55 protein-coding genes and 1 pseudogene (2 of these 56 only partly in view) are annotated in these 55,054 nt (G+C 64.0%); 17 read left to right on the plus strand and 39 right to left on the minus strand.

Features of this window, described 5'->3' with window-relative positions:
• From flgK to fliD, 8 genes are all read right to left on the minus strand, one after another.
• Positions 1-100, minus strand: the beginning of a protein-coding gene (gene flgK / locus QQL28_RS09080) for a flagellar hook-associated protein FlgK (RefSeq protein WP_284263860.1). The gene continues 1,676 nt to the left of window position 1, outside the view; only the first 100 of its 1,776 coding nucleotides appear in the window; it begins with the start codon at positions 98-100; the stop codon falls past the left edge of the window.
• Between the two features lie 22 nt (positions 101-122).
• Positions 123-578 (minus strand): flagellar protein FlgN, encoded by a 456-nt coding sequence (locus tag QQL28_RS09085; RefSeq protein WP_284263862.1) that lies wholly within the window; start codon positions 576-578, stop codon positions 123-125.
• A 19-nt stretch (positions 579-597) separates the two neighbouring features.
• The gene (locus QQL28_RS09090) at positions 598-855 is read right to left on the minus strand and encodes a hypothetical protein (protein WP_284263864.1); all 258 of its coding nucleotides are present in this window, start codon (positions 853-855) and stop codon (positions 598-600) included.
• Between the two features lie 3 nt (positions 856-858).
• On the minus strand, positions 859-2,124 hold the full coding sequence (gene flgE, locus QQL28_RS09095; RefSeq protein WP_284263866.1) for a flagellar hook protein FlgE: 1,266 nt from the start codon (positions 2,122-2,124) through the stop codon (positions 859-861).
• Positions 2,125-2,143: 19 nt separating this feature from the next.
• On the minus strand, positions 2,144-2,809 hold the full coding sequence (locus QQL28_RS09100; protein ID WP_284263869.1) for a flagellar hook assembly protein FlgD: 666 nt from the start codon (positions 2,807-2,809) through the stop codon (positions 2,144-2,146).
• 429 nt (positions 2,810-3,238) lie between these two features.
• On the minus strand, positions 3,239-3,508 hold the full coding sequence (locus QQL28_RS09105; RefSeq protein WP_284263871.1) for a hypothetical protein: 270 nt from the start codon (positions 3,506-3,508) through the stop codon (positions 3,239-3,241).
• Between the two features lie 190 nt (positions 3,509-3,698).
• Positions 3,699-4,127, minus strand: coding sequence for a flagellar export chaperone FliS (locus QQL28_RS09110; RefSeq protein ID WP_284263873.1), 429 nt, complete (start codon positions 4,125-4,127; stop codon positions 3,699-3,701).
• A complete protein-coding gene (gene fliD, locus QQL28_RS09115) occupies positions 4,127-5,761 on the minus strand; it encodes a flagellar filament capping protein FliD (RefSeq protein WP_284263875.1) in 1,635 nt (544 codons plus the stop codon). Before fliD ends, QQL28_RS09110 begins: the two co-directional genes overlap by 1 nt.
• On the opposite strand from fliD, the gene QQL28_RS09120 reads away from it, so the two are divergent.
• Positions 5,739-5,888, plus strand: coding sequence for a hypothetical protein (locus QQL28_RS09120; RefSeq protein WP_284263877.1), 150 nt, complete (start codon positions 5,739-5,741; stop codon positions 5,886-5,888). The two genes, fliD and QQL28_RS09120, sit on opposite strands and share 23 nt — an antisense overlap.
• Positions 5,889-5,907: 19 nt before the next feature.
• On the opposite strand, the gene QQL28_RS09125 is transcribed toward QQL28_RS09120, so the two are convergent.
• Positions 5,908-6,732, minus strand: a complete 825-nt coding sequence (locus QQL28_RS09125) for a flagellin (protein ID WP_284263879.1) — start codon at positions 6,730-6,732, stop codon at positions 5,908-5,910.
• A 144-nt stretch (positions 6,733-6,876) separates the two neighbouring features.
• Entirely contained in the window at positions 6,877-7,572 is a 696-nt protein-coding gene (locus QQL28_RS09130) for an RNA polymerase sigma factor (protein WP_284263881.1), read from the minus strand.
• A gap of 514 nt (positions 7,573-8,086) precedes the next feature.
• Here QQL28_RS09130 and QQL28_RS09135 point away from each other — a divergent pair.
• The 3 genes from QQL28_RS09135 to QQL28_RS09145 all read left to right on the plus strand — a co-directional run bounded on the left by QQL28_RS09135 (position 8,087) and on the right by QQL28_RS09145 (position 12,440).
• Positions 8,087-10,519, plus strand: a complete 2,433-nt coding sequence (locus QQL28_RS09135) for an HAD family hydrolase (protein WP_284263883.1) — start codon at positions 8,087-8,089, stop codon at positions 10,517-10,519.
• A 66-nt stretch (positions 10,520-10,585) separates the two neighbouring features.
• A complete protein-coding gene (locus QQL28_RS09140) occupies positions 10,586-11,896 on the plus strand; it encodes a hypothetical protein (protein WP_284263886.1) in 1,311 nt (436 codons plus the stop codon).
• 13 nt (positions 11,897-11,909) lie between these two features.
• Positions 11,910-12,440 carry a hypothetical protein gene (locus tag QQL28_RS09145; protein WP_284263887.1) on the plus strand — a complete coding sequence of 177 codons (531 nt, stop codon included), beginning with the start codon at positions 11,910-11,912 and terminating at the stop codon, positions 12,438-12,440.
• A 118-nt stretch (positions 12,441-12,558) separates the two neighbouring features.
• On the opposite strand, the pseudogene QQL28_RS09150 reads toward QQL28_RS09145, so the two are convergent.
• A pseudogene (locus QQL28_RS09150) lies at positions 12,559-12,717 on the minus strand (IS5/IS1182 family transposase); the annotation flags it as partial.
• Positions 12,718-12,956: 239 nt separating this feature from the next.
• On the opposite strand from QQL28_RS09150, the gene QQL28_RS09155 reads away from it, so the two are divergent.
• Entirely contained in the window at positions 12,957-13,775 is an 819-nt protein-coding gene (locus QQL28_RS09155) for a hypothetical protein (RefSeq protein WP_284263889.1), read from the plus strand.
• Positions 13,776-14,161: 386 nt separating this feature from the next.
• On the opposite strand, the gene QQL28_RS09160 is transcribed toward QQL28_RS09155, so the two are convergent.
• On the minus strand, positions 14,162-15,328 hold the full coding sequence (locus QQL28_RS09160; protein WP_284263891.1) for an acyl-CoA dehydrogenase family protein: 1,167 nt from the start codon (positions 15,326-15,328) through the stop codon (positions 14,162-14,164).
• 307 nt (positions 15,329-15,635) lie between these two features.
• On the opposite strand from QQL28_RS09160, the gene QQL28_RS09165 reads away from it, so the two are divergent.
• The 3 genes from QQL28_RS09165 to QQL28_RS09175 are packed head-to-tail and all read left to right on the plus strand — an operon-like array spanning position 15,636 to position 17,693.
• Positions 15,636-16,088, plus strand: coding sequence for a MaoC family dehydratase (locus QQL28_RS09165; protein WP_027524703.1), 453 nt, complete (start codon positions 15,636-15,638; stop codon positions 16,086-16,088).
• Positions 16,088-16,939, plus strand: coding sequence for an HpcH/HpaI aldolase/citrate lyase family protein (locus QQL28_RS09170; protein WP_284263897.1), 852 nt, complete (start codon positions 16,088-16,090; stop codon positions 16,937-16,939). The genes QQL28_RS09165 and QQL28_RS09170 overlap by 1 nt, the downstream gene beginning before the upstream one ends.
• Positions 16,940-16,952: 13 nt before the next feature.
• Entirely contained in the window at positions 16,953-17,693 is a 741-nt protein-coding gene (locus QQL28_RS09175; RefSeq protein WP_284263901.1) for an IclR family transcriptional regulator, read from the plus strand.
• Positions 17,694-17,702: 9 nt separating this feature from the next.
• Here QQL28_RS09175 and QQL28_RS09180 read toward each other — a convergent pair whose 3' ends face one another.
• Both QQL28_RS09180 and QQL28_RS09185 read right to left on the minus strand, forming a co-directional pair.
• Positions 17,703-18,140 carry a hypothetical protein gene (locus QQL28_RS09180; RefSeq protein ID WP_431309588.1) on the minus strand — a complete coding sequence of 146 codons (438 nt, stop codon included), beginning with the start codon at positions 18,138-18,140 and terminating at the stop codon, positions 17,703-17,705.
• A gap of 165 nt (positions 18,141-18,305) precedes the next feature.
• Complete coding sequence (locus QQL28_RS09185) at positions 18,306-19,106, minus strand: fumarylacetoacetate hydrolase family protein (RefSeq protein WP_284263905.1); 801 nt, start codon at positions 19,104-19,106, stop codon at positions 18,306-18,308.
• Positions 19,107-19,292: 186 nt separating this feature from the next.
• On the opposite strand from QQL28_RS09185, the gene QQL28_RS09190 reads away from it, so the two are divergent.
• The 4 genes from QQL28_RS09190 (at position 19,293) to QQL28_RS09205 (ending at position 22,629) form a co-directional block, all read left to right on the plus strand.
• Positions 19,293-20,192, plus strand: coding sequence for a LysR substrate-binding domain-containing protein (locus QQL28_RS09190; RefSeq protein ID WP_284263906.1), 900 nt, complete (start codon positions 19,293-19,295; stop codon positions 20,190-20,192).
• Between the two features lie 222 nt (positions 20,193-20,414).
• Positions 20,415-21,740, plus strand: coding sequence for a TadE/TadG family type IV pilus assembly protein (locus tag QQL28_RS09195; RefSeq protein WP_284263908.1), 1,326 nt, complete (start codon positions 20,415-20,417; stop codon positions 21,738-21,740).
• Between the two features lie 74 nt (positions 21,741-21,814).
• Entirely contained in the window at positions 21,815-22,255 is a 441-nt protein-coding gene (locus QQL28_RS09200; RefSeq protein ID WP_284263910.1) for a TadE/TadG family type IV pilus assembly protein, read from the plus strand.
• Positions 22,252-22,629, plus strand: a complete 378-nt coding sequence (locus QQL28_RS09205; protein WP_284263911.1) for a TadE/TadG family type IV pilus assembly protein — start codon at positions 22,252-22,254, stop codon at positions 22,627-22,629. The genes QQL28_RS09200 and QQL28_RS09205 overlap by 4 nt, the downstream gene beginning before the upstream one ends.
• Before the next feature lie 9 nt (positions 22,630-22,638).
• On the opposite strand, the gene QQL28_RS09210 is transcribed toward QQL28_RS09205, so the two are convergent.
• The 8 genes from QQL28_RS09210 to QQL28_RS09245 form a co-directional block, all read right to left on the minus strand.
• Positions 22,639-24,129: an amidase gene (locus tag QQL28_RS09210; RefSeq protein WP_284263914.1), complete on the minus strand. Its 1,491-nt coding sequence runs from the start codon at positions 24,127-24,129 to the stop codon at positions 22,639-22,641.
• Between the two features lie 16 nt (positions 24,130-24,145).
• Positions 24,146-24,943: an FAD binding domain-containing protein gene (locus QQL28_RS09215; RefSeq protein WP_284263916.1), complete on the minus strand. Its 798-nt coding sequence runs from the start codon at positions 24,941-24,943 to the stop codon at positions 24,146-24,148.
• A gap of 12 nt (positions 24,944-24,955) precedes the next feature.
• Positions 24,956-27,343 (minus strand): xanthine dehydrogenase family protein molybdopterin-binding subunit, encoded by a 2,388-nt coding sequence (locus tag QQL28_RS09220; protein WP_284263917.1) that lies wholly within the window; start codon positions 27,341-27,343, stop codon positions 24,956-24,958.
• A gap of 2 nt (positions 27,344-27,345) precedes the next feature.
• Positions 27,346-27,834, minus strand: a complete 489-nt coding sequence (locus QQL28_RS09225) for a (2Fe-2S)-binding protein (protein ID WP_284263919.1) — start codon at positions 27,832-27,834, stop codon at positions 27,346-27,348.
• Between the two features lie 29 nt (positions 27,835-27,863).
• Positions 27,864-28,970, minus strand: coding sequence for an ABC transporter ATP-binding protein (locus QQL28_RS09230; protein ID WP_284263921.1), 1,107 nt, complete (start codon positions 28,968-28,970; stop codon positions 27,864-27,866).
• A gap of 13 nt (positions 28,971-28,983) precedes the next feature.
• Positions 28,984-29,874 carry an ABC transporter permease gene (locus tag QQL28_RS09235; protein WP_284263923.1) on the minus strand — a complete coding sequence of 297 codons (891 nt, stop codon included), beginning with the start codon at positions 29,872-29,874 and terminating at the stop codon, positions 28,984-28,986.
• Complete coding sequence (locus QQL28_RS09240; protein WP_284263926.1) at positions 29,871-30,749, minus strand: ABC transporter permease; 879 nt, start codon at positions 30,747-30,749, stop codon at positions 29,871-29,873. Before QQL28_RS09240 ends, QQL28_RS09235 begins: the two co-directional genes overlap by 4 nt.
• A 76-nt stretch (positions 30,750-30,825) precedes the next feature.
• Positions 30,826-32,187, minus strand: coding sequence for an ABC transporter substrate-binding protein (locus tag QQL28_RS09245; RefSeq protein WP_284263928.1), 1,362 nt, complete (start codon positions 32,185-32,187; stop codon positions 30,826-30,828).
• A 226-nt stretch (positions 32,188-32,413) separates the two neighbouring features.
• On the opposite strand from QQL28_RS09245, the gene QQL28_RS09250 reads away from it, so the two are divergent.
• A complete protein-coding gene (locus tag QQL28_RS09250) occupies positions 32,414-33,931 on the plus strand; it encodes a glycosyl hydrolase family 79 N-terminal domain-containing protein (protein WP_284263930.1) in 1,518 nt (505 codons plus the stop codon).
• A 17-nt stretch (positions 33,932-33,948) separates the two neighbouring features.
• On the opposite strand, the gene QQL28_RS09255 is transcribed toward QQL28_RS09250, so the two are convergent.
• From QQL28_RS09255 to QQL28_RS09275, 5 genes are all read right to left on the minus strand, one after another.
• Complete coding sequence (locus QQL28_RS09255; RefSeq protein ID WP_284263931.1) at positions 33,949-34,650, minus strand: GntR family transcriptional regulator; 702 nt, start codon at positions 34,648-34,650, stop codon at positions 33,949-33,951.
• 17 nt (positions 34,651-34,667) lie between these two features.
• A complete protein-coding gene (locus QQL28_RS09260; protein WP_284263933.1) occupies positions 34,668-35,411 on the minus strand; it encodes an aspartate/glutamate racemase family protein in 744 nt (247 codons plus the stop codon).
• 9 nt (positions 35,412-35,420) lie between these two features.
• Complete coding sequence (locus tag QQL28_RS09265; protein WP_284263935.1) at positions 35,421-36,686, minus strand: NAD(P)/FAD-dependent oxidoreductase; 1,266 nt, start codon at positions 36,684-36,686, stop codon at positions 35,421-35,423.
• Positions 36,686-38,350, minus strand: coding sequence for a thiamine pyrophosphate-binding protein (locus QQL28_RS09270; protein WP_284263937.1), 1,665 nt, complete (start codon positions 38,348-38,350; stop codon positions 36,686-36,688). Before QQL28_RS09270 ends, QQL28_RS09265 begins: the two co-directional genes overlap by 1 nt.
• Positions 38,351-38,501: 151 nt before the next feature.
• Complete coding sequence (locus QQL28_RS09275; protein WP_284263939.1) at positions 38,502-39,419, minus strand: NAD(P)-dependent oxidoreductase; 918 nt, start codon at positions 39,417-39,419, stop codon at positions 38,502-38,504.
• Positions 39,420-39,530: 111 nt separating this feature from the next.
• On the opposite strand from QQL28_RS09275, the gene QQL28_RS09280 reads away from it, so the two are divergent.
• The gene (locus QQL28_RS09280) at positions 39,531-40,367 is read left to right on the plus strand and encodes a transporter substrate-binding domain-containing protein (protein WP_284263941.1); all 837 of its coding nucleotides are present in this window, start codon (positions 39,531-39,533) and stop codon (positions 40,365-40,367) included.
• 36 nt (positions 40,368-40,403) lie between these two features.
• On the opposite strand, the gene QQL28_RS09285 is transcribed toward QQL28_RS09280, so the two are convergent.
• Entirely contained in the window at positions 40,404-40,832 is a 429-nt protein-coding gene (locus QQL28_RS09285; protein WP_284263943.1) for a universal stress protein, read from the minus strand.
• 176 nt (positions 40,833-41,008) lie between these two features.
• Complete coding sequence (locus tag QQL28_RS09290) at positions 41,009-42,118, minus strand: tetratricopeptide repeat protein (RefSeq protein ID WP_284263946.1); 1,110 nt, start codon at positions 42,116-42,118, stop codon at positions 41,009-41,011.
• Here QQL28_RS09290 and QQL28_RS09295 point away from each other — a divergent pair.
• Positions 42,117-42,350, plus strand: coding sequence for a hypothetical protein (locus tag QQL28_RS09295; RefSeq protein ID WP_284263948.1), 234 nt, complete (start codon positions 42,117-42,119; stop codon positions 42,348-42,350). The genes QQL28_RS09290 and QQL28_RS09295 overlap by 2 nt on opposite strands.
• Positions 42,351-42,457: 107 nt before the next feature.
• Here QQL28_RS09295 and QQL28_RS09300 read toward each other — a convergent pair whose 3' ends face one another.
• Positions 42,458-43,975 (minus strand): carboxylesterase/lipase family protein, encoded by a 1,518-nt coding sequence (locus tag QQL28_RS09300; protein ID WP_284263954.1) that lies wholly within the window; start codon positions 43,973-43,975, stop codon positions 42,458-42,460.
• A gap of 18 nt (positions 43,976-43,993) precedes the next feature.
• Positions 43,994-45,334, minus strand: a complete 1,341-nt coding sequence (locus tag QQL28_RS09305) for an MFS transporter (RefSeq protein ID WP_284263956.1) — start codon at positions 45,332-45,334, stop codon at positions 43,994-43,996.
• A 216-nt stretch (positions 45,335-45,550) separates the two neighbouring features.
• On the opposite strand from QQL28_RS09305, the gene QQL28_RS09310 reads away from it, so the two are divergent.
• Complete coding sequence (locus QQL28_RS09310) at positions 45,551-46,207, plus strand: TetR/AcrR family transcriptional regulator (RefSeq protein ID WP_284263957.1); 657 nt, start codon at positions 45,551-45,553, stop codon at positions 46,205-46,207.
• Between the two features lie 127 nt (positions 46,208-46,334).
• On the opposite strand, the gene QQL28_RS09315 is transcribed toward QQL28_RS09310, so the two are convergent.
• The 7 genes from QQL28_RS09315 to QQL28_RS09345 form a co-directional block, all read right to left on the minus strand.
• A complete protein-coding gene (locus QQL28_RS09315) occupies positions 46,335-46,829 on the minus strand; it encodes a septal ring lytic transglycosylase RlpA family protein (RefSeq protein ID WP_348522484.1) in 495 nt (164 codons plus the stop codon).
• A 514-nt stretch (positions 46,830-47,343) separates the two neighbouring features.
• The gene (locus tag QQL28_RS09320) at positions 47,344-48,129 is read right to left on the minus strand and encodes an ABC transporter permease (protein WP_284263961.1); all 786 of its coding nucleotides are present in this window, start codon (positions 48,127-48,129) and stop codon (positions 47,344-47,346) included.
• Positions 48,126-48,938 carry an ABC transporter permease gene (locus tag QQL28_RS09325; RefSeq protein ID WP_284264351.1) on the minus strand — a complete coding sequence of 271 codons (813 nt, stop codon included), beginning with the start codon at positions 48,936-48,938 and terminating at the stop codon, positions 48,126-48,128. The genes QQL28_RS09320 and QQL28_RS09325 overlap by 4 nt, the downstream gene beginning before the upstream one ends.
• A 112-nt stretch (positions 48,939-49,050) precedes the next feature.
• A complete protein-coding gene (locus QQL28_RS09330) occupies positions 49,051-50,112 on the minus strand; it encodes an ABC transporter substrate-binding protein (RefSeq protein ID WP_284263963.1) in 1,062 nt (353 codons plus the stop codon).
• Positions 50,113-50,141: 29 nt separating this feature from the next.
• The gene (locus tag QQL28_RS09335; RefSeq protein ID WP_284263965.1) at positions 50,142-51,449 is read right to left on the minus strand and encodes an NAD(P)/FAD-dependent oxidoreductase; all 1,308 of its coding nucleotides are present in this window, start codon (positions 51,447-51,449) and stop codon (positions 50,142-50,144) included.
• A gap of 14 nt (positions 51,450-51,463) precedes the next feature.
• Entirely contained in the window at positions 51,464-52,177 is a 714-nt protein-coding gene (locus QQL28_RS09340; protein ID WP_284263967.1) for an HAD family hydrolase, read from the minus strand.
• 36 nt (positions 52,178-52,213) lie between these two features.
• On the minus strand, positions 52,214-53,293 hold the full coding sequence (locus QQL28_RS09345; RefSeq protein ID WP_284263969.1) for an ABC transporter ATP-binding protein: 1,080 nt from the start codon (positions 53,291-53,293) through the stop codon (positions 52,214-52,216).
• A gap of 213 nt (positions 53,294-53,506) precedes the next feature.
• On the opposite strand from QQL28_RS09345, the gene QQL28_RS09350 reads away from it, so the two are divergent.
• The gene (locus QQL28_RS09350) at positions 53,507-54,445 is read left to right on the plus strand and encodes a LysR family transcriptional regulator (RefSeq protein ID WP_284263971.1); all 939 of its coding nucleotides are present in this window, start codon (positions 53,507-53,509) and stop codon (positions 54,443-54,445) included.
• Here QQL28_RS09350 and QQL28_RS09355 read toward each other — a convergent pair.
• Positions 54,439-55,054: the 3' portion of a lipase family protein gene (locus QQL28_RS09355; protein WP_284263973.1), read on the minus strand. 290 nt of this gene lie beyond the right edge of the window; 616 of the gene's 906 nt are visible here — the last part of the coding sequence; the start codon falls outside the window, past its right edge — the gene reads right to left on this strand; the stop codon is at positions 54,439-54,441. The genes QQL28_RS09350 and QQL28_RS09355 overlap by 7 nt on opposite strands.

Raw genomic sequence — 55,054 nt, forward strand, 5'->3', positions numbered from 1 at the left:
TCGTGTCGGCATTCGAGATGTTCGACGACGTCACGCTGATCTGCACCTGCGTGGCCGATAGCCCGCTGAAGGCGATCAATCGTGCGATATCGAGCGACACGGCGGCTGCCCCTTCCCTGCCCTCAGGCCTGACGAATGGTGCCGCTGGAGACCGCGCGTGCGGCGAGGCGGCCCGACGCGCCATAGGGCGACACCGCGGCGATCTGCTCGCGGATGGCCTGCATCACCGCCTCGACGCGGCGGTTGCTGGCCTCGATCGCGGCGCGCAGCCGCACCAAGTTCTCGTCCATCGCCGCGCGCAGCTTCAATATCCGCTCCATGAGCTGTTCGCGCAGGATCCGGTCGCGGACATGCAGGCTGGTCGAGCCGGCGGCGCATTCCGCAACGGTCCTTTCGAATACTTCCGCCAGCCGGTTCTTCTCGTCGACCTGCTTCAGGCGCGAGGCCGGAAGCCCCTTGGCGAGCTCGGCGTTCTCTTCGGCGACCAGCGCGGTCAAGCCGTCGATCAGCGCGATCAGCGATTTGATGCGCGCGTCGCCCTCGGCGGCGCTGGTCCTGGTGATTTGAGCCTGTTTCATGTTCGTTGCCTTCGTGGTCTCAATTGTGCCGCCGGCCGCGGCCGATCTGGGCGCCGCGCAAATAGGCGCCGATCGCCGTGGTTCTCACGCTCGTCTGCCGTGCCTCGTCTTCGATTGCCTTGGATTCGCGGATCAGGCCGCGACGTGCCGTCTCGATGTCGTCGAGCAGCGCGAGCAGCTCTGCGCGTTCCCCGCCAGCGGTGCGGGCGCGCGCGATCAGCCTCCGCAGTCGCAGCAGCAACGCTTCCCCCGCCGCATGGCTCCTTTCGCCAGGCATCGCTTACCTCATCGCCGAGATCAGGGTGTCGTACATCTTGTTGACGGTCGAGATGACCTGCGAGGCTGCGGAGTAGGCCTGCTGCGCCGAGATCATGCTGGAGAACTGGCTCGAGGTGTCGGTGGTGGAGGATTCGAGCTCGCTGCCATAGATCGTGCCTGCACCGTTCTCGCCGGAGGCCTGCAGCGTCGGATCGCCCGACGTGACGGTCGCCGAATACATCTGGTCACTGCTGGCAGAAAGACCATTGGGATCGGCAAAGGTCGCCACCGCGATCTTGTAGATCGCGATCGTCTTGCCGTTGGAATAGGTGGCATCGACGACGCCGTTCTTGCCGATCGAGATGCTGGACAGCGTGCCGTAGGACAGGCCGTCCGAGGTGATGCTGGTGACGTTGACGGACGGCGTGGTTTCGCCCGAGGCGTATTGCGTCAACCCGTCGGTTCCCCCCGTCGTGCCGAGATCGAGCGTGATGGTGCTGTCGGCCGCGCCGTCGGTCCAGCCAGATACCGCGACCGTCGCAGGGCTTGGGCTGGTGCTCGCCAGCGAGCCGTCGCTGTTGAACGTGATGGCGACGGTGCCGCTGGCCGTACCGGTCGCGGTCGTCGTGTCCGACGTCGAGGTCGGGTTGGCGAAGCTCGCGCTCCAGGTGTTGGTGCCGGTCTTGGTCCAGGTGATCTGCATCGAGTTCGCCGCGCCGAGCGAATCGTAGACCGTCATCGAGCTGGTGTAGGTGTCGCCCGTTGCGGCATCCGACGGCAGGTTTGCCGCGATCGTCGTCGTGGTGGTCGCGCTGCCGCTGGTCGATGCCACCTGGGTGTTGATGGCTTCGAGATTGCTGGCCGACTCGTTCCCGGAGACATTGCCGTCGGCGTCCGTGCGCCAGCCCTCCAGATAATAGCCGTTGTTCTCGAGATAGCCTGCATTGTCGATGGTGAAGGCGCCGTTGCGGGTATAGGAAACGGTGCCGCCGGACGTCGCGTTGGTCGCCACGAAGAAGCCCGAGCCCTGGATCGCGACGTCGGTCGCGTTGGACGTCGCGGCCAGCAGGCCCTGCTGGGTGATGTTGGCCCGGCCGGAGACCGTGACGCCACCGGACGCATAAGAGGTTGCGTTGCTCGATGCGGTGACGAGGTCATCGAACATCGCAGACGTCGTCTTGTAGCCGGTCGTGTCGGAATTGGCGATGTTGTCGCTGATCATCGACAAGGACTGGCTCTGCGCGCTGAGCGCGGAGATTGCCGAGGAAAGTGCGCCGGAAAGGCTCATGATCGAACTCCGAAGGAAATCAGGACGTGACGCCGATGATGTTGGCAGCGCTCACCGAGACGCCGTTCACCGTGAGCGATGGCGTCGAGGTCGAGGTATCGATGCCGGTCACCGTGCCGGTGACCGTCGTGTAGTTGAGCACCGAGTTGCCGGCGGAGTCCGTAGCGGTCACCGAGATGGTGTACTGGCCGCCGTCGGAGAGCTGGTTGCCGCTGGAATCCTTGCCGTCCCAGGTGAAGGTGTTGGAGCCGGAATTGCCGGTGCCGGTGCCGGTCCACACCGTGTTGCCGGACGAATCCTTGACGGTAATCGCAACGTTCGAAGCGGTCGAGGACAGCGAGTAGCCGAACGTCGCCGAGCCGTTGCTCAGCGTCGCCGTGTCGGTCTTCGCCTCCACGGTGTGGCCGATGTAGTTGACCGAGTTCAGCGTCACGAGGCTCGAGAACGAGCTCGCGAGCGCGCTGAGATTGGTGTTGATCGACTGCTGCTGGCTGAAATTGGCGTAGGAGGTGAGCTGGTTGATGAAGTCCGTCGTCGAGGTTGCGTTCAGCGGATCCTGGTTTTGCAGCTCGCTGACGAGCAGGCTCAGGAACTCGTTCGACGTCAACGAAGAGGTGGATGAGGAGCTCGACGACGATGTCGTCGTCGTTGCTGTCGAAGTGGACGTCGTCGCGGCAACGGTCATCGAAAAACCCCGGTTCGTGTGCAACGCGCGCTGCGAACGCGTCCGGTTGCGCTTGAAATCTGTGTGCTGATGAAACGCGCCGGCGCGTGAATTCAGGCGGGGATTCCTGCGCTGCGATGCGCCTTCCGAGGCGGCAAAATCTGCCGTGTGCGCGACTTAGAGAAGCGACGAAATCAACGCGATCTGCCGGCGCGGAACGGGCGAGGTCCTTCGCCTCGCTTGCGAGCAGGATGATCGCAGAGGCGCATCCACGAGCTCGTCATGCCGGGCTTGTCCCGGGCATCCACGTTCTTGGTGACCTGGGCAAAGGCGTGGATGGCCGGGACAAGCCCGGCCATGACGATGTGGAGACAGCATTGCCCCGGGCGCTCACGTCATCTGTGCGCCCGCTTCAAAGTCGAAGCTGCTGGAACACGTAAAAAGAGAACCTCAGTTCCCCGCGGTCTCGTCCTGGGCGTGGGGCTTGGCGGGATCGGCCGTCCGTTTGGCGGCGGCGACGATACGATCGGCAAGTCCGGCGGGCGCCCGCACCGGTGGTGCGGCGAGCGCACTGCGGAGCGCGCGCATCTCTTCGAGCAGGGCGCGTGCCGCGGCGGAATGGCCGAGCAGCTCTTCGGCGGACGAACGACGGTCTTCGGGCCAGAGGGACAGGTCCTCGCCCAACCGATCGATCAGATCCTCAAACTCGGTGACGTCCATCGCCCGGGTCCCGCACCCCCGGGGCAGTCATAAAGCATCGTAGAGGCGACGGAAACCGAATTCGCCTGTCCGGACGCGACAGACGGCGATGCCCCGCGGAATGACCGCGGAAACCGCCGCCCGGCCGCATCGCGGGCGGAAACACGGGAGGCTGGAGCTGCCGGTGTCAGCGGAAGCTGGCCCGACGGGCTCAGCGCTTCTGCGCCGAATCGCCCGTCCCGGCCTTGGCCGTCCGCACGGTCGCATCGACGAATTCCCAGGCCTCGCGCAGCTCGGTCAGGCCGGCGATGATCCGCCGAAAACTCTCGCGCGCATGCGGCCGGCCGTAGGCACGCAAGCTCGCCAGGATCATCGCGTTGTAGGTCTGGTAGAGCCGCTCGGCCACCGCCCCGCCCTTGGCGAAATCGAGATTATGACTGAGCCCGCGCAGGATCGCGGTCGCCTTCATCAGATACTCATGCCCCTCCTCGAAGCGCCGCGCCTCCTGCGAAGCAAGCGACTTCTGAAGAAACGTGATCGCGCCGCCAAGCAGCATCGACACCGCCTTGAGCGGCGGCACGGTGGTGGCCGCACCCCGATAGGCCTGATTGGCCACGTACGCCATCGGATTATGCATCATTAACTACTCGAGCTGGAGTTGAGCAAAGCTTTGAGATAGGTCAGCGTGTTGTTGGCGCTCTCGATCGCGGCCTGGTACTTCGCGTATTGCGCTTCCAGCTGCGTCTGATAGGCCGACGCGGCATTCTGGATATCGTCGACCTTCTGCTGCAGGTCGTCGTCGCGCGTTTCCAGGTTGGTGATCAGCGTCTGCAGAGAGCCCGTGCTCGACGAGGCGTTCTTGGCTATCTGGTAGAGCTGCGTGGCGATCCCCGACGTCGACGTCACGGTGATCGATTGCGAGGTCGTTCCCGAATAGGTGAACGCCATGCCGGCATAGGCCGTGCCGGCATTGCCGATGATCGTGGTGCCGCTGATGGTGAACAGCGACGAGTCCCCGCCGACCGAGGCCGAGCTGAGATTGCCCGAGGAATCGACCGTCAGATCCAGCGTGAAGGATTGCGGGGAGGTTCCGGTATTGACGACGCTGAGCTGGCTCGACGAGGTCGTGGTCTGCGCCGACAGGAGCGTGGTCACGCCGCTGAGATTCGTGCTCAGGATCTCCGAGAGCGTCGACGTGTCGAGCTCGAGCTCGTTCGAATCGTTGAACGACAGGCCGAGGTCGGCCATGGTCAACCCGCCCACCGTGCTGTTGAGCGCGGCTTCAAGCTGGTTCGTGATGTCGCGCATGGTGCCGTCGCCGAACAGCACGGCGCTGGACGAGGCGGTGCCGTCGGAATTGGTCGCCTGCTGCGCGATCACGGCATCGCGATAGGCGTTGTAGTTCGTGACGAAGGTCTCGAGCGCCGACTGGATCTGGCTGGTATCGGCCTCGATGCTGATGTTCAGCGTCGCCCCGCTCGGCGTGGCCTGCAGCAGGTTGAAGGTGACGCCCGTGAGCACATCGGTGATGTCGTTGGTATCCCGGGTCATCGAGATGCCGTCGAGGGTGAACTCGGCCGCCTGAGAAGTCTGGAGCACGTCGGCGAAGGCTCCCGAGCTGTCGGTCACACCGAGCTCATTGAGGATGTCATCGCCGGACGAGCTGGAATAGCTGATGTCGGCGGCATCCTCGGCCCCCGTCAGGACCATCTCATAGGAGCCGCTCGAGACCTGCACGATCGAGGCCTGCACGTTGGTGGTCGAGGTCTGGGCGTTGACGGCGTCGACGATGTCCTGGAGCGACATCGTACTCGTCACGGTGATGTCGGCGGTGCTGCCGCTCCCGAGACCGAGCGAAAATGTTCCGGAGTAGCCGAGCTCGTCGGTCTGACTGGACTGCGAGGTGCCGACCACCTTCTGCGCGGTCGCGATCTGGCTGATCGTCAGCGTATGGTCGCCGGTTGCAGCACCATTGCTTACGCTCATGGACAGTGCGGATGACGCGCTGACGTCGCCGGTCGAACTGAGGGTCGCGGCGCGCGTTGCGAACACGTTCGTCGCCAATGAGTTGATGACGGACGTTGCGAGCGAGGCCAGCCCCGAGGAAAGCGTTTTCAGGTCGGTTTGCAGCGTCTGGTAGGCAGTGACCTTCGCCTCGTTGTTGGTGATCGTAGTCGAGATCGTCGTCGCCTGTTCGAGCTTGGCGCTGACCGCCGCCGTGATCAGCGCGCTCCAGTCGACGCTGGTCGAAGTGGTCGTTCCGGTCGTGGTCACCGAGGAAGCGCTCGACGTCGTCGAGCTGGTCGTCGACGTGCTGCTGGTGCTCGAACTGACGCTGGTCACTTTGGTGTCCGCTCCATCGCAACGAAAGCCGGGCCGGCCGCATGCCGGCCCGGCTTGACGGTCACTGGCTCAAGGACTTAGCCGAGCAGCTTGAGCAGATATTGCGGCATCTGGTTCGCCGCGGATTCGGCCGAGACCGCGGCCTGAGTCTTCACCTCGGCGGAGGACAACTTGGCCTGCTCCGACGCGATATCGACATCCTTGATCGCCGAGTTTGCAGCCTGGAGATTCTGCGTCTGGGTCGAGATCGAGTCCGACGAGAAGTTGAACCGCGATTCCTGGGCACCGATGCTGGCGCGGGCGGCGGAGACCGTGTCGATCGCAGTGTCCAGCGCCGTCAGCGCCGAGGTCGCGCCCGACTGCGTGCTGACGTCGAGCGAGGTCACGGCGAGCGAGGACGCCGTCAGGCTCGACAGCGTGATGGTGATGGTGTCGGAGCCGGAAGAGCCAACCAGAACCGAGACGCCGGACGAAAACACGCTGGTGCCGTCGAGCAGGCTCTGGCTGGAGTAGCGGGTGCCGGACGCGATGGAATCGATTTCGCTCGTGAGCTGCGAGAATTCCGAGTTGATGTAGGCGCGGCTGGAGTCGGTCGTGGTGCCCGAGGCCGACTCGGAGGCCAGCGACTTCATGCGCGCGAGAATGTCGGAGATGTTCGAGGCGCCGCCGTCGGCGGTCTGAAGGATCGCGGTCGCCTGCGAGGCATTGGTCGCCGCCTGCTGCAGCGTCGTGACGTCCGACGAGATGCGGGTCGAGATCGCAAGACCCGCGGCGTCGTCGGATGCCGAGGTGATGCGCGAACCGCTCGACAGCTTCGAGAGCGAGCTGGTCTCCTGCGCGGAGTTGATGTTGAGGTAGCGGACTGCGGCATTCGCAGCGGTGTTGGTGTTAATTGCAGGCATTGGAGGCTCCTGTGCTGATGGGCATGACGTGCCGCATCGTGATTAAGCGACTGACGACGACGCGGGCGCAGCCCCGTCCGTTCGCTCAAACGGCGGAGCGCAAGACGATCAGGCGAAAAATTTTTCGAGAGCGGGATTTTATGGTTAGCAATCGGTAAACGCGGTGCGGATGTCGCGCTCGTGCCGCCGCAGGAGCTGGCGGAGCTGCTGGCGGCCGCGCTTGAGAAGCGACTCCACCGCAGCAACCGTGGTGTCCATCACCTGGGCGATCTCGCCGTTGCTCATGTTCTCATGATAGGACAGGATCACCGCGATGCGTTGCTGCTCCGGCAGCCGCTGCATCGCGACCTCCAGCATGTCGTTCAGCTCGTTGCGCTCGATGATGTCAGCCGCACCCGGCTGGCTATCGGCGACTTCCGGCACCGTATCGACGTTCTCCGTGCGCGGCTTGCGACGCAGATCGATGCAACGGTTGGAGATGACACGGTAGAGCCAGGTCGAGAATTTTGCGCGGCCGTGCTGCCAGCGTCCGCGATGGCTCCAGATCTTGAGCATGGTGTCCTGCACCACGTCCTCGGCATCCGCGGCGTTACCGACGATACGCAATGCGATCGCATAGGCGCGATCGATGTGACGCTCGACCAGCATGCGGAACGCCGCTTCGTCGCCGGTGGCGAGACGATCGAGCAGCTCGCTGTCTTCATCGAGGACGATCTCGGCGGTCGGCATCGCGTCCGGCGCGAGCGGCGCCGACGGCATCACAGGCAAGATCTCGTCGACCGGCGCCGTCGCCGTGACTTCGGCCTCGGCGGGCGCCCAGACATCAGCTGCGTAACTCATCCCGCGATCTCCAACACGCAATGCCGGCGGCGCATATTCCACACGGCTTCCAAGCGTTGAACGCAGAGGCGAGCCAATCCAGGCGGGGAATTTTCGTTATTTTTCAAGATGTTATCCGGAATCTTTTGCCGAGTAACCGGCAACAATTGCCGAGGTCGCGACAAGCTCGCGCTACCGTCCTGCAATCATCGACATCGTCGCGCGTCATTTGCGGATCATTCATCCCGAACAGACGTAGCTTCAAAAACTCGAGGAGATACACGGCACTAAACCGAACACGCGCTCTGCGCGCGAGGCACACGGCGATCGATTGTGTCCAAGTGTGAATGAACGCGAGACGATTTTCGCACTCGGCAATTTTTGCCGAATCACCTTTTTCGAACCTAGCGGATTTTTTGAATCTGTCAGTCGCGACATGCGCGGTTTTGAATCGCGCGCGAAGTTTTTTCGTCGCGAGCGCGCCTGACTTGCAACACACGAGCGTTAATCGGTTCGATTGGCGGAGAATTGCAGCATGAAGATCGCGACGGCCGACGCGAAACGTCGGACGAGAATTGTTTCTGCTTGGTCATTCGATGTTTTCGATACGTTTCTGATGCGCGCCTGCACGACGCCAGATGGCGTATTTGAAAGGACTTACGAGCTCTCCGGCATTTCAAGAATATGTCCGAACGTTTCCGTCAGTTTCGTTCAGCATCGCATCCAGGCCGAATCGCGCGCGCGACGAAATGCGAAGGACAAACGCGGCGCTGGCGAAGTGCATATCGCCGAGATCTATTCCTATTTTCCGTTCAAGCTGTTCGGGCTCGATCGCCGCAATCTCGACGATCTCGTCGCGGCCGAGTTCGCCGCCGAGCTAGAGCTTTGCCGCATCAATCCGGAAATGCTTCAGCAATATCTGGACATGAAGCAGACCGGTCATCGCACCGGATTCATCTCGGACACCTACTGGGATTCCGCGCAGCTCGCCCGTCTGCTGCGCGCCTGCCATCCCGGTCTCGCCTGGGACTTCCTCTACGCGTCCTGCGACCACGGCAGCAGCAAGAGCGAAGCCCTGTTCGCCAGATACATCACCGATCAGGGCGTCGATCCGGCCGCGTCCTTTCATGTCGGCGACAACGAGAGCGCCGACATCAAGGGCGCGCGGCGTCACGGCATTCGTCCCCGCTACTATCCGCAAGCCTCGGCGTCATTGGCTTCGAAGCTTCAGCGGGAGACCGCGATGTTCGAGCTGCTGTGCCAGGGCAGGCCTTCGCGGCTCGACCACGGTGCGCGCACGCTGCGGCGAATGGTGGCGGTGCGGAGCGCGGAGAAGTCACCGGCGTTCCAATTGGGCATGACCGTGCTCGGTCCGGTGATGACGGCGTTCGACACCTTCGTCGCGGCGCGCTACGAGGCGCTGGCGCGGCCCGGCCGGCGCGTCGCGCTCGGCTTCCTCGGCCGCGACGGATTTTTGTCGCACCGGATCTGGCAGGAACGTCACGGCACAATTTCGGCTTATGTCGAGATCAATCGTCGCGTCAGCCTGATCGGCTCGGCCAATTCCATGGAGCCGCTCTGCGATCTCCTCGGCAAGGTCTTGAAGATCGACGCACCGACACTGCGCGACATGATCAAGATCCTGCCGCCAGAAGTCGCCGCCTTCTTTGCGAACTATCCAGACGGGATCGCGCCCGGCAACGAGCTCGCCGAGGCGCTGCCCGATCTGATGGACGCCGGCGAGATCACCGAGCTCGCCGCCGGCTTGCGCGCCCGCCTGCTCGCTTATCTCCGCCACACCATTCCCGGATTCGACCATTGCACCGACCTCGTGCTCGCCGATCTCGGCTATTCCGGCAGCGTACAGAAGGCGCTGCGCCGTATCTTCGATCAGGAAGGCATCAATATCCGCCTGCACGGCGCCTATCTGATCTCGCTCGATGACGCCTTCGACGACATCGCCGAGGGCGACACCGCAGAAGGCTTCATCTCCGATCTCGTGGTGACGCCCCATGTCAAGCGCATGCTGATCCGCAATGTCGCGCTGCTCGAGCAGATTTGCTGCTCGGCCGAGGGCTCGGTGCGCGACTATCAGGACGAGGCGGTCCTGCGCGAGATCAATCCGCGCCCGACCGAACAGATCGCGCTGGCCGCCGAGATCCAGTCGGGCGCGCTGGCCTTCGCGGCAGCAGCGGACAAGATCGCCTCCGAATACAAGCTGCTGCCCTATGCTGCACTCGATGTCGCCGCGAGCTGGAGTGCGGCGACGCTGGCGCGCCTGTTGCTGCTGCCTGATGACGACGAGATCGCACTGCTCGGCGGATTGAAGCACGACGTCAATCTCGGCACCCATGCGCTGGCGCCGCTGCTCGATGGCGGGTTCGTCCGCAATCAGCTTACCGCACGCGGCCTGTCCGCAGCCTGCACTTCGGCGGCGCCGCCGATGTGGCTTGCGGGCAGCTTTGCCGGCCTGTCGCCGTCCTATTCCTATCTCTACACGCTGTTCGGGGCGAACCGCCTGCCGGCCGACGTGTTCGAGGAAGCCGCTTGCGGTGCGTTACAGATCGGCCTGTTCCAAACCGACGGCGGTGCCTCGATGGAAACGGTGACCGTCCATCGCACCGGACTTGGCGAGCTGCGCCTGCGCATCCCGCTATCGCGTACGATGGCGGTCGCGACGATTGCCGTCCCTCTGGCAAAGCTTGCCCGTGAGGGGCTCCTTCACGGCGTGACCGTCCAGAGCGGCGATGGCGTTCGCGACGCGGTTGAAAGCCAGGAGGTGACGGGGATCGCCGCCGACAGCCTGGTCCATGCCGGGCTCCAGCGAAACGGTCTCTATTACTGCGCCGAGAACGACGATGGTTGCCTCTTGATCCCGGTCGGGCCGATGACGCGGGACGTCGCGGTCTATTCGATCGCACTCACCTCGCTCAGTCACGCCCGCATCCTCGCGACCGCGCTCGAATAATGCGCCTGATCGCGCCCCCTCGCCCGTTGAAGCCCAAGGGCCGATACGAAACGAGGGGGCACGGAGTTGACGGACGGAACGCAGACAGAACTTGACGGCCTCTTGCGCACAGCCGGCATCCGGCTCGGCGAGGCGCAACGCCACCGCCTCGGCTGGCTGGTCGGCCGCTACGGCGCCCCGACGGTGCAGATTGCGCATGACGGCCGCCGCGGCGGCGGGGTCATCATCCTCACCGAACCACCGAGCGGCGCCACGGCCGAGCTGTTCTACCATACGCTAACTCCCGGTTGCGCGGTCGTCATCCCGCTCAGCGAGAATCCGGGCTTCGACTTCCTCAAGTCAAAGTTGACCGAGTTCGGCACCGTCGGCCCGAGCGCCGAGGGTCCGCATGAAATGTGGTGGGGCGGGATCGGCTGGTCGAGGTTTCTCGCGGCCGCGGACGGATGCACGGTGCGGCCGCGCGTCATCTCCTACTACCCGTACGGCACCGACCCCGTCGCGATCCGCGCCTTGCAGCACTCGCTCGAGACTTTTGAGCTCGACAGCCATGTCGAGCCGATCGCAGCCGAACTTGGCGAAGAGGTGCTTTGCTTCGAGAAGGCCGAGTTCATCGCGCGGATGTGGAGCCGCTACCGCGAGCCGCTGCTGTTCGTCGAGGCCGGCGCGGTGTTGCGCGAGGCGCCCCTGCTGCCGTCGTCGCTCGGCTGCGACGTCGCCCTCCACAAGTGGAACCGCTGGGAGATGTCGGCGCAAACTCTCTATCTCGGCCGCACGGCTGGCGCGGAGCAATTGCTGCAAGCCTGGCACCATCTCGCCGCCTCCCATCCCACGATCTGGGAAGGCTATCTGCTCGACCAGGCCTGGAGCCACGCCTCCTCGCACGGCCCGCTCGACACCGTCTGGCTCCCCCGCTCCTATCATGCGCTGACGGGTGACCTCGCAGCAAACCGCGCCATCATCGTCCATGCGCAGCCGACGACCACGACCGAGCTCGGGCCTGATCCGAGCTTCGCCGGCATGGTACGCGCCGCCCGTCGCGCCGGCCGGACCGGCGCGCGCGACGCCTTCATGGTCATGACCTCTCGGGCTGCCGCCGACAACGGCGTGGCCGTGATCCTGCGCGACATCGAGGCCAATGAGGCAGGCGCGGTCGCCGCCACCGTCGAGGCGGTGACCGGCGCCTTTGCCCGGGACTGCGGCGGCTTTGGCCGGTTCGAGCTATCGCTCTGCGGCTGGCAGGACGATGTCAGCACGGCGCGGGAAGCTGCGCGCCTCGCTCGCTATCGCGTTCTCGAGATCGCGCCGGGACAGAAGATCGCCGGCGACTTCTTCGCCAGCGCTGCGGCCGAAGCCACGCGCTGCCACCTCATCCCCTGACGAGAGCCATCCGATGCTGAAAACCATCATCCTGCTCACCCAAACCGGCCAACAGCAGCTACCGCTTGCCGCACTGCTCCGCGAGCACAACCCAAACCTCTCCTTTTGCTCGGCGCTGTCGGCGCGCGATCTGCTCGCGATTGCACCCGACATCCTGCGTGATGCGCGGCTGGTGTCCTTTGCCAACGACATCGCAATACCAGAGAAATTCCTGCTCCAGCTCGGGTGCGGCGCCTACAAATTCTATGTCGCGCCCGTGCAATATCCGGGCTTGCCGACGGCGCCGGACGACAGCGACGATCCGCGTTGCTTCTCGGCGATCGCGCAATCGATGACGATCTGGCCGGACACCCGCCGCGTGGTCGGACTTGAAACCCTGACCGTTCCGGAAGAGGCGTCGCCGATCGAACGCGAGCGGCAGACTTTCACCCGGCTCGCGCACCTGTTCTGGCGGATGGCCGGCATGATCGCGAATGAAGCGACTGAGCTGCCCGGGATCATCGACAGCAGCGAGAGCAAGCCGAGCTTTGCGCAGATGAACTGACCGGCGAAGGTGGTCGGCTTCGTTTCATCCGCTTTGCCGACAAGGCATCGCGATGCGCCGGTGTCGCGGTCGCGATGGCGAAGCCGATCGACGGCTGCACTTTCGTCACCGGGTGCGTCTAGGACGCGGACTCATTAACGCGAAGCCATAGCCTGATCGAAGCGAGCTGGACGAAAGCAAGGTGGTTCGCTGCCAGCTTGTCGTAGCGCGTCGCCACCCGACGGCATTGTTTGATCCTGTTAAAGAACCGCCCGACCCGATTGCGAGCGCGGTAGAGATAAGGGCTGAAGCAGATCGGACGCTGCGAAACGCCGCGCGGCTTGTTCGGCAGCATCGGCTTGAGGGCAGCCCATTCACAATCGGCGAGTTCGTAGCGCATGATTCGAGCCCCCAAGTTTGGGAGTTTGAATCATGTGCGTCCGGCCAAAGCCAAGTGAAGGCGGTGGGTGAGGGAGGCTCCTCCACACGTCAGCTATGATATGTTGTGCCTTTCTTCATCGCAGGAGATAGACTGACGTGTCCGATACCCAGAAACTGACGCCCGCACTCTCGACGCCTGGGCGCGACCTGCTGAGGCGAGAAATACATAAAGGACTGGCGGACAGAGCGGCCGGCCGCGTCAAAGACCTCGATGTTGACGCCATCCCTGCCAAAGGAAAGAAGCTATTCCAGAAGCGCTCAATCTCCAATGTAAGGCAATTCGGAGCTGATGGTCGAAAGACTCTCTTCTTGCTGCTTCTCCTTTTCGCGATCCCCGCGGACGACTGCTCCGCGCAGACACCGCCCCCGCCAGTCGACGAACATGCGTTTGAGCGCGTGCCGCCGACGGTCGTGAAGGGATTGGCGACCCGCTTTTCGCTAGGCGCATTCGCCGGCCGCTTCGAGGAGACGCCGCTCGACGCGGTCCGCGAAGCCGTGGGCGAAGGGACCATCCAACACCAGGGCGACGCTGGAGATAGCATCTATTGGCTGTGTTATAGGCGCGCGCAGCATCGAATATGGGTCGTGTCCAGCGGAGAGATGGGCGGCCCGGACCATCTCGTCACAGAGATCGTTGAAGAGCTCACCGAGAAAGACACCGAGACCTCGACCGATTGCGCCATCATCCCGGAAAAGTTCGCGCCCCTCGTCTTCGACGGCACCCTGCATTTAGGTATGTCGCGTTTGGAGGTAGTCACGGCGCTGGGACCGCCGTCGAAGTCGGAAGCTGCTCAGATGGTGTATTCTCACGTCGGAAAGCTCGCAGACGGTTTCGATGAGACCGCATGGCTCATTCTCCGATTTCGTGAGGAAAAGCTCGTGTCCATGCGCGGCGGCAAGACCACGACGAATTGAAGTGGCTGCTAGCAGCGTTCATGCTTCACAGCGTGATGCGAGCGAGTCACGCTCGCTCCCGCACGATCCCCATCACATACCCGAGCTTCTCCACGACCTTCGGCGAAAGCAAGCCCAGGGCACTCGGTCATCCACTTTGGCTTCGATGCCCCCGAAGCAGGGGCCGAACTGACCCAAGGTGATGAGCAGCCGGGATCAAGAGTTCGACGTTTACGGATGCGATTGAATCCGTCTGTCGCCTCATGTCGCCTTTGAAGGGTAGATCGGACCTGCCTAAGAGCGGTTCAAAACGACGCGATTGGCCCATCGCGTCATTTGCTGCGATTGCACAAAGACGTCGGTGTCGGAGCAAAGCGGACATCACCAATGATTTATGAGTACGCGTCCTAGTACGACTTGGCGAGGCCAAGCACTTTTTCCGCGATGAAGCTGAGCGCGAGCTGCGGGCTCACCGGCGCAATGCGCGGGATCAGGATCTCGCGCAGATAGCGCTCGACGTGAAACTCCTTGGCGTAGCCGAAGCCGCCATGGGTCATCACCGCCTGCTCGCACGCCTGGAAGCCGGCTTCGCCTGCGAGATATTTTGCAGCGTTGGCGGCGGCGCCGCAGGGCATGCCCTTGTCATATTGCCAGGCCGCCGACATCACCATCAGCCAGGCCGCCTCAAGCTCGACCCAGTTCACCGCGAGCGGATGCTGGATGCCCTGGTTCTTGCCGATCGGGCGGTTGAATACGACACGCGTCTTGGCATATTCGGTCGCACGCGACAGCGCGAGCTTGCCGAGGCCCACCGCTTCGGCTGCGATGAGGATACGCTCAGGGTTCATGCCTTCGAGGATGTATTCGAAACCGCGTCCCTCTTCGCCGATGCGGTCTTCCATCGGGATCTCGAAATCCTCGAAGAACAGTTCGTTGGAATCGACGCTTTTGCGGCCCATCTTCTCGATCTCGTGGACCTTGATCCGCTTGCGGTCGAAATTCGTGTAGAACAGGCTGAGGCCATGGGTGGGCGAACGCACCTCCTCGAGCGGCGTCGTGCGCGCGAGCAGCAGGATCTTGTGCGCGACTTGGGCGGTTGAGATCCACACCTTCTGGCCGTTGACGATATAGCGGTCGTTCTTGGCGACCGCGCGGGTCTTGAGCTGCGTGGTGTTGAGGCCGGTGTTGGGCTCGGTGACGGCGAAGCAGGCCTTCTCGCTACCTTCGACCATCGGCGGCAACATGCGCTTGCGCTGCTCTTCGGTGCCGAACACGACGACCGGATTGAGGCCGAACACGTTGATATGCACGGCAGAGGCGCCCGACATGCCGGCGCCGGATTCCGCGATCGTGCGCATCATGATCGCGGCCTCGGTGATGCCGAGACCGGTGCCGCCATAGGCCTCGGGCACGCAGATGCCGAGCCAGCCGGCATCGGCCAGGGCCTTGTGGAAATCATGCGGGAAGCCGCCTTCGCGGTCCTTGTTCAGCCAGTAGGCGTCGTCAAAGCCTTCGCAGATCTTCGCGATGGCGTCGCGGATGGCTTCCTGCTGATCGGTGAGCGCGAAATCCATGCTGAATGTCCTTGCTCGAGGCTCGTTAGGTCCTAGCAGGACCTCGGCTCGACTGCCTCGATGAGCTTCTTGTTCATTCGTTTCTCCCAGACGCGTAGCAACGCCGGAGCCCGCAGCTCAAAGCCGCTGGCCCCTCGCACCATTTCTTGCTTGAGCGAAACGTACATATATGTGAATTTATCTGTCAAGGTTATGAACAATGCATGGGGCTATGCGTCGGAAGGCGGGGGGAAGGCTCACCTCACGGGTCGGAATTTCGAACCCCGGATTCATGCATCTGAACCATCGGCTTGGACGGAGAGACAGGATGGCCGGCCTTTACTTCGAGGATTTTTCGGTCGGCCAGGAGTTCAGACATCCACTGACCCGCACGGTCACGGAGATGGACAACACGCTGTTCAGCCTGCTGACGCTCAACCCGCAGCCCCTGCACATCGATGCGCATTTCTCCGCACAGACCGAATTTGGCCAGCGCATCTTCAACAGCCTCTATACGCTCGGCATCATGATCGGCATGACGGTCTATGACACGACACTCGGCACCACCGTCGCCAATCTCGGCATGACCGACGTGACCTTCCCCAAACCGGTGTTCCATGGCGACACGCTGCGGGCGACGACGAAGGTGCTGTCGGTGCGGGAATCCAAATCTCGCCCGAAGGCAGGCATCGTCGAGTTCGAGCACCATGCCTACAACCAGAACGACGAGATCGTCGGCAAATGCCGCCGCATGGCGATGATGCACAAGAGGCCGGTCTGATGCGCTCCATGCTGTTCGTGCCGGGCGATTCCCCACGCAAATTCGAGAAGGCGAGTGAAGGCAAGGCCGACGCCCTGATCATCGATCTCGAAGACTCCGTCGTCACCGAGAAGAAGGACGAAGCGCGCAAGCTCACGCTTGCGATGCTGAAGGGCCGCCGCGGCTCGCACCAGCTCTATGTCCGCGTCAACGCGCTCGACACCGGGATGACGCTCGCCGATCTCGCCGCGGTGATGCCCGGCGCGCCCGACGGCATCGTGCTGCCGAAATCGCGCGGCGGCGACGACGTCCAGCAGGTCGCGCTGTGGCTCGACGCATTCGAGGCGGCCGCCGGCATCACGTTGGGCTCGACCCGCATCGTCTGCGTCGCAACGGAAACGGCCGGCTCGATCTTCGGCCTCGGCACCTACAAGGATTGCTCTCCTCGCCTCGCCGGCCTGATGTGGGGCGCCGAAGATCTCTCCGCTTCGCTGGGCGCCACCGAGAAGGCCAGCGGCGGTTTATTTCATAGCCCCTATCGCCTGGCGCGCGATCTCTGCCTGATGGCGGCGGCCGCAGCGGAGGTCGCGCCGATCGACACCGTCTATACCGACATCGACAACCTCGCCGGCCTCGAGCAGGAGACGCGTGCCGCGCGGCGTGATGGATTCTCCGCAAAGGCACTGATCCATCCCAAGCATGTCGACATCGTCAACGCGGCGTTCGCGCCGACCGACGCCGAGCGGACATGGGCCGAGAAGGTGATCGCGGCCTTCGCCGACAATCCTAATTCCGGCACGCTGCGCCTCGACGGCATGATGATCGACAAGCCGCATCTTCGCGCCGCGAAGAAGATCCTTGGCCTACCCTAGGACGCGATCCCAAATGATCGTTCGCCAAGCCGCCAATGTCCTGGAGATCATGGAATACTTCGCGCAGGCCAAGAAGCCCGCGACGCTCGCGGAGATCGCCGATCATTTCGGCTGGCCGCGCTCGTCGACCTTCAACCTCCTCGCGACGCTGTCGGAGAAGGGCTATCTCTACGAGCCGCGGCGGCGCGGCGGCTACTACCCGACGCCGCGCTGGCTGACGCTGGCCCGGATGGTGTCCGAAGTCGAGCCGCTGCCGCCATGGGTGCATGCGCTGATCTCGGAGCTTTCGGCGGAGACCGGCGAGACCGCGTCCATCGTTGCGCCATCGGGAGTCATGGCGGTGTTCATCGACGTCGTGGAGTCGCAGGCCCCGATCCGCTACTTCGCGACGATTGGCCACCGCATTCCCATTCATGCGAGCGCCAGCGGCCGCGCGCTGCTGCTGCAATATTCCAAGGAGGAGCGCGACCAGCTCTATCGCAAGATCGAGTTCAGGCCGTATGGCGCGTCGACGCCGATCAGCATCGAGGCGGTCGAAGCGGAGCTGCGCAATTCGATCGCCCGCGGCTATTGCCAGAGCTTTGGCGACTACAGCCGCGACCTCGCAGGCGCCGCGATCCCGCTGCCGATCGGCGATCGGCGCCTCTCTGTTGTTGTCGCGGGGCCCGAGTTTCGTATCGGCCCCAAAGTGCCCGATGTTGCGGCGCTGATCGCAAGGACGATCGATCGGCTGCGGCCGAAGACGGCCGCATAGTCTGCAGATTTATTCGAATCCCTGAGCCGCCGGCATTGAGGTCTGCGTCGGCGCAGCGGGAGCAGCAGGCGCAGCGTGCGCTGGCGGAGTACTAGCCGGCCCCATTTGAGCGACGCGGCCATTGGCTTCCATCGCCCTACTGCTCGTGGGACCCGGGGTCGCAGAGGCGGGCGTCGGGGCCACCGGGGCTGGCGCTGGAGACGCCGAACTCGGGACGCGATTGGCTTCTCTGCGTGCCCGTTGCCGGCTCGTCGCCGACCGGGAACCGCGCAAACCCCACGAGCGCGCGATGGAAGGGCCGGCGGCATAGCCAACAAAGGCGCCGGCTACGGCACCGACCGGCCCCAGCACGATAGCGCCGGAGACGGCTCCAAGAGCAGCATCGCCGGCGCGCTCCTGCGCAACGGCACCTGCCGGAACCAACGCCAGCATCACGACTGCGGCCATCAAAAATCTGTTCATCGGCGCGCCTCCCTCACGGGAATTCACTCTTACGAAAATATGGCAGCAGGACGTTTGTTTATCGCCCAACACAGGGCAATCAGCCGATGGAACTCCGGCCGTCAGCGAAACTCCGCCGGGATGGTTGTCCCGACGGAAGCGGCTCAACTCCTAGACGATCTTGATCGACATGTCCGGCAGGCCCTCGAGCTTGCACAAGAGCACGTCGCCCTTCACGACGGGACCGACATTCTCAGGCGTGCCGGAATAGATGATGTCGCCGGCCTTGAGCTCGAACGCTTCCGACAATTTTGCGATCTGCTCGGCCACGCTCCAGATCATCTTGCTGAGATCCGAGTTCTGCCGCACGGTCCCGTTCACGGCGAGCGAAATTGCGCCCTTCTCGAAATGGCCGGTCTTGCTAGCGGGATGGATCGGGCCGATCACCGCGGCATGGTCGAAGCTCTTGCCGATCTCCCACGGCTTCTTCTCCGCGGCCATGCCGTTCTGAAGATCGCGCCGCGTCATGTCGAGACCGAGCGCGTAGCCATAGACGTGATCGAGTGCCTTTTCCGGCGGGATGTTGCTGCCGCCGGATTTCAGCGCGGCGACGAGTTCGACCTCGTGATGATAATTCTTGGTCAGCGACGGATAGGGATGCTCGGCGACCTCGCCGACGGCGACGTTCTGGATCGCATCGGTCGGCTTCTGGAAGAAGAACGGCGGCTCGCGGTTCGGATCCGAGCCGCGCTCGATCGCATGCGCGGCATAGTTGCGGCCGATGCAGTAGATGCGGCGGACCTGGAACACGCTGGTCTCGCCGACGATCGGAATGGCGGTCATCGGCACCGGGAAGATCGGCTTCGGTCCCGTCTGCGCGGCGGCCGGCGGAGCTTCGGCCATGGTGGCCGCCGTTGCCGCGGCGGCGGTCGCAAGCAGATCGCGCCGCGAGGGTGAGGAGGTCCTTTTCATGTTTTATGCTCCCGTGGGGCAGCGCTGCTGCCCATCCGGCTGATAATGGATGTGGCCGGCCGCGGCAATGTGGTCGGCGTCGTCCTATTTGCCGAGGCGATGGCACGCTGCGGCGCCTCGCGCGACCCGATTTGCCTTCCCCTCTAGCATGGAACTTGCATAAATTCTGGGCGACATGGACGCCGCATGAACCTCATCAGTCTCGATATCCGCATGCTCCGGTCGCTGATCTCGGTCGTCGAGACCGGCAGCATCACCGAGACCGCGCGCCGGCTCGGCCGGACCCAGCCGGCGATCACCCTGCAATTGCAGCGGCTGGAGGAACTGACCGGCAAGCAGCTTTTCCTGCACGGCGGCCGCCGGCTGACGCTGACCGAGGACGGCACCACGGTACTGACCTACGCCAAATCCATCCTGCGGTTGCACGACGAGCTGATTTCGCAGCTCGCATCGCAGGAGATCGAAGGCCAGGTCGTGCTCGGCACGCCGGATCTATACGCCGCCTTCATGCTGCCCTCGATCCTGAGCGTGTTCCGAAAGTCCTTTCCGCGCATCCAGGTCGAGCTCAATTGCGCGCTGTCGACGCCGCTCGTCGGTCTCGTCAAGCGCGGCGATGTCGACATCGCGCTCGTCACCCGCATGAACGATTTCACCGGCGGCCAGGTGGTGCGCCGCGAGCAGCTCGTCTGGATGACCGGCGAGCAGTCGGCCGCGCATCAGGAGCGGCCGATCCCGCTGGCGTTGCTGCCGCCAGGCAACATCTACCGCGACTACGCGATCGATACGCTCGAGCGCGCGAACCTGCGCTGGCGCATCGCCTGCGTCAGCGAAAGCGTCGGCGGCCTGCAGGCGGCCGCCTTTGCCGGCATGGCCGTGACCGTGCTCGGCCGCAGCGCGCTGGTGCCGGCGATGCGGGAGATCGGCCCGAACGAGGGATTGCCGCCGCTGCCGAAGGTCGAGCTCCTGCTCTACAAATCGAGCGGCGCCACCTCGAAAGCGGCCACTGCGCTGCACGACTATCTCGCGCACTATTTGCGCCTCGACGAAGAACTCAGCGGCCGCGGCATTCCGATCGAGCTGTCCTGAATCGTATCGGGATCCACGGCGGCATCAATGGTTGCCGACGAACCGATGCACAATCAGCAAAGATAGTTGGTCGAGAGCGGCACTGATCGAGCCGACTTGCCGCTCAAAAGCGCCGTGCCGACATTGCGTCGGTTTTCCTAAAATTTTCACATTTCGATTTGGGCGCCTTTAAAGCGGCTAGGCCACATTCGGGAAAAAGTGGCAAGCCCTCCGGGAGGATACATGAGCCTCAGGAAGATCCGCAGTCGCTCCTTCAACGGTTCACGCCATTCATCGAAGCGTGATGCACGGCTGCGACCTGGCTGGCGCAGCTTGTTGCAACGGTTTGCTCGAGACGAGTCCGGCAGCTACGTCATTGTGTCTGCGCTGCTCATGCCTGTTCTGGTTGGCACCGCGGGCCTCGGCACCGAGGTTGGATGGTGGTACTATAAACACAAGAATATGCAGAGCGCCGCGGATTCTGGCGCCGTAAGCGCAGCAACCGCCGTAAGTGCCGGCGGCGATCTGCGCTCCGAAGCCAACGCGGTCACGGCGAATTACGGCTATGCCAACGCGGTGGAGAACGTCACCATCACGGTGAACCAGCCACCGACGACAGGTAACTATGCCACGAACGCGCAGGCAATCGAAGTCATCGTAAGCCAACCGCAACAGCGGCTGTTGTCGTCGCTGTTCGGCTCGGATCCGGTGGTCATCACGGCGCGTGCGGTCGCCCTGCCAAATTCCGGGACAGGCTGCGTGCTGGCGCTGAATTCGAGCGCGAGCCCGGCCGTGAACGTGAGCGGCAGCAACCAGCTCAATCTCATCAAGTGCAACCTCTACAGCAACTCCAGCGGAAGCCCATCCCTTAACGTTGCCGGCAGCGCCACAGTCTCCGCCAATCAGGTCGGAGTGGTCGGCGACGTCTCAGGTGCAAGCAATATCACGGCGACCAACGGCGTCCGAACGCATATGCGGCCGATCTCTGATCCCTACGCAAACGTATCTCCCCCCTCGGAGCCGAGCTGCGACAACAAGAAGTACACGATCAACGCCAATGGGAAGACCAACTCCCTCAGTCCCGGCTGCTACAGCGGCAACATTACCGTCAATGCTGGAGCCACCCTGAACCTAAGCGCGGGCATCTATTACCTGGACGGCGCCAACCTGAGCGTCTCAGGTAATGCCACCATCACGGGCACTGGCGTCACTCTCGTCTTTACCGGTTCGGGCAGCAATTGGGGCACGGCCTCAATCGGCAGCAACGCCATCATCGATTTGACGGCGCCGACGACCGGCTCCACCAAGGGGATCGTCATGTACGGCGACCGCAGCATGCCGGCCGGGACTGCCTTCAATCTGACAGGTGGCAGCACCCAAAACTTCGGCGGAGCCATCTACCTGCCAAAGGCCAATCTGAGCTTCAGCGGCGGCAATGGCACGAGCACCTCGTGCACCAAGATCATCGCGGATACGCTGACGTTCACCGGCACGTCGAATCTTCAGGTCAATTGTTCCGCGCTAGGCACTGCGACGATCGGCTCGCAGACCGCGCAACTCGTCGAATGAGGTTGGCTCCGATGCAAAGCGAAACGTCATCATCAAGGAACCGAAGTCGCCTGCCTTATGCCCTGTCTGGGTGCATGCGCACTGCCGCGCGCGACACACGTGGCGCGGCTGCCATCGAATTCGGCATCATGGTCCCCTTGTTGTCGCTGATGGTTGTCTCAGTGGCTGATATTGGGCTCGCCGTCTATCGCAAGATGCAGGTTGAAGAGGCGGCGCAAGCCGGAGCGCAATATGCCATTGCGCGCGGCTTTGATACGAGCGGAATTTCCAGCGCGGTGACGAGCGCAACGAACTCCACGGCTATCACGGCTTCACCTGGGCCTGTTCAGTTTTGCGGCTGCCCAACGAGCGGAGGAGTTAGCAGTGTTGGCTGCGGTACGGTTTGCACGGGCGGTGCGCAGGCCGGAACATATGCGACGGTCTCGGCGCAGGCGACGTACTATACGCTGATCAACTATCAGATTGTCGCTGCAACCTACACCTACAACGCTCAATCCACTGCGAGGCTGCAGTGAAGTTCACGACGATATGGCGAGACAATCGAGCAGCTACCGCGCTGGAATTTGCTCTGACCGCTCCAGTCTTTTTTCTGTTCATATTTGGAATCATCGAGTTCGGGCTGCTGTTTTGGACTCAGCTTGGCCTGCAACATGGGACGCAAATGGCGGCGCGCTGCGCAACCGTCAATCCGACGCTTTGTCCGAGCAGCGACGCCATTACCGGTTACGCCGCCCAGCAGGCCTTCGGCCTCACTCTTCCAGCACAGACTTTCACCTACTCCACGCCGGCTTGCGGCAACCAGGTCAATGCGAGCTACGTATTCCAGTTTCCACAAGTGCTTAACCTCTCGCCGCTAACCGTGACGGCCCAGGCCTGCTTTCCGAGCTGAGTGGAGACGTTACGCCTTTGCCCGCGCACGACCTTGCTCGCGCAGCGCCAGCGGCGGCCAGAATCTTGACCATGGCTGTGCCTCTTCGAACGCGGCAGCGATGCGGAAGATCGTCGGCTCGTCGAGCCAGTGCGCCACGATCTGCAAACCGATCGGCATGCCGTCGCGATCGAAGCCGCAGGGCAACGTCGCCGCCGGAAGCCCTGCAAGATTGATTGGCCAGGTGAACGGCGACCAGCCGAGATGCGGATCCACCGCAATGCCATCGATGCGGTCGACGCCGAGCCGGCCGGCCTCGAACGCCGTCACGGCAACCGTCGGCGTCACCAGCGCGTCGACCCGCTCGAACAGTTTCAGGAACGCGGTGCGCGCCTGGCCGCGGCGATAGCCCGCCTCGATGTACTCGGTGCCGCTATAGTGACGGCCGGCGCTGACCACATCGCGGTAGTCGGTTTCGGAGCCTGCAAGATCGGCCGTTGTCCGGCTAGCGACCGCCGCCGCCTGCTCCGTGAAGGCGATCGGCTTCAGCGTGTGCTCGAGGATTCCCGGGTCCAGTCCCGGACCGTCCATGCTCACCTTCGCGCCGCAGGATTCCAGGATGGCGAGTGCCTTGTTGAAGGCCGCGCGCACGTCGGGGCTGACCGCGGCATAGCCGAGATCGACGCTGGCGCCGACGCGAACGCCGTTCAAGGGCACGACTTTAGTGTCGAAGCGGCGCGGCGACAGCGGAAGGCTCGCGGGATCGCGCAAATCGTAACCTGCGATGATCTCCAGCGCGAGTGCGGCATCCGCGACCGTGCGCGTGATCGGCCCGGTATGTGCGAGCGAGGCCCAGGACGGCGGCGAGAATCCGGGCGAGCGGGGCACGAGTCCAAAGGTCGGCTTGAGCCCGAACACGCCGCAGAAGGACGAGGGCACGCGGATCGAGCCGACACCGTCGGTGCCGATCGCGATCGGGCCGCAGCCGGCGGCAATCGCTGCCGCCGCGCCGCCGCTCGATCCGCCGCTGGTGCGATCGAGATTCCAGGGATTTCGCGTCGTACCGGTGACGGGACTGTCGGCAGTGAGCTTGTAGCCGGACTCGCACGTCGTCGTCTTGCAGGTGATGATCGCGCCTGATGCTTTCAGCGCCGACACCACGGCGGCATCGACGTCGGGCACGAAAGCCTTGTTCAGCGGCGAGCCGCCATAGGCCGGCACGCCGGCGACGAACACCAGGTCCTTGATGGTCACGGGAATGCCGGCGAACGGTCCCTTGACTTCGCCGTTGCGCATCTCCTTCGTGAGGCGATCGGCGTCCGCCCTCGCCTGCTCGTACATCGGCGTCACCACCGCGTTGCAGGCCGCATCGGTCGCCTCCAGCGCCGCGATGGTTTCGTCGACGACGTCGCGCGGGGTGAATGCCTTGCGCTTGTAGCCGGCGAGGATCTCGGTTGCAGAGAGCGCGCCGAGGCCAGTCGGCGTCGGCAAGGAGGCCGTTCGGCCGGAACCATCAGTCATCATCAAGCCCAGCAGTCTATCCGAGCGCCGCGTCGACGGCGCGCTTGGCCATCACCGTGACGAGATGCGCACGGTAGTCGGCCTCGGCGTGAATGTCGGAGGTGAGGCCGTCGGTATCGATCTTGATCGCCGCGATTGCCGACGGATCGAAATTTTGCGACAGCGCTTGCTCCATCGGAGGAACGCGGAACACGCCGGGCCCGGCGCCGGTCACGGCGACGCGCACGCCATCGGCGAATTTTGCGACGAGCACGCCGACCAGCGCATAGCGCGAGGCTGGCGCCTTGAACTTTGCGTAGCCGGCCTTGAGCGGCAAGGGAAAGCGGATCGCCGTGATGATCTCGCCCGGCTGAAGCGCGGTCTCGAACAGGCCAAGGAAGAACTTGTCGGCCGCAACCTCGCGCGTGCTGGTAACGATGGTCGCGCCAAGCCCGAGCACGCCGGCGGGATAATCGGCCGCCGGATCATTGTTTGCGACTGAGCCACCGATGGTGCCGCGGCTGCGCACGGCGGGATCACCGATCATGGAAGCCAACGCGGCAAGCGCGGGGATCTTGGCCTGCACGAGCTTCGATGCGGCGACTTCCGCATGCGGCGTCATGGCACCAATCGTGATCGTGGTGCCGCCGTCGCTGATGCCCTTGAGGCCCGCCAGCTTTGAAAGATCGATCAGCGCGGCGGGGCTTGCCAGCCGCTGCTTGAGCGTCGGGATCAGCGTCATGCCACCGGCCACGAGCTTGCTGTCCTCGATCGAGGTCAAGAGCTTTGCAGCATCGGGGATCTGGTCCGGCTGGTGATAGGCAAACGGTTTCATTCTTTGTCCTCCCTATTCCGCCGCAACCGGCAGCGACGCATTCTGGAGCAGGCGCCAGATCCGGTTCGGCGTTGCCGGCATGTCGACATGGGTGACGCCGAGATGGGACAGCGCATCGACCACGGCATTGATGACGGCGGCTGGCGAACCGATGGTGCCGACCTCACCGCAGCCCTTCACGCCCATCGGGGTATGCGTGCACAGCGTCGAATGGGTCGCGACCTTCATCATCGGCAGATGATCCGCGCGCGGCATGCAGTAATCCATCAGCGATCCCGACAGGAGCTGGCCGGAACCGTCGTCATAGACGGCGTTCTCGTAGAGCGCCTGCCCCACGCCCTGTACGATGCCGCCGTGCAACTGCCCCTCGACGATCATCGGGTTGATGACGGTGCCGACGTCGTCGACCGCGGTGTAGTTGACGAGCGTCACCGTTCCCGTCTCCGGATCGACCTCGACCTCCGCGATGTGGCAGCCGCCCGGATAGGTGAAGTTCACCGGGTCGTAATAGGCCTGCTCCTCCAGCCCAGGCTCCAGCACCTCGAGCGGATAGTCGTGCGGCACGTAGGCGGCGCCCGCGATCTCCTCGAACGTCTTCGTGCGGTCCGTGCCCGCCACCGAGAACTTTCCGGCCTCGAACTGGATATCGACTTCGGCGGCCTCCAGCAGATGCGCAGCGATCTTCTTGCCCTTCACGATCACCTTGTCTGCGGCTTTCGACAGCGCGGCGCCGCCGACGACGAGGGAGCGCGAGCCATAGGTACCCATGCCGAACTGCACGCGATCGGTATCGCCGAACACGATGTCGACATTCTCGAAAGCCACCCCCAGCTTGTCCGAGACGATCTGCGCGAAGGTCGTCTCATGTCCTTGGCCGTGATTATGCGTTCCGATCATGACCGTCACCTGGCCGGTCGGATGCACGCGCACCGTGGCGCTCTCATAGAGACCGCCGCGCGCGCCCAGCCGGCCGGCGAAGCGCGAGGGTGCGAGACCGCAGGCCTCGACATAGGTCGAGTAGCCGAGTCCGCGGAACTTGCCCTTGCGCTGCGAGGCCGCCTTGCGCGCACCAAAGTTCTTGACGTCGGCCGCGGCCAGCGCGCCGTCGAGACATCCCATCGGATCGCCGGAATCGTACTGCACCAGCACCGGCGTCTGATAGGGATAGGCCTCCTTCGGGATCATGTTGCGACGGCGGATCTCGACGCGGTCGATCCCCATCTCGGCGGCCGCGACATCGACGATGCGCTCCAGCACGAAGGTCGCCTCGGGGCGGCCGGCGCCGCGATAGGCATCGACCGGCACGGTGTTGGTGAACACCACCTTCACGTTGCAGTAGATCGCGGGCATCGTGTAGACGCCGCTGAGCAGCGGACCATAGAGATTGGTCGGGATGTTCGGCCCGAAGGTCGAGAGATAGCCGCCCATATTGGCGAGCGTCTTGACGCGGAAGGCGAGGAATTTCCCGGTCTCATCCAGCGCCAGCTCGGCCTCGGTGACGTGATCCCTGCCGTGGCGGTCCGACACGTAGCCTTCCGAGCGGCTTGCAACCCATTTGATCGGCCGCATCACGCGCCTGGCGGCCCAGGTGATCACGGCCTCCTCGCCATAGTGGAACTGCTTGACGCCAAAGCCGCCGCCGACGTCGGGCGCCACCACGCGCAGTTTGTGCTGCGGGATTTTCAGCACCAGCGCGCCCATCAGGAAGCGCACGACATGCGGAAACTGGCTGGTGCTCCACAGCGTGTAACGGTCGGTGCCGGGCTCGTATTCCGCGATCGCCGCGCGCGGCTCCATCGGGTTGCCGATCAGGCGGTTGTTGACGAGGCTGAGCTTTGCGACATGCGCGGCTTTGCGGAACGCGGTCTCGACCGCGCTCTTGTCGCCGAGCTCCCAGTCGCAGCAGATGTTGTTCGGCACGTCGTCGAACAATTGCGGCGCGCCTGGATGGACCGCATCGAGCACGCCGACGACCGAGGGCAGCACCTCGTAGTCGATCTTCAACAGCTCGGCCGCCGAATTGGCTTGCTCCACCGTCTCCGCGACGACGAACGCGACCATGTCGCCGACGAAGCGCACCTTGCCTTGCGCCAGCATCGGAAAGGGCGGCTCCTTCATCGGCACGCCCTTGGCATCCGTGATGCCCCAGCCGCACGGCAGCGAGCCCAAGCCGTCGGCCGCGACGTCATCGCCGGTCAGCACGGCAACGACGCCGGATGCGGCCAGCGCGGCGCTCTTGTCGATGCCGCGCAGGATCGCATGTCCATGCGGCGAGCGGACGAACACGCCGGCCGCCATGCCGGGACGCTTGATGTCGGAAACATAGTTGCCGCGTCCGGTGAGGAAGCGCTGGTCCTCCTTTCGCTTCGGAGCCGCGCCGATGCCGATCACGTTGCCCATGGTCACTCTCCCTTGGCCGCAGCATTCATGGCCGCCGCACCGGCCATCACGGACAGGACGATGTTCTGGTAGCCGGTACAGCGGCAGATATTGCCTTCGAGACCGTGGCGGACCTCCGCCTCGCTCAGTGACGGCTTGTCCTTGGCGAGCGCGACGGCCGTCATCACCATGCCGGGCGTACAGAAGCCGCATTGCAGGCCGTGGTTCTCGCGAAACGCTTCCTGCATCGGGTGCAGCCGGTTCGAGTCCGGCGCGCCCTGGAGGCCTTCGATGGTCAGAAGCGTCGCGCCGTCGAGCGCGGGTGCGAGCAGCGTGCAGCTCTTCACCGGGAGGCCGTCGAGATGCACGACGCAGGCGCCGCACTGGCTGGTGTCGCATCCGATATGGGTGCCGGTCATGTTGAGCTGCTCGCGCAGGAGCTCGGCGACGAGCGTTGCCGGTTCGACATCGACCGTGGTCGGCCGGCCGTTGAGTGTGAAGGATATCTGCACGATCAAAACTCCCTGTGCGCGACGGGTCTTTAGGCAAGCGGGCGGGCGCGGTCGGTTGTCCAGGTGGCCAACACGACATCGCCGACATTGAGGGGATCTGCGAAGAAGGTCTTTTCCGGCACATAGGCGACGAACTCGTCGTCGGGCACGGCGTCGAGCATGACCTTGACGAAATAGCCCTGGTATTCGATCGCGAGCACGCGGCTCGGCAGCGAGGTCGAGCAGCCCGCGGGCAGCGCCTGTCCCGGCCTGACCAGCGTGACGTCGTCACGGCGCACCGCAATATCGACGGTGTCCCCGACACTGATCTTCGCCCGCGCCTGGAGCGGCACCTCGATGCCGCCGGGCGCGGCCTGCGCCAGCACGAAGCTCGCACCGTTCACCTTCTCGACCCGGCCCGATAGCACGTTCTGGCCGCCCATGAACTCGGCGACGTAGCGGTCGTGCGGATGGGCGTAGACGTCCCGCGCCCGCCCCGCCTGCTTGATCCTGCCCTGCTCCATCACCACGACGAGATCGGCGAGCGCAATCGCCTCGAGCTGGGTGTGGGTGACGTGGATGAAGGTGATGCCGAGCTCCTGCTGCATCCGCCGCAGCTCCTGACGCATCTGCACGCGGAGCTGCTCGTCGAGCGCAGACAGCGGCTCGTCCAGGAGCAGCACCCGCGGCTCGGTGATCGCGGCGCGCGCCAGCGCGACGCGCTGCTGCTGGCCGCCGGAGAGCTGAGCCGGCAGGCGATCGGCAAAGCTCGTCAGCCGCACCTTCTCGATCATCGCATCCGCCGCGCGCAGGCGGTCGGCCTTTGACAGGCCTCGGACGCGCAACGCGAAGGCGATATTGTCGCGCACGGTGAGATGCGGAAACAGCGCGTAGGACTGGAACATCATCGCGGTGCGCCGCTGCACCGGCGCGAGCCCGACGACGTTCTGGCCGCCGATAACGATCTCGCCGGCAGTCGGATCCTCATGGCCCGCGATCATGCGCAGGATCGTGGTCTTGCCGCAGCCGGACGGTCCGATGAAGCAGCAATAGGCGCCGTCGGCGATCTTCAAATTGACGCCGTCGACAACATTGGTCACGCCGTCAAAGCTCTTGCAGACGCCCGCCAGTTCGATATCGCCGCGCTCGATCGTCATTCCCAAGAAACCTCTAACCTTTCGCCCGGCTGCCGCGCTTCTTCTGGATCAGCACGATGGTGCCAAGACTTGCGCCGATGACGATGAAGGAGATGATGGTCGTCACCGTGCCGAGCGCGTAGAGCGAGGGCGAGGTGACGTTCAGCGTCATGCTCCAGATCTCCAGCGGCAGCGTATTGAGCGAACCGGCGGTCTGGAGGCTGCGGGCGAATTCGTCGTAAGAGAGCGTGAAGCCAAACAGTGCCACTGCGACGATGCCCGGTGCCAGGACGGGGACGATCACCAGCCAGATCGTCTGCCAGCGGCTCGCGCCGAGATCGTAGGCCGCCTCGTCCCACGCGCGGTTGTAGCGCGACATCACCGCGAACATGACCAGCACGCCGAAGGGCAGCGTCCAGGAGAGCTGCGCGCCGAGCGCCGAGGTGTACCAGCTCGCGTTGAGGCCGAGCGCCTGGAACAAGAGGCCCGTGCCGAGACCGAGCACCAGGCCCGGCGCGACGAGGCTGCCGATCATCATGTAGAAGACGACGGCATCGCCGGCAAAGCGCCGGCGGAAGCCGAGGCCGGCGAGGAACGAGATCACCACGGTGATGATGGTGACGATGACGGCGAGCTTGATCGAGCGATCGAACGAGCCCTTGACGTCACCGGTCCGCACCTGCGTGAAGAGATCGACGAACCAGTGCAGCGAATGGCCCTTCATCGGGAAGACCAGCCCGCCGCGGATATCCTGGAACGACAGGATGTAGATGCAGATCATCGGGCCGTAGAGCGCGAGCACGTAAAGCGTAAACAGGCTCGCGAGCACGTAGAAGGTCCAGGGCCGCTGACCCCGGCTCGGCGCGATCGCCTTGGTCGTCGCGGGCGCGACTGCGCCTTGCATGTCGGTAAGCACCGCGCTCATCGCGTGATCTCCTGGCGGATATCGACGGTACGCAGGATCAGCGACACGACCGCGACCAGCACCAGCGTCAGCAGCACCGCGCTCGCCGCCGCGGTCGGGTATTGCAGCACGCCGACGTCCTCGTAGAACGCACTCACCACCGAGGCCGAGCCGCCGCCGGACATCACCTTCACCACGAAGAAGTCGCCCATCACGATCGAGACCACGAAGATGGTGCCGAGCGCGATGCCGCTCTTGGACATCGGCACCACGATCAGGCGCATGATGTCGAAGCGGCTGGCCCCGGCGTCGATGGCGGCCTCGATCAGCTTCTTGTCGATCCGCGCCATGGAGTTGAAGATCGGCACGATCATGAAGATCGTCAGCTGGTGAACGTAGGCGATAACCACCGCGAGGTCGGAGAACAGCAGCACTTCCAGCGGCTGATGGATCGCGCCGGTCGCGAGCAGCGCCTGGTTGATCAGCCCCTCCTTGCCGAGCAGCGGAATCCAGGAAATCATGCGGATGATGTTGGAGGTCCAGAACGGCACGGTGCAGAGCAGGAACAGGCCGATCGCCAGAAGCTGGTTACGGACGTGGAACACCAGGAAGTAGGCAACGAAGAAGCCGATGATCAGGGTGAAGATCCAGGTCAGCACCGTGAACTTGATGGTCGCCAGATACAGCTTCAGCGTCAGCGCCGAATGCAGCACCTCGATGTAGTTCGACAGTGTGAAGCCGGGCGTCAACCCGCCAAAGCCGTCAGTCGCAAAGAAGCTTGCCGCCAGAACGACCAGGATCGGCGCCACGAAGAACGGGACGAGCACCGCTACCAGCGGCGATACGCAGAGCCAGCCGGCGAGATTGGCGCGTGGTGGGGTTTGACTGGACTGCATATCGGCGAACGCCTTCGGTCCTCGGAGCCGGCGCGTCGCCGCGCCGGCTCTCGCTCACGTCAGGGAGAAGCAGGATTTACGCCACCTTGAAGTCGTTCCAGCGCTTGTTCATGTAAGCGGCTTCGTCCATCAGCGTGTTCCAGCAGGAGATGTTCTTGACGCGGTCGAGGAACGAGCCGCCATCGCGCTTGGTGCCGGACTTTTCCATCGGCACGCCGTAGGGATCGTTGATCACCTCGGGCGCGGGTTGGCCCTCGTACCAGAACGCCCATTCGGCCGGCGTCAAAAACTTCTTCGCGGTCGAGGGCACCGGGCTGTAATAGCCGTAGCGCGCGACGAAGCCGCCCTGCCAGCCCGAAAGATACCAGTTGAGATATTCGTAGGCGGCCTCGAGCTTCTTGCCGGAGAGGTGCTTCATCAGCCCCATGCCGTTGCACCAGCCGCGATAGCCTTCCTTGCCGTTCTTGACGTTGACCGGCGCGTAGACGCAGGGGATCTCCTTCACGCGCACCGCGGCGACCGCCGGCGACCACATCGACTGGATGATCACCTCGCCCGCCGCCATGAGCTGCACCGACTGGTCGAAGGTGGTCCAGGTCGCGCGGAACTGGCCGTCCTTCTTCAATTCGATCAGCTTGTTGCAGGTGAAGTCGATCTCCTCCTTGGTCATGTTGCCCTTGTTGCCATACTTGATCAGGCCCGCGCTCTCGAAGCAGAGCGCAGCATCCATGATGCCGATCGCGGGCACGTCGAGGATCGCGGCCTTGCCCTTGAATTTCGGATCGATCAGGTCCTTCCACTCGGTGACGTCGTGGCCGACGAGATCGGGCCGGTAGCCGATGGAGTCGGCGTTGTAGACCTGCGGCAGGAACGTCGCCCATTCGGTCACGCCGTCATGGAGGTCCTGGGCGTCGGGCTTGGCGATATACATGGCTTCATACGGCGAGATGCCTTGGCGAGGGATCTTGTGGCCGTCGATCTCGCCCTTGGTGAAGATCGGCAGGATGTTGTCGAACTCCTTGATCTTCTTGACCTCGATGCCCTGGATGACACCGCGCTTGGCCGCGAGCTTGGCCTGCCAGCCCTCAAGATCGGCGATGTCGACCGTATTAGGCTGGCTTATGAAGCGGTTGATGGCGGCGGAGGTGTCGAGGTTCTGCATCGTCACCTTGAAGCCTAGATCCTTGGCTGCCTGGTCACCGATCGCCTTCACCACCGAATAGGAGACGCCGACATGGCGAAGCTCGATGTCCTTGATCTCCTGCGCCCAGATGGTCGGGAAACCGCGGATCGCGTCCGAGCCTGCGGCCGCGCCCGCGACCGCTGCGGCACCCTTCAACAGTGTGCGCCGGCTCAGCTTTTTCGTCGACTTGTCGGTCAACTTGGCTTCCGTTCCCGCCGGATCGGAAGTGGAATTTCCCTTGTCCCTGTCAAGCATGGCAACCCTCGTTGGCTACGATGAACGCTCGCGCCGGTCGTCATTGACCGGCTTGCGGATGTGATCAGTTGCGCGTGAGGCTATTGGCCGGATTTTGCGAAGTAAAATTGGAAGTAAAAATTCGCGATATAAATGGGCCTAATGGTTTGCGCCGCTGCATCTGGATTTGGCAGCGCGCATAAGAAGGCGCCAGAGCGTGTATACAAAGCGGCGGGTTGAACGGAACATGCGACCTCGCGCGACGCGCGCGATCTGCGTTGCGCTGTTCGTCGCGACGACGTGTCACGCGCTCGGTGCGAGCGAGTCGTTGCTCGAACCAGCGCAGATGAAAGCGATCGGCACGATCGACGCGCGCTTTCAGTCCTACAATGTCGAGATGGTCGAGGTGACGGGCGGCCGCTTCTGGAAGCCCTATCCTCGACGGCCGCACGCGAACGCGCAGATCGCGCAGGATCGCTACAGCTACAGGCCGCCGATCGATCTCGCCAACACACGGCTGCGCATGCTCGCTGCTGCTCTGGGTCCGGCCTATATGCGCGTCAGCGGCACCTGGGCGAACGCGACGTTCTTTGCCGATACGGACAACGCCCCGGCTGCACCGCCTCCCGGTTTCGACTCCGTGCTGAGCCGTGCGCAGTGGCGCGGTGTCGTCGACTTTGCACGCGCGGTGAATGCGGAGATCATGACGTCGTTTGCCGTCAGTGCGGGCAGCCGCAATGCAGACGGCCGTTGGGCGCCCGACCAGGCGCAACAGCTTCTCTCCTTCACGCAGTCGCTCGGCAGCCGCATCGCAGCCGCCGAATTCATGAACGAGCCGACGCTCGCGGCCATGAACCGCGCGCCGCCGGGCTATGATGCAAAGGCCTATGGCCGCGACTTCGCGATCTTCCGCGCGTGGATGCGCCAGCATGCGCCCGATATGCTAATGGTCGGCCCGAGCTCCGTCGGCGACTCGCCCTCACCGTCGGCCGGCGGTATCCGGACGCGCGATCTGCTCGCAGCATCCGGCGCGGGCCTCGATCGCTTTTCCTATCATCACTACAACACGCTCTCGCCCCGCTGCGGCGTCCGCGATGATCCTGCGCAGGCGCTATCGGAGGATTGGCTCGCGCGCACCGGTCGCGCGCTCTCGATCTACCGCAGCTTGCGCGACGAATTCGAACCGGGCACGCCGATCTGGCTGACGGAGACGGCCGATGCCGCCTGCGGCGGCAAGGCCTCCGACGCGACCTTCCTCGACACGTTCCGCTATCTCGACCAGCTCGGACGGCTCGCGAAGGCTGGCGTTCGGGTCGTCATGCACAACACGCTGGCCGCGAGCGACTACGGGCTGCTCGACGAGACGACGTTTTTGCCGCGCCCGAACTACTGGGCCGCGCTGCTGTGGCATCGCCTGATGGGAACGATCGTGCTCGACGCCGGCGCTAGCAGCACGCCCGACCTTTACCTGTATGCGCATTGCCATCCCGAGATGCCGGGCGCCGTATCCATCCTTGCGATCAACACGTCGCGGAGCAAGTCGCGCAGCCTGAACCTGCCGAGCGCGTCAGAGCGCTACACACTGCATGCGACGCGGCTGCAACGCGCGACCGTGCGGTTGAACGGAAAAGCACTCGAGCTCGATGCCAACGACAGGCTTCCAGCGCTCAATGCGCGCACGACATCCGCCGGGACGGTTGGTTTGGAGCCGAAGACAATCACGTTCCTGGTGATGCCGGACGCAGCCAACCCCGCCTGCCGATGAGGAGCGCCCTCACCCGATCAACTCCCCGCCGACCTCGCCGCCGGCATGTAGATCTGCGCGTAGCCTTCCTTGATCGCAGAGGTGATGCGATCGAGCCGGCGGTCGATGTGCTTTTCCAGCACGGAGACGCATGTCGCCTCGTCGCGCGCCTTGAGGCCCTCGACGACGGCGCGGTGCTCGGCCTGCGTGTTGGAGCGATTGACGCGGTCCATGTCGATCCAGCGCACGAAGCGGATGCGGGCGTTGACGTTGCGCAAGACGCGCAGCATCTCGGCATTGTTCGACATCGCCATCAGCCGTTCGTGAAAGGTCTCATCCAGTTCGACCAGCTCGACCGACGAACGCTCGCCGGGATCGGGGCCCGTGGCCTCGAGGAATTTGAGCAGCGCGTCGATGTCCTCATCCCTGGCCCGCTTGATGGCGAGGCGGATCGAGGCAACCTCGATCGACTTGCGCAGCTCGTAGAGATCGAAGATCTCGTGCGCATCGAGCTCACGGCAGAAGAACCCCTTGCCCGGGGTGAAGCGCAGAAAGCCTTCGGTGTTGAGCCGATTGAGCGCTTCACGCAGCGGCGTGCGGCTGACGCCGAGGCGCTTTGCCAGCTCACCCTCGTTGAGCCGTTCGCCCGGCTTGAACTCGTAGCTCACGGCCATCGCCTTGAGCTGTTCATAGACGCGATCGACGATGCTGTCCGAGGCGAGTTCCAGATGCTTGTTCATGGGCAGCTTTTCGACCTCTAACCGAACCGGCGCGGCCGCAGTCCGGCATGAAACCAATTGATCATGGAATAGATATCATAGACAGGCAGGCCCACCTCCGCCTGCAATGCGGCAGCGTAGGGCGGCATGTTGGTGCATTCAAGCACGATGGCCCCAACATCAGGATGCTTCGCCACGAGCGCCTTGCCGGCTTCGACCACATCGCGCTCGGCCTGGGCAATGTCCATGTCGTCCTTCTCGGCCTTGATCAGGACGCGGAAAAATTCCTTGCCGTTCTCGGTGCCGACCAGCGGCGTGTCGAGCGGCACGCCGGCACCTTCCAGATGGGCCGGCGACAGGGTCGAGCCCGACACCGTGACGAGACCGACGCGCTTGCCCGGCGGCAGCGTCGCCTGCACCCACGGCACCTGCATCAAGGATGACGTCGCCACCGGCACGCCGACGGCCGCGGCAAGCTCTTTCTGAAACAGCGCGAGGAAGCCGCAATTGGTGGTGATCGCTTCCGCACCCAGTCTCACCAGCTCCCTCGCCGCATCGATGAAATCTGGCAGCAGCCCGGCCGCACCCTTCAGCACCACCTTCTCGGGCGTCGCGCCGCTCACCACGCGATAGAGCACCGGGAACGGCCAGGTCGTGCCATTGCCCATGTCGCCGGGAATGCGGGGAAAGCGCGCTTCCAGCATCAGAATGCCGAGCGGCGCGCCATAGAGCGCCTTGCCGCCACGGGCGATGCGGGAGGGGGAATTTTCCGGATAGGTCATGATGCGATCTCAGAGGAAACGCGTGGGCGCGAACGGTTCAAGCGGAATCTCCGGTGTCTTGCCGCTGACGAGTTGCGCGACGAGGCGGCCGGTGCGGGCGGAGCCGACGAGGCCGACATGGCCATGGCCGAACGCATAGACGACATCGCGCGAGGCGCGGGCATAGCCGATGCACGGACGGCCGTCCGGCATACTCGGGCGATGGCCGAACCACATCTTGATGCGTGAGGCCGGAATGTCTTTCGGCAGTTTTGGAAACATGCTGAAGAGATGGTCGCGCAAAATCTCGGCGCGCTTCCAGTTTGGCTCCGCGTCGAGGCCCGCGATCTCGACCGTGCCGGCGGCGCGCAGGCCCTTGTTGGTCCAGTTCACGACCATTTTGGCGTCGGAGGCCATCATCGAGCTGCGAGGCCCTACTTCCGGATGCTCGATCATGACGTGATAGCCGCGCTCGGTCTCGAGCGGCAGCGGATCGCCGACGGATGCGGTGAGCAGCTTTGAGCGCGCGCCTGCTGCGACCACCGCGGCGTCGCAGGCGATCTCGCCGGTCTCGGTGAGGACAGCAACGAGCTTGCTGCCGTTGAGCTTGAGGCCGGTCGCCCTGGCGCGCACCAGCTTTGCACCGCTGGCGAGCGCATGATTGGCAAGGGCTGCAACATACGCGCCGGGATCGCGGCAGCGCCCGGCCTCCTCCACCACCACACCGAACGTATAGCGCGGATGAAGATCCGGCTCGCGCTGGCGCATCTCGTCCGCGGAGAGCTCCAGCCATTCGACACCGACGCGCTTGCGGATGCGCCAGCCGAGATCGCCGTCGAAATTTGCGCGCGAGGGGAAGACATGCATCACGCCGTTGCGTTCGATCAGCTCGGAAACGCCGGCCTCCTCCGCGAGCTTCCTGTGCAGGAGCGGCGCGTCCTTCAGCAGATCGCGCAGCGCCACCGCAGTCTTCTCGACACGCACTTCGGTCCAGCCCGAGAGCAGGTATTTGATCAGCCAGGGCAATGCTTTCGGCAGATAAGACCAGCGGATCGCGAGCGGCCCGAGCGGGTCCATCAGATAGCCCGGCACCTTCTTCCAGATGCCGGGCTCGGCCGGCGGGATCACCGAATGCGACGACAGCCAGCCGGCATTGCCATAGCTTGCCGCCTGCTCGCCGCCGGGCTCGCCCGGATCGATCAGCGTAACGCGATAGCCCTCGCGCAGCGCCTCGATGGCGCTGATCACGCCGACCGCGCCGGCGCCGATGATGGCAATGTGGCGGCCCTGCGACATCAGCGCGTCGTCTCCTGCGGCACGAAATCCTTGCCGACCGACATCGCGCGCGGATCAATCAGGCAGTGCAGGATCGACGGCTTGCCGGAGGCCAGCGCGCGCTCGAAGGCGGGCGCAAACTCCTCCGTGCGCTCGACGCGCTCACCATGGCCACCGAAGGCTTTTGCGTACATCGCAAAATCCGGGTTCTTGAGCTGCGTGCCGACCACGCGGCCTGGATAGTCGCGCTCCTGGTGCATACGGATGGTGCCGTATTGCGCGTTGTCGATCACGACAACGATCAGGGCTGCGTCATACTGCACGGCGGTCGCGAACTCCTGGCCGTTCATCAGGAAGCAGCCGTCGCCGGCAAACGCGACGACGACGCGATCCGGATGTTGCCGCTTGGCGAGCACGCCGGCCGGCACGCCGTAGCCCATCGAGCCTGAGGTCGGCGCAAGCTGCGCGGCAAAGGCGTGGAAGCGGTGATGGCGATGCAGCCAGCCGGCATAGTTGCCGGCGCCATTGCAGACGATCGCATCCTTCGGCAGGCGATCGCGCAGCCACGTCATGACCTGCCCGTATTGGAACGTGCCCGGCAGCTCGCGCGCCGTCTCGGTCCAGGAAAGATAGTCCGCATGCGCCTTGGCCGCCTCGCCCTTCCAGGCCGGCGTCGCGGCAGGCTTCAGCGTCTCGACGGCCGCGGCAAAGGCTGCCGGAGCGGCCTGGATCGCAAGCGCCGGCTGATAGACACGGCCGAGTTCCTCCGATCCCGGATGAACGTGGATCAACTTCTGGCTCGGCACGGGAATATCGAGCAGCGAATAGGACGAGGACGGCATCTCCGATAGCCGGCCGCCGATCAGCAGGATGACATCGGCGCCGGTGATGCGCGCCTTCAGGCTCGGGCTCGGCCCAATGCCGAGATCGCCGGCATAGTGCGAATGATCGGCGTCGATCAGCGACGCCCGGCGGAACGAGGTTGCGACCGGCAGGTCGAACCGCTCGGCGAAGCGCGCGATCCCTTTGGCTGCTTCTGCCGTCCAGCCGGAACCACCGAGCACGACGAGCGGCGATTTCGCGTCCGCAAGCATCACAGCCATCCGTTCGAGATCGGCCGGCGCCGGCCAGCTCACGGCGGCCTCGACGCGCGGCGCATCGGCAACCGCGGCCGTCTCGGTCAGCATGTTCTCCGGCAGCGCGATCACGACGGGGCCGGGACGGCCCTGCATCGCGACGCGAAACGCGCGCGCGACGAGCTCGGGAATGCGATCGGGGCGATCGATCTCGACAGCCCATTTCGCCATGGTGCCGAACACCGCCTTGTAGTCGAGCTCCTGGAACGCCTCGCGCTCGCGCATGCCGGTATCGACCTGGCCGACGAACAGGATCATCGGGGTGGAATCCTGCATCGCGATATGGACGCCGTGGCTGGCATTGGTCGCGCCCGGACCGCGGGTGACGAAGCAGATGCCGGGGCGTCCCGTGAGCTTGCCATAGGCTTCCGCCATCATCGCGGCGCCGCCTTCGGCGCGGCAGATCATCACGTCGATCGGGCTGTCATGTAGCGCATCGAGCGCGGCGAGATAGCTCTCGCCCGGCACGCAGGTGACGCGCTCGACGCCTTGCGCGACCAGCTGGTCGATCAGGATCTGGCCCCCGGTGCGGGCGTTACGAATGGTCATGACAGCTCCCTAAGAGGCTTTGGCGATGCGTTCAAAGCGCCTTCGCGCCAGTTTTGTTCTGAGGTGGCGTAGGACAGGCGGACAGAGCGCGCAAGATCGAAAGGCTTTGCGTATCCTGCGCCGACGTCATGCCCATCCCCGATGTTTGCAACTAGCGGCTACCAGCGATGATGCGGCGGCAATGATCGAGCGCCGCACCGATCAGATTGTCGCTCGCCTCCGGCGTGCGAAATGCCGAATGCGCCGACAGCGTGACGTTTGGAAGCTTGGTCAGCGGATGGCCTGCCGGCAGCGGCTCGACGGTGAAGACGTCGAGGCCGGCATGCCCGATATGGCCCGAGCGCAAACCATCCATCATGGCTTCTTCATCGACGACGGCACCGCGCGCCGTATTGATCAGGATGCTGCCGGGACGCATCATCGCGATGCGCTCACGGGAGAGGAAGTTTCTGGTCTCGTCGTTGAGCAAGAGATGCAGCGAGACCACGTGGCTCTCCGCCAGCAGCTTTTCCAGCGGAACGAACTCGACGCCCGGATGCGTCTTCGGCGTCCTGTTCCAGGCGATCACCTTCATGCCGCAGCCGAGCGCCATGCGCGCGGCTTCCGCGGCGATGCCGCCAAAGCCGATCAGGCCGAGCGTCTTGCCGGTGAGTTGGAGCGCGTCGCGGCGCAGCCAGTTGCCCTCGCGCATGCCGCGATCCATCTCGCCAAAATTTTTGGCAGAAGCCCACATCAGCGCTATCGCGCATTCGGCGACCGCGGTGTCGCCATAGCCCTTGATGGTGTGCACGGCGATGCCTTGCTGGCCGAGCTCGTCCGGATTCATGTAGCTGCGCGCGCCGGTGCCGAGGAAGACGACGTGCTTCAGGGCCGCGCATTTCGCGGCAACCGCGGTCGGCACGGCGGTGTGATCGACGATCATGATCTCCACACCGTCCAGGAGGCGCGGCAGGTCGTCGGGTGAGATTGCCGGGTCGCGGTTGATGCCGACCGGGAGGCTGTCCTCGCGCAGCAGCCTTTCGGTGACGGCGGCAAGCGTGTCGTTGGCATCGACGAACAGGGCGCGCATCGGCTGATCTTCCTCAAGCTAAAAATACCGTATTGCATTTTAGTCTGAATACAGAAATAGTCCAGAAGCCGGGGTTGGATGTTCAGGGGTCACTGCCCAGGAGAACTGCACATGAATCGCAGGGACGCACTCACCACCGTTGCCCTCGCCGGCGCTGCGATGGCCGCAGCCGCCTCGGCCACGGCTGACACCGCACCAAGCTCCACCCTCGACCGGGTCAAGAAGAGCGGCGTGCTGCGGATCGCGGTCATCGCCGGCCAGGACCCCTATTTCCACAAGGACCTCGCCACCAATCAATGGTCGGGCGCCTGCATCGACATGGCGAACGACATCGCCGGCAAGCTCGGCGCCAAGGTGGAGACGCTGGAATCGACCTGGGGCAACCAGATCCTCGATCTCCAGGCCGAGAAGATCGACCTCGCCTTTGCCGTGAACCCGACGCCCGAACGCGCGCTGGTCATCGACTTCTCCTCGCCCATCCTGGTGCACTCCTTCACCGTCATCACCAAGAAGGGTTTTGCCAAGCCGCAGACCTGGGCGGAGATCAACAAGCCCGAGGTCAAGATCGCCGTCGACATCGGCTCGACGCATGAGACGATCGCGCGGCGCTATTGTCCGAAGGCGACAATCCTCGGCTTCAAGGAGCGTAACGAGGCGATCCTCGCCGTGTCCACCGGACGGGCGGACTGCAACATATCGCTCGCCGTGCTGTCGGTCGCGACGTTGAAGAAGAACCCGACGCTCGGCGAGCTCGCGGTGCCACGGCCGCTGCTCACGCTGCCGACCAATCTGGGCATCCGCGCCGAAGGTGATCGCCGCTACAAGGATTTCCTCAGCGCCTGGGCCGACTACAACCGCGCGCTGGGCCAGACCCGCGAATGGCTGCTCAAGGCTTTCGAAACCGTCGGCCTCAGCGCCGAAGACATTCCTCCCGAGATCCAGTTCTGATCCGGGTTTATCTGACCCATCGCGCAGTCCGCACGCTCACTGACAAACCAGTACGGGGGTTTTCGCCTGCGTCAGCACCTTGTTCGTCACGCTGCCGATAAGAAGCATGGAAAGCCCACTGCGCCCATGCGATGACATGACGATGAGATCGCAGCCCTTGTCCTCGGCTGCTGCGATGATGGCTTGATCGGGGTGCCCGCTCTCCACCTGAATCGTCTCGCAGGAAACACCGGCCTCCTTGGCCGCCTTTGCCGCACGATCCAACACGCTCCTGGCCTGCTCCTTGCGCAGCTCAGCATATGTCGCGACGGCTTCAAGGAACCGCCCCGTCAATTCCGAAAACGGTTCCACGACGAAGATCACGGATGCCTTGGCTCCAAGGGATTTCGCCAGCGCCAACCCGTGCTTCACCCCATGCTCCGCCAGCTCCGACCCATCTGTCGGAATGAGAATATGCCGGTACATGCCTCACCTCCCGATTGTCCGGACGTATCGCTACCTTCGGAAGGTTGCGCCCGCGTTCCGGTTACCGTCTTGAGGTAAATCAATCTATTGCGCTGCGCTGACGGCCAAGCGGCCGGCCAAAATCCCGCGGTGCAGCGGACTCGCGCTTCTCCGTGAAACGGGCAAAACAGATGATCTCAAGGTTGTGCCGCCTGCTGTTCCCATCCGCGCAGCGTATTCTCCAACTGCGCGATGTAACCGGCGTCGAGGCCGGGAGTGCCCTGTCCCGTCTCCTTGGTTTTCAGCAATGCGTGGCGCAATTCCTTGAGGTCAATCTTACCTCTGCGCGCCAGCCCGTCGTAAGCGCCGAACATGTCGTGCCACGCGTAGGCGTAGTTCGGCACTAAGGTCGTTGCGAGACGGAAGTTGTCGATTGCCTTCTCGTACTCTCCTCGTCCGTAGTACACGTTGCCGATCCCATTGATGGCGCTTGCCACGTCGCCGATAGTCTTCTTGTCGGCGGGAATAACATCCTTCACGAGCTCGAACACCTCGCTGGCGCGGTCGAGATAGAGATTCGCCTCAACCGTGCTGCTGGCCTCGGTGAATATTTGAGCCATCGCCTTGTAGAAGTAGCCGAGCAACACCCTGACGCTGGTATCCGAGGGCGCCTCGTTCAGTAGTACTGAAACCAGCACCAGTCCTTCCCGTACTTCATCCGCCGCTCGGTCCAGTTTATGATCTCGAATGAGCTCGACCGCGCGTGCCTCGATACGCGCAGCCTGGCGCTTGATGAGTTCACCGGCAACTTGTCCCATTTCTTGTTGCGCAATTGTGCGTGTCTGATCGTTCACCTTGACATAGCGCGCAACGGTCGCCGCCAGTTTCTCGATATCGTCTGGCTTCAGGCTGACGCCGCCCGCAAGCACCTCCTCAATCCTGCTCACGCCTCCAAGCAGATCCTCAAGGGCCTTGGTATTGCCGAGGGCAATCAGCATCAATTTCTGCACGTCCTGACCGATCTCCTTCTGTCCGCGGACGACCGGCTCCAGGGCGGCGAGTAAGTTGGTGCGGAAGAGCTCCTGTAGGTGTTCATCCCGTTCGAAGGCCGACGCGGCGTCGCTTGCCAGTTGCGTTGACGCAGTTACATCCTGCCCCCCAAACCGCTGCTTCAAGCGATCGAGCACCGGGGTAAGAGCTCCCTTCACGATGGGCCAGGCACCAGGCAAAAGCGCGGCCCCCGCGACATCTAACGAAGACTCGGCGGCACCGATTACGACCTTTCGAAAGAGGAGCGCCACGCTCATGGTGATCTCCTTGCCAATGACCGAAATTCCCTTCCCCAAGAGCGGCGAGGCGTTGAGCGTTACCCAGCGCACGAACGGCCGATACACCTGGTGGGCGGTCGTCTTGTCGTTGCCTTTATATCAACGGGGGAGGCGCACCGAATGTGAAGCAGCTTACTATCTTGGAAAAGATGGAGGCCTTGCCGCGCCTTCCGCCAGGCCTTATCGCAATTTTGCACAATCGCTCGATTGAGCGTTCGTCACCGCAGGTTCACGACCAACTCGGACCTGGACGGTTGCCGGATCGAATGGGCTGAGCACCGTTGGCTTCATCCGGCTACGGAGCCGGCCTCGACGTGCTTAGCCCGCCTGCATCACCGTCTTCTTGTTATTGCCGGTCGGGGCTGACAGGCTTTCAAGCCCCGCCCAGAGGCGGAAGCGCTCGCCCTCGTTGAGGCGAGCAATATGGAACGGCCGGTCGAAGATGGCGAGTGGTTGCTTGCCGAGTTCGAACCGTGGCCAGGCGTCAGTTGCATCCGGTGCACCCGTCGCGACGAAGCGCAACATGTTGGCCTGAAGGCGTAAGGCGACTTCGATGTCTCCCGGTGTCATCGGGCCGCCCTTGCGCCGGAGGATGGGGCGATCGATGAAGTCAGGCAGATGCGCCCAGACACAGGCATTGTCCGCACCGTGCGTCGGCCCTTGCGACAGGAACGGTTCCAGTGCGGGACGATGATCGAACCGGTTCAGCCAGACGGCACCGCCGGCCGCGCTCTGGTGGCGCGCAATCGCGGCCAACGGCCGATGCCAGAATGCATCCGACAGCAACGCCTCGTAAGGATCTTCATCGGGACGCGCGGTCGCGCGGTAGCAGGCGAGCAGGCGCTCGAAGCCGGCATCGCCGAAGGCTGAACGAATGTGCCGCTCGGTGACGTGGATCATCGCGGCGGGGGGCGTGCTCTTCAGGAACATCTCCATCTCGTCGCGGCAGGAGCCGAGCCAGAGCGGGACGTCGCGGAGCGCGCCATCGGCAATCGCCGAGATCGGATCACGCGGGATCACCGCGCCATCGAGCACCGGGCCGAACACGGTACCGGCTTCCGTCTCATCCGCCAGCCTGCGGCCGACGCTGTCCACCGCCGCGAAGAGCTGCGGCAGCGGGACCGTTGCGATGGCGCTCGCATCGCTTTCGAGCTTGAGCTCGGCGATCACGCGCCGCGCGACTTCGTCGGCATGCGCAGGGTTCATGATGCCGCGGCCCGGCGCGCTGAAGGCGATGGCGCGCGCGAACTTGCCCATGGCCTGCGGCAGGGTCGCCAGCGCGATCACCATGGACGCGCCAGCGGACTGGCCGAACAGCGTCAGCGCATCGGGATCGCCGCCAAAGTTCGCGATGTTGGCGCGCACCCAGTCGAGCGCTGCGAGCGCATCCGACATCGCGAGATTGTTGGCTTCCGCGAGCGCGCCACCGAAGCGGTGCAATTGCAGGAAGCCCAGCGGCCCGAGCCGGTAGTTGATGGTGACGATGACGGCAGGCCCCTGAGCGGCGAGGAAGCTGCCGTCATAATCGGCGCCGCCGCCGGTGACGAAGGCGCCGCCATGGATGAAGAACAGCACCGGCAACGGCCGATCGACTGCGTCCGGTGCAAAGATGTTCAGGCTGAGACAAGCGGCCTCATTCGCATGATCGAGATGACCGGGCTGCGGCGCGTAGGCGCCGTAGTCCGTGCAGGCGATCGGCTCCGACCACGCGCGCGGCGGCACGGCTTTCGCAAAGCGTCGCGCAGTCGCATAGGGCACGCCCTTGAAGGCGCGCACGCCCTTCTGCGTGAGGCCGATGACCGGCCCGTTCGTGGTCGAAACTGCCTGCGTCAACATGCGAATGTCACCTCTGCTTCAACCGCGCCGCCTGCCGAGATCGGCAATGTCGACCGTGTGCGTCTCGCGCGCCGTCGCGGCGGCCGCGGCCGAGATCACGCAACAGACCGCGACGAAAATCGCGACGGGGATCCAGCCGTTCGGCCCGTCGCCGACCAGGCTCGCGCTCACCAGCGGCGTGAAGCCGGCGGCGAGGAAGCCGAGCTGCGTGCCGATCGCTGTGCCGGAATAACGCACGCGCGCCTCGAACATTTCCGCATAGAAGGACGGCCAGATCGCGTTCGGCGCGGCATAGACGACGCCGGACAGGATCATGGCGGCGGCGAAGATCGCGATCGTGTTGCCCGATGTGACCAGCATGAAGTACGGGAACAGCAGCACCGCGCAGCCGAGCACGCCGCCGATGAACACCGGCTTGCGACCGATCCGGTCGGCGAGCAGCGCCCAGAATGGCTGGGTGATCAGCGCGGTGACGTTGCCGAGCACGCCGGCCCACAGCATGGTCGGGCGCGCCACGCCGAACTTGCTGGTGGCATAGCCGAGCGCGAACACGGCGGTCATGGTGCTGACGGTGGCGATCAGCGCGCAGACGATTACGCGCAGCACGTCCGGCCAGTAGTCGCGCAAGAGCGCGACCACTGGGAAGCGTGCGACCTGGGCCTTGTCCTTGATCTCCTCGAACACCGGCGTCTCCGGCATGGTCCGCCGCACGAGATAGGCGACCAGCAGCACCAGCGCGGAGAGCAGGAACGGAATGCGCCAGCCCCAGCTCAGGAGCTGATCTTCCGGCAAGCTGGACACCGGAATGAACACGAGCGTCGCAAGGATCGCACCCGCCTGCGTGCCGCTCAGCGTCCAGCTCGTGAAGAAGGCGCGGTTGGAGTTGGCGGAATGCTCGAGCGTCAGCGAGTTCGCCCCGCTCTGCTCGCCGGCGGCCGACAGGCCCTGCAACAGCCGCAGCAGCGTCAGGATGATCGGCGCGGCGTTGCCGATCGCTTTCGCATCCGGCAGCAGGCCGATCGCGAGCGTCGAGCCGCCCATCAGGACCAGCGTGAACAGCAGCACCGTCTTGCGCCCAATGCGGTCGCCGAAATGGCCGAGGATGACGGCGCCGACGGGACGCGCGATATAGCCGATGCCGAAGGAGAGCAGCGCGAGCAGTGTCGCGGTCGAGGGGTCGACATTGGCAAAGAACACTTTTGGAAAGATCAGCGCGGCGGCGGTGCCGTAGATGAAGAAGTCGTAGTATTCGAGCATGCTGCCGACGAAGCTGACGAGCGCGGCGCGCTTCGGTAGCTTGCTCGGCGTAGCCTCGGCCGCGATTGGTGCGTGCAGCGATGCGGTTGACGTCAACGTCATGAAAATCCTCCCCGTGTGATATGCGGCAGATCCCGCGTCTTGGCCGGCGACCTTCTTGGGCTGCGCCGTGCTTTGCGGTGACTTGCCGTCACTCTCTTCGCTTCATAATGTACGAACTAGTACGTTTATGCAAGACTGCCTCGGAGCCCGCTACGGAGTTGCGAAATTTGCCTTCACCTTCAAGGTGATCCATAGAAACGCGTGGGAGAAACAGTGATGCTCAAGCGCATGCCCCCTGCCCACAAGCGCACCAACGACCCCGAGCGCACCAAGCGCGACATCATCGAAGTGGCGACGCAGGAATTCGCCTCGGAGGGCTATTCCGGCGCGCGGGTCGACGCGATCGCGGCGCGCACCCGCACCTCCAAGCGGATGATCTATTACTACTTCGGCGGCAAGGAGCAGCTCTACCTCGCGGTGCTGGCGGAGGCCTATCGCAACATCCGCGCGCTAGAGGACCAGCTCGACATCGAGCGCTGCGACGCGCGCGAAGGCTTGCGGCGGCTGATCGAGGCGACCTTCGATCACGACGAGCGCAATCCGAACTTCATCCGCCTCGTCAGTATCGAGAACATCCACCACGGCAAGCATCTGAAGCAGAACCCGCAACTGCGCCAGCTCAACGCCAGCGTGATCGCGACGCTCGACGGGATCCTCGCGCGCGGCCGCAAGGAAGGCGTCTTCCGCAATGACGTCGATGCAGTCGACCTGCATCTTGCCATCAGCTCCTATTGCTTCTTCCGCGTCGCCAACCGACACACCTTCGGCGCCCTGTTCGAGCGCGATCTGAACGAGCCGAAAGTGCTGGCGAGGAGCCGGACGCAGATCGTGGAGATGATCTTGGCGTGGCTGGGGGCGAAGGCACCCGGATAGCAATGCGGCGCGCCGGCCACGCCTTGCCGCCCGAGCTAGCGTCGCCCTGGAAGAGCGCGGCGAGAAGGCCATCGACGCGTTCCTGCTGTCCCGGAAGGCCGCGTTGCATCTCGTGCCGGTGCGATGTTCAGCCGACCGGTCCGGGGATCCAATAGTCGCCGGCAAGCGGCCTGACTTTTACGTCAGAAATTACCCCGATCTGCAGGCTTGGATCGAAATGGCGCATCGTTCGCTCATTGAGGTCGATGATGCGGCCAGGCCTCAGCGGCCCCACGTCATTGATCTTGACGATGACCTTCTTGCCCACGGCCTCGACGAGCGCATATTTCGGCCTCGCGCCAAATTGGACCCCACCAAATTTCTGACGCAGACTCGTCTTGATGGCAGCCGCCCAGGCCGAGGGATCATAACGCTCGCCAGAGGCTGTGTCCGGGCCGCCCTCCTCCTTGCCGGGCTTGAACGGATTATACGTGGAAGCCGCGCCAACGATCGCATCCCCACAGGCGGCATTGACGACTGCGCTTGAGTGAACTCCCTCCGTTTCACTTCGTGCAACGGTAACAGAAACGGCAAGCGCAATCACGGCGCCGCAAACTGCGGCGCTCGAGCGAAACACCATCATAACTCCTTTGATTTTCTCGATCGTCCGGTTCCCCGATGCCGCAAAACATGGTCAAGCGAACGCGAAGCGTTCACGAACTTGCGCCAATATTTTTTTGCGGATTCGTGCCGATCCTGGCGACGGAACCGTTGTGGGAACCAGGGTGGTCCTCACACAGTGTTGTTGTCACCGACTAAGACAGAGAATGCGTCAGCAGCATGACTGAATGGAACCTGGCGTGAGTGCCGCGTCTGCGGCCTCCGTATCATCGTACTGCCTCTGGAATACTGGATCGCCCGCCCCAGTGCGCAAGCGCGCACAAGGCGGGCGTTGACAGCGGCGTGAATACAGGCCGCACGTGCCACAAGCATTGCGAACGAGCGAAGCAATCGAGTCCGGCGATGATAGAATTATCTGCCTGATTTGCCCGACGCGTCAAGCGATTTCTTAAATTCCGCAGTTCGTAAAACAACCCCTCAGACTCCTTTGCATGGGGTTGTTTTCGATATTTTGGCGGCAACCGCCCGAGAGGGCCTCACGCCGCCTTTTTCTGCCGGGCGCTCGCCACCAGCACGAGCATGAAGGACGCCGCCGTCATCAGCGTCGAGATCGCGGCAATGGTCGGATCGATCTCGTCGCGGAGCGCGGTGAACATGCGCTTGGTCAGCGGCTGGTACCGGCCACCGGAGATGAACAGCGCGATGACGGTCTCGTCCATCGCCGAGATGAATGCGAAGATCGCGCCCGCCACCACGCTCGACTTGATCTGCGGCAGTGTCACCGCGAAGAAGCTGCGGAAGCGATTCATGCCGAGGCTGCGCGCGACCATCTCCTGCGCGGGGTCAAAGCTTTGCAGACCCGCAAGCACGGAGATGACGACGTAAGGCAGGCCCAGCATCACGTTGGCGAGCACGAGGCCCGGAAGCGTCGCGACCAGACCGACCCTTGCATAGATGAAGAAGATACCGACCGCGGTGATGATGATCGGCACCACCAGCGGCAACAGCAGCGCCATGTGGATCATCCGCATGATGCGCAGCTTCGACTGGCTGATCGCGTAAGCGGCGGCGACGCCGAGCGGCGTCGCGATCACGACCGTGAAGGCCGCGACGATCAGCGTCACCTGCGTCGCCTGCATCCAGGCGGAATTCGAGAAATATTGCTGGTACCAGCGCAGCGACAGCGAGGGCGGCGGGAAGGTCAGGAAGCGCGCGCTCGAGAACGAGATCGGCACGATGATCAACACCGGCAGGATCAGATAGACCAGCACCAGCGCGCAAGCAACGATCAGGGCGATCCGGGCAGGAGAGAGGCTCTTCATTTCTGCCCCAACACGCGATCGAGCGAGATGAAGCGGCTGACGACGAAGAAAATCAGGAGCACGCTGAGCAGAAGGACTACTGCAACCGCGCTCGCCGCACCGAACTGGTTGTAGAGCTCGACATTGCGGCTCACCAGCATCGACACCATCACCGTGCGACCACCGCCGAGCAGCTCCGGCGTGATGTAGAAGCCGAGGCACAGCACGAACACCATGGTCGAGCCGGCGAGCACGCCCGGCAGCGACAACGGCAGGAAGACGCGGAAGAAGGTGAAGGCCGGGCTCGCACCCAGGCTGGCGCCGGCCTGCATCAGATCGTTCGGAATCTTCTGCATGGTGGCGTAGAGCGGCAGCACCATGAACGGCAAGAGGATGTGCACTGTCGCAACCACCGTGCCGAACGTGTTGTGGACGAGTGCAAGCGGCTCGCCGATCACGTCGATATAGCGCAGAAACTGGTTGATCACGCCGGTGCGCTGAAGCAGCGCGAGCCATGCATAGGCGCGCACCAGCACGCTGGTCCAGAACGGCAGCAGGACCAGCGCCAGGATGACGACGCTCCACGCTTTCGGAACGGCGTTCGCGGCATAGGCCACGGGATAGCCGAGCACGAGCGCGAGCACCGTCACGAAGAGGCTGATCTCGAAGGTCAGCGCGAAGCTGCGCCAGTAGATGTCTTCGCTGAGGATCCGGCGATAATGCTCGAGCGTGAAGCCGTCGTGATAGATCGACTGCCAGGCGAGCCAGCCGACCGGCAGCACGATCAGCAGGAGAATGACGAGCAGCGCTGGCGACACCAGGGCCAGCATCAGGCCGTCCTCGCGGCGCTGATGTCTTTGCGACGGATCTGGCACGGATGTCGTCAACGCGGCCTCTCTTGGTTAAATGATCCGGTTCGGCGATCGCCGAACCGGCTGCATCTTACTTCTGCATGAAGGTCGCCCAGCGCTTCTCGGCCGCCTCGCCCGCCGGCGAGGACCACCAGGCGTAGGACATCAGCGCCTGTTTCGCGGCGTTCGCTGGCTCGCTCGGCAATTGCGCGGCGCGCTCCGGCTTGATCACGCCGGTGTCGAACGCCTTCGGATTGCCGGGACCGTAGTCGATGTTCAGCGGCAAATTGGCCTGATGCACGGGATCGACGGCCTCGTTGAGGAACTTCACCGCCGTATCGAGATTCGGCGCACCCTTGAGGATGCACAGCGAGGTGCTTTGCAGGATGCCCTGGTTGTAGGTGAAGGCGACCTTGGCGCCCTCCTTCGCCACCGCGCTGACGCGGCCGTTCCAGGCCATCTCCATGTCGACCTCGCCGTCATTGAGCAGCTGCGCCGACTGCGCGCCCGAGGTCCACCACACCGTGATGTTGGGCTTGATCTCTTCCAGCTTCTTGAAGGCGCGGTCGACATCGAGCGGATAGAGCTTGTCGGGCGCTACGCCGTCGGCCATCAGCGCGGCTTCCAGCGTCGCGATGGGGTGATTGCGCAGCGCGCGGCGGCCGGGGAACTTCTTGACGTCCCAGAAATCGGCCCAGCTATTGGGCGCATCCTTCGGGAACGTCTTCTGGCTGAAGGCGAGCACGCTGGAATAGAACTCGTACGACACCGAGTAAGGATTGCGATAGGCCTCCGGCATCGCCGCGGCATTCGGGATCTTGGAGAAGTCGAGCTTCTCGATCAGTCCCTGCTCGCCACCGCGCAGGCAATAGCCGGTCGGGGTATCCACCACGTCCCAGATCGGCTTGCCGCTGCCGACCTGCGTCTTGATCGCGGGCCAGGCGTCGGGAATCGAATCCTGGTTGATGGTGATGCCGAGTTTCTTGGCGGAGGGATCGAGGATCGCGACCGTCTGGGCCTGCTGATAGGCGCCGCCCTGTGAGACGAAGGTGATCTGCTCGGCGGCGACGGCCGCCGTGCCAGCCAACCCGAACGCGCCGAACGATGCACCCAAGAGAGCATGTCCAAACCTGAATCCCAGTTTCGTCGTCATCCTCGCCTCCTCTGTCGCCAAAAAGAAACTCACTGCCCGATCGCATCCAGAAACTGGTACCAGCCGGCGACCACGCGCACGGCGGGCTCGCGGAACGCATAGAACGGAATAACCTTGAGACGGCTCGCATCGAGCAGCCCGACATCGGGCTTTTCGCCGCGGACGAAGGCCGCGAGATAGCGGCCCATCAGGCTCGACATCGCGACACCCGCGCCGTTATAGCCCATCGCAAACAGCGTGCGCTCGTCGAGCCGGCCGATATGCGGCACGGAGTCCAACGTCATGCCGACGAGACCCGACCATTTGAACGCGAGCGGCACGTCCGAAAGATCGGGGAAGATGCCGACCATCGCCCTGCGCAGCGCATCGAAGGCGGCTTCCGAATCCTGTTTGCCGAAGGCGCCGCGGCCACCAAAGATCACGCGGTTGTCGACCATGCGGAACCAGCGCATCATGCGCTTGGTCTCGGTATAGGTGCGCCCCGTCGGCATCAGGGAACCAGCGAGATTGCGCGGCAGCGGGTCGGTCGCGATGATGGCGCTGCGGAACGGGATCAGCGTGTGCTGCATGTGCCGCGTCGCATCCGTCAGGTCGGAATAGCTATTGGTGGCGATGATCGCCTGCTTCGCGCGCACCGCGCCTTGCGGCGTCTCCGCGACGATGCAGCCCGGCTCACGCCGGAGCTTCAACACCGGCGTCTCCTGGAAGATGGCGACGCCGCGGCGCGCCACGCCATCTGCGAGGCCTCGCACATAGTTGAGCGGATGGATGCCGCCCGAGCCGGGATTGAGCACGCCGCCGACGAAGACGTCCGAGCCGGTTTCCTCGCGCACGCCCCTGGCGTCAAGGATGCGGACCTCCGCATCGCCCATCTCGCGCTTCATCCAGCCGGCTTCGTCGATCGCAGCCTTCAGCGTCGTCTCGTTATGCGCGGCTTTGACCTGGCCGGTCCGCGTCAACGCCGCGCTGGTGATGCCGAATTCGGAGACCAGCTCCTCGACTATGTCGGCGGATTCATGTGCGATCTCGTACATGCGCCGCGCCATGGCGCGGCCATGCGCGGCGTCGATCTCGCGGAACGAAAGGCGGAATTTTGCGGTGATCACACCGCCATTGCGCCCGCTTGCGCCCCAGCCGGGGCGGTTCGCCTCCAGCACGATCGGCGACAGACCGCTCTTGGCGATGTGGTGCGCTGCGGAGAGGCCCGTGTAGCCTGCGCCAATGATCACCACATCCGCCTGATGCTCGCCCGACAGGATCGGAAACGCGCGAGCAGGCTCCGCCGTGCTCGCCCATAGCGAGTTGGCGGATGGCTGCGCGGTCCAATGTCCTGTCATGCGTCCGCTCATGCCTAGGCAGCGCCGACCGCGGCGTCGGCAAAGGCCTTCATGGTGGGAAAATGGAAGTCGGGCTTGGTGAGCGTCGGCACCTCCGGCGTGCCGCCGAAACCGGCGAGACCCTGGCGCCGCTCGATCCAGCACACCTTGTAGCCGAGCTTCCGCGCGATGCCGATGTCGTGATACTGGCTCTGCGCGACGTGCAGGATGTCCGACTGCTTGTAGCCGAAGGCTGACTGGCGGCCCTTGTTGTAGGCGAAGAATTCCGGATTAGGCTTTGCAACGCCAGTGTCGTCGGCGCAGACGGTGTCGTCGAAGGGATTGCCGAGCGCATGCGCGTAACAGGAAAGCGCGACGCGATCGGCATTGGTCATCGCGACCAGGCGGAATCTTGTGCGCAGGCGCTTCAGCGCTTCAACCGAATCCGCGAACGGCGCCCAGCGCAGCACGGCGAGCTGGAACACATCGCAGGACGCATCGTCGGCCGGCAGCCCCAGCTCCTTGGCGAGATAGCGATAGACGTGGAACATCACCTCGCTCGAGCGCTCCGGGTGTGCATCGCGGCCGCGCTTGTAGGAGGCGAAGATCTTGTCGTCGCTGAGCTCGGCCGGCGTCTTGCCCGAAATCCTGCGCACCGCGGCGAGCACGCCGGTCTCGAAATCGATCAAGGTGCCTACGACGTCGAAGGTGAGGACCTTGAAATTGCTGAACGGGGCTTGGGACGACATTTTTGCTTCTTCTCTTTGGTTGGAACAAGGTGGGAGCTAGTCCACCCTCGGCACGACGATGGTGTCCTCGGGGTGAAGGGTGACGGTGAGATTGCCGCCGACCGGCGGAATTCGGCGATAGGCCTCGTGATAGGTCGGCTGGCGCAGGCTGAGCGCCGAACCGTCGTCGAGGCTGAGGAAGATGCGCAGGCTTTCGCCCTGGTAGACGATGTCTGTGACGGTGCCGGTCAGCCGGTTGCAGGCCCCATCGCCGGCGCCGTCGTCGATCAACAGCTTTTCGCTGTGCACGGCGAGCATCAGCGGGTCGCCCGGTGGGATAGTTCGGGCACTGCGCAGCGCGGAATTGCCGAGCGCGACGCTGCAAGAATCAATGCGGCGGACGGGCAAGAGCGTGGCTTCGCCGATAAAGCTTGCGACGAAGGAATCCGCGGGGTGATCGTGCAGGCGCGCGGGTTCGTCGATCTGGATCAGCCTGCCGTCCTTCATCACGGCGACGCGGTCGCTCATGGTCAGCGCCTCGCGCTGGTCATGGGTGACGTAGATGATGGTGGCGCCGATGCGCTTGTGCAGCGTCCGCAGCTCGATCTGCATGGACTCGCGGAGTTGCTTGTCGAGCGCGGAGAGCGGCTCGTCCATCAGGATCAGGCGCGGCTCGAAGATCATGGCGCGCGCCAGTGCCACGCGCTGGCGCTGGCCGCCGGAGAGCTGCGCGATGCCGCGATGCTCGTAACCGGACAGCCCCACCATCGCGAGCGCGGCGCGCACCCTGTCGGGCCAGGTCGATTTCGGCAGGCGCCTGGCGCGCAGGGGAAAGGCGACGTTCTCGCCGACGCTCATATGCGGAAACAGTGCGTAGTTCTGGAAGACCACGCCGATGTCGCGCTTGTGCGGCGGCATGTAGGTGACGTCGCGGCCGCCGAAATGGATCGAGCCGGAGGATGGCAGGATGAAGCCGCCGAGGATGCCAAGCAGCGTGGTCTTGCCCGAGCCGGACGGGCCGAGCAGTGAGACGAACTCGCCGGCACCGACATTGAGCGACACGTCATCGAGGGCGCGAACCGCGCCGTAAGCCTTGCTTGCGGACCTGATCTCGACGCTTTCCGCTCGCTTGTCCAACGATCGACCCTCGTCACGCCCTTGGCGGCGCGCCACACTGCACGCCATAAGCTTGTTTTATAGACAGGCCGCAGGATCAGCTTGCGATTGCAGCACCATCAGCGCGCAATCTTCTGACCCCCGAGCCTTGTCTTTAGCCTGTCATGCCAATGACACCAGAGTTGGCAAAACTCGGCAATTGCCAAATTCTTACCGGCGGCATAACATCAGGTTATGCCCGAGCTCCGCCGGATGCTGCCCTCCAGTAACGCCCTGTTCGTCTTCGACGCAGCAGCGCGCAACGGCAGTTTCACGGCGGCGGCGGCCGAATTGAACGTCACGCAGCCTGCGGTGAGCCGGATGCTCGGTCAGTTCGAGGAGCATCTCGGCGTTCGCCTGTTCGACCGCAAGGCGGGGCGCGCGGTGCTCACCGAGGAAGGCGAACTCCTGTATCGCCGCGTACTCGAAGGCTTTCGCAGCATCGAGACCGGACTGATCGAGATCGAGCGGCGCCGCAAGGGCACCGAGACGGTGACGCTGTCCGTCTCTTCCGCCTTCACCACGCATTGGCTGATGCCGCGCATCGACAAGCTGCAGCGGCAGTTTCCGCAGGCCGACCTCCGCTTCCAGCTCATCTCCGGCGCGTTGCGGGGACCGGTCGAGAACGTCGACCTCGGCATGCGCTTTCGCGACCGCGAGGAGCCTTACTCCGGCGGCGCGCTGGTGATGAAGGAAGTCATGCTGCCGGTATGCAGCCCCACCTATATGAGCGAGGCGGAGCCCGCCGAAGGCAACACCGTCATCCGACTCGCCGAGACGCCGGGCGACTGGGCGGCGGATTATCCAACGTTTCTCACCAAGCGCCGCGGTCCATCCAAGGCGCTGAGCTTCACCGATTATGCCGTCGTGGTGCAGGCCGCCCTGCTCGGCCAGGGCATCGCGCTCGGCTGGCTGACGGTTGCCTCGCACTGGCTCCTGACCGGCGCACTGGTGCCGGCGTCCGAGCGGCTCACCACCACGCGCCGCATCTGCGAATTCCTGCCGCCGCGTAACCGGCCGATGCGCCCGATCGCCGCCGAGATCCGCGACTGGATCATCGCGCAGATGCAAAGCGAGATCGCCGCGATCGACCGGCTCTATCCAAAGCTCGGCGCGATGGCGGCGTGCTATTGAGCGGGCGTCAGCGCGGCGCAGTAACGATCAGGCAGATGATCGCCGATCCCGGGCGGTAGGGCCACGGTAAGCGCGCCGAGCGTATCCCGCCGCGCATTCTGTGAGAAGCCCACGAAGAGACCGCGAAGCTGCTCGCCCAATCCGGCCTCCGCCATCGGCTCGTCCGAACCGAGAGCCGGCGGTGTCGCGCCGAATTTCGCACCGGAAGCACAGCCGAGATAGCCGCCGACATGGTGAAATCCGAGCAGCGGCGGAGGCACCGTTGGAACGATATCGGCTCCGTGAACCAGACGATAGGTGGTCGCCCCGAAAGTGATGTTGTAGGGCGCGACGAAGTCGGCGCGGCCGACGCGCGGACAGCCGAACAGATAGATCTGCGCATTGCCAATCTGAAGCTCCCGGCGCGCGAGATCTGCCGTGACTACCGCGATGGCGGCGCCCAGGCTGTGTCCGGTGATGAAGATCGGCGAGCCGGCCTTGACTGAAGCCGCGAGCGCGTCCCTCACATCGTTCCAGACGGCTGCTGCCGCATCGTGGAAACCTTCGTGCACGGCCGCCTGCGGCCGGCCCAGCGTGAAGTCGCTGACCCAGTTCAGAAGATGGAGTGGA

This window comes from Bradyrhizobium iriomotense, assembly GCF_030160715.1.
GTDB classification, from domain to species: Bacteria; Pseudomonadota; Alphaproteobacteria; order Rhizobiales; family Xanthobacteraceae; genus Bradyrhizobium; species Bradyrhizobium iriomotense.

Excerpts from the sequence above, each read along its gene's own strand:
- QQL28_RS09220 (WP_284263917.1), bottom strand. The coding sequence starts at position 27,343 with ATGGGCAACGTGATCGGCATCGGCGCGGCTCCGAAGCGAAAGGAGGAC.
- QQL28_RS09085 (WP_284263862.1), bottom strand. The coding sequence starts at position 578 with ATGAAACAGGCTCAAATCACCAGGACCAGCGCCGCCGAGGGCGACGCG.
- QQL28_RS09100 (WP_284263869.1), bottom strand. The coding sequence starts at position 2,809 with ATGACCGTTGCCGCGACGACGTCCACTTCGACAGCAACGACGACGACA.
- QQL28_RS09190 (WP_284263906.1), top strand. The coding sequence starts at position 19,293 with ATGAACCTCATCAGTCTCGATATCCGCATGCTCCGGTCGCTGATCTCG.
- QQL28_RS09280 (WP_284263941.1), top strand. The coding sequence starts at position 39,531 with ATGAATCGCAGGGACGCACTCACCACCGTTGCCCTCGCCGGCGCTGCG.
- QQL28_RS09340 (WP_284263967.1), bottom strand. The coding sequence starts at position 52,177 with ATGTCGTCCCAAGCCCCGTTCAGCAATTTCAAGGTCCTCACCTTCGAC.
- QQL28_RS09260 (WP_284263933.1), bottom strand. The coding sequence starts at position 35,411 with ATGACCTATCCGGAAAATTCCCCCTCCCGCATCGCCCGTGGCGGCAAG.
- QQL28_RS09320 (WP_284263961.1), bottom strand. The coding sequence starts at position 48,129 with ATGAAGAGCCTCTCTCCTGCCCGGATCGCCCTGATCGTTGCTTGCGCG.
- QQL28_RS09275 (WP_284263939.1), bottom strand. The coding sequence starts at position 39,419 with ATGCGCGCCCTGTTCGTCGATGCCAACGACACGCTTGCCGCCGTCACC.
- QQL28_RS09335 (WP_284263965.1), bottom strand. The coding sequence starts at position 51,449 with ATGACAGGACATTGGACCGCGCAGCCATCCGCCAACTCGCTATGGGCG.
- QQL28_RS09230 (WP_284263921.1), bottom strand. The coding sequence starts at position 28,970 with ATGACGATCGAGCGCGGCGATATCGAACTGGCGGGCGTCTGCAAGAGC.
- QQL28_RS09195 (WP_284263908.1), top strand. The coding sequence starts at position 20,415 with ATGAGCCTCAGGAAGATCCGCAGTCGCTCCTTCAACGGTTCACGCCAT.
- QQL28_RS09325 (WP_284264351.1), bottom strand. The coding sequence starts at position 48,938 with ATGCTGGCCCTGGTGTCGCCAGCGCTGCTCGTCATTCTCCTGCTGATC.
- flgE (WP_284263866.1), bottom strand. The coding sequence starts at position 2,124 with ATGAGCCTTTCCGGCGCACTTTCCTCGGCAATCTCCGCGCTCAGCGCG.
- QQL28_RS09165 (WP_027524703.1), top strand. The coding sequence starts at position 15,636 with ATGGCCGGCCTTTACTTCGAGGATTTTTCGGTCGGCCAGGAGTTCAGA.
- QQL28_RS09200 (WP_284263910.1), top strand. The coding sequence starts at position 21,815 with ATGCGCACTGCCGCGCGCGACACACGTGGCGCGGCTGCCATCGAATTC.
- QQL28_RS09180 (WP_431309588.1), bottom strand. The coding sequence starts at position 18,140 with ATGGCCGCAGTCGTGATGCTGGCGTTGGTTCCGGCAGGTGCCGTTGCG.
- QQL28_RS09245 (WP_284263928.1), bottom strand. The coding sequence starts at position 32,187 with ATGCTTGACAGGGACAAGGGAAATTCCACTTCCGATCCGGCGGGAACG.
- QQL28_RS09285 (WP_284263943.1), bottom strand. The coding sequence starts at position 40,832 with ATGTACCGGCATATTCTCATTCCGACAGATGGGTCGGAGCTGGCGGAG.
- QQL28_RS09270 (WP_284263937.1), bottom strand. The coding sequence starts at position 38,350 with ATGACCATTCGTAACGCCCGCACCGGGGGCCAGATCCTGATCGACCAG.
- QQL28_RS09315 (WP_348522484.1), bottom strand. The coding sequence starts at position 46,829 with ATGATGGTGTTTCGCTCGAGCGCCGCAGTTTGCGGCGCCGTGATTGCG.
- QQL28_RS09125 (WP_284263879.1), bottom strand. The coding sequence starts at position 6,732 with ATGCCTGCAATTAACACCAACACCGCTGCGAATGCCGCAGTCCGCTAC.
- QQL28_RS09175 (WP_284263901.1), top strand. The coding sequence starts at position 16,953 with ATGATCGTTCGCCAAGCCGCCAATGTCCTGGAGATCATGGAATACTTC.
- QQL28_RS09350 (WP_284263971.1), top strand. The coding sequence starts at position 53,507 with ATGCCCGAGCTCCGCCGGATGCTGCCCTCCAGTAACGCCCTGTTCGTC.
- QQL28_RS09290 (WP_284263946.1), bottom strand. The coding sequence starts at position 42,118 with ATGAGCGTGGCGCTCCTCTTTCGAAAGGTCGTAATCGGTGCCGCCGAG.
- QQL28_RS09110 (WP_284263873.1), bottom strand. The coding sequence starts at position 4,127 with ATGATGCATAATCCGATGGCGTACGTGGCCAATCAGGCCTATCGGGGT.
- QQL28_RS09235 (WP_284263923.1), bottom strand. The coding sequence starts at position 29,874 with ATGAGCGCGGTGCTTACCGACATGCAAGGCGCAGTCGCGCCCGCGACG.
- QQL28_RS09090 (WP_284263864.1), bottom strand. The coding sequence starts at position 855 with ATGCCTGGCGAAAGGAGCCATGCGGCGGGGGAAGCGTTGCTGCTGCGA.
- QQL28_RS09265 (WP_284263935.1), bottom strand. The coding sequence starts at position 36,686 with ATGTCGCAGGGCCGCCACATTGCCATCATCGGCGCCGGCGCGGTCGGC.
- QQL28_RS09305 (WP_284263956.1), bottom strand. The coding sequence starts at position 45,334 with ATGACGTTGACGTCAACCGCATCGCTGCACGCACCAATCGCGGCCGAG.
- QQL28_RS09215 (WP_284263916.1), bottom strand. The coding sequence starts at position 24,943 with ATGAAACCGTTTGCCTATCACCAGCCGGACCAGATCCCCGATGCTGCA.
- QQL28_RS09330 (WP_284263963.1), bottom strand. The coding sequence starts at position 50,112 with ATGACGACGAAACTGGGATTCAGGTTTGGACATGCTCTCTTGGGTGCA.
- QQL28_RS09300 (WP_284263954.1), bottom strand. The coding sequence starts at position 43,975 with ATGTTGACGCAGGCAGTTTCGACCACGAACGGGCCGGTCATCGGCCTC.
- QQL28_RS09250 (WP_284263930.1), top strand. The coding sequence starts at position 32,414 with ATGCGACCTCGCGCGACGCGCGCGATCTGCGTTGCGCTGTTCGTCGCG.
- QQL28_RS09295 (WP_284263948.1), top strand. The coding sequence starts at position 42,117 with ATGGTGATCTCCTTGCCAATGACCGAAATTCCCTTCCCCAAGAGCGGC.
- QQL28_RS09310 (WP_284263957.1), top strand. The coding sequence starts at position 45,551 with ATGCTCAAGCGCATGCCCCCTGCCCACAAGCGCACCAACGACCCCGAG.
- QQL28_RS09210 (WP_284263914.1), bottom strand. The coding sequence starts at position 24,129 with ATGACTGATGGTTCCGGCCGAACGGCCTCCTTGCCGACGCCGACTGGC.
- QQL28_RS09135 (WP_284263883.1), top strand. The coding sequence starts at position 8,087 with ATGAAGATCGCGACGGCCGACGCGAAACGTCGGACGAGAATTGTTTCT.
- QQL28_RS09130 (WP_284263881.1), bottom strand. The coding sequence starts at position 7,572 with ATGAGTTACGCAGCTGATGTCTGGGCGCCCGCCGAGGCCGAAGTCACG.
- QQL28_RS09185 (WP_284263905.1), bottom strand. The coding sequence starts at position 19,106 with ATGAAAAGGACCTCCTCACCCTCGCGGCGCGATCTGCTTGCGACCGCC.
- QQL28_RS09240 (WP_284263926.1), bottom strand. The coding sequence starts at position 30,749 with ATGCAGTCCAGTCAAACCCCACCACGCGCCAATCTCGCCGGCTGGCTC.
- QQL28_RS09145 (WP_284263887.1), top strand. The coding sequence starts at position 11,910 with ATGCTGAAAACCATCATCCTGCTCACCCAAACCGGCCAACAGCAGCTA.
- QQL28_RS09255 (WP_284263931.1), bottom strand. The coding sequence starts at position 34,650 with ATGAACAAGCATCTGGAACTCGCCTCGGACAGCATCGTCGATCGCGTC.
- QQL28_RS09105 (WP_284263871.1), bottom strand. The coding sequence starts at position 3,508 with ATGGACGTCACCGAGTTTGAGGATCTGATCGATCGGTTGGGCGAGGAC.
- QQL28_RS09170 (WP_284263897.1), top strand. The coding sequence starts at position 16,088 with ATGCGCTCCATGCTGTTCGTGCCGGGCGATTCCCCACGCAAATTCGAG.
- QQL28_RS09160 (WP_284263891.1), bottom strand. The coding sequence starts at position 15,328 with ATGGATTTCGCGCTCACCGATCAGCAGGAAGCCATCCGCGACGCCATC.